The sequence below is a fragment of the Sporosarcina sp. CAU 1771 genome (assembly GCF_054482775.1).
On record NZ_JBTLRN010000002.1, the window covers coordinates 176,789 to 234,459 of the forward strand.

The 57,671-nt window shown below is 41.8% G+C and carries 62 protein-coding genes (2 of these 62 running past the window's edge); 60 read left to right on the forward strand and 2 right to left on the reverse strand.

Features of this window, described 5'->3' with window-relative positions; genetic code table 11:
• The 11 genes in view from ACXYMX_RS03425 to ACXYMX_RS03475 are tightly spaced (at most 2 nt apart) and all read left to right on the forward strand, a layout consistent with a single transcriptional unit that may run on beyond the window.
• Positions 1 to 19, forward strand: partial view of an ABC transporter substrate-binding protein gene (locus ACXYMX_RS03425; RefSeq protein ID WP_459042827.1) — the final stretch only. It extends 980 nt beyond the left edge of the window; only the last 19 of its 999 coding nucleotides appear in the window; its start codon lies beyond the left edge, outside the window; its stop codon occupies positions 17 to 19.
• Positions 12 to 1,007, forward strand: coding sequence for a FecCD family ABC transporter permease (locus tag ACXYMX_RS03430; protein WP_459042828.1), 996 nt, complete (start codon positions 12 to 14; stop codon positions 1,005 to 1,007). Before ACXYMX_RS03425 ends, ACXYMX_RS03430 begins: the two co-directional genes overlap by 8 nt.
• Position 1,008: 1 nt before the next feature.
• Complete coding sequence (locus ACXYMX_RS03435; protein ID WP_459042829.1) at positions 1,009 to 2,478, forward strand: adenosylcobinamide amidohydrolase; 1,470 nt, start codon at positions 1,009 to 1,011, stop codon at positions 2,476 to 2,478.
• Positions 2,479 to 2,480: 2 nt separating this feature from the next.
• Positions 2,481 to 3,437 (forward strand): adenosylcobinamide-phosphate synthase CbiB, encoded by a 957-nt coding sequence (gene cbiB / locus ACXYMX_RS03440; protein ID WP_459042927.1) that lies wholly within the window; start codon positions 2,481 to 2,483, stop codon positions 3,435 to 3,437.
• Entirely contained in the window at positions 3,424 to 4,503 is a 1,080-nt protein-coding gene (cobD, locus tag ACXYMX_RS03445; protein WP_459042830.1) for a threonine-phosphate decarboxylase CobD, read from the forward strand. Before cbiB ends, cobD begins: the two co-directional genes overlap by 14 nt.
• Complete coding sequence (locus ACXYMX_RS03450; RefSeq protein WP_459042831.1) at positions 4,485 to 5,060, forward strand: bifunctional adenosylcobinamide kinase/adenosylcobinamide-phosphate guanylyltransferase; 576 nt, start codon at positions 4,485 to 4,487, stop codon at positions 5,058 to 5,060. Before cobD ends, ACXYMX_RS03450 begins: the two co-directional genes overlap by 19 nt.
• Positions 5,057 to 5,890 carry a cobyric acid synthase gene (locus tag ACXYMX_RS03455; RefSeq protein ID WP_459042832.1) on the forward strand — a complete coding sequence of 278 codons (834 nt, stop codon included), beginning with the start codon at positions 5,057 to 5,059 and terminating at the stop codon, positions 5,888 to 5,890. Before ACXYMX_RS03450 ends, ACXYMX_RS03455 begins: the two co-directional genes overlap by 4 nt.
• Positions 5,887 to 6,651: an adenosylcobinamide-GDP ribazoletransferase gene (cobS, locus tag ACXYMX_RS03460; RefSeq protein ID WP_459042833.1), complete on the forward strand. Its 765-nt coding sequence runs from the start codon at positions 5,887 to 5,889 to the stop codon at positions 6,649 to 6,651. The genes ACXYMX_RS03455 and cobS overlap by 4 nt, the downstream gene beginning before the upstream one ends.
• Positions 6,624 to 7,238, forward strand: coding sequence for a histidine phosphatase family protein (locus ACXYMX_RS03465; RefSeq protein ID WP_459042834.1), 615 nt, complete (start codon positions 6,624 to 6,626; stop codon positions 7,236 to 7,238). Before cobS ends, ACXYMX_RS03465 begins: the two co-directional genes overlap by 28 nt.
• Complete coding sequence (locus tag ACXYMX_RS03470; protein ID WP_459042835.1) at positions 7,181 to 7,576, forward strand: bifunctional adenosylcobinamide kinase/adenosylcobinamide-phosphate guanylyltransferase; 396 nt, start codon at positions 7,181 to 7,183, stop codon at positions 7,574 to 7,576. Before ACXYMX_RS03465 ends, ACXYMX_RS03470 begins: the two co-directional genes overlap by 58 nt.
• Positions 7,573 to 8,154: a cob(I)yrinic acid a,c-diamide adenosyltransferase gene (locus ACXYMX_RS03475; RefSeq protein ID WP_459042836.1), complete on the forward strand. Its 582-nt coding sequence runs from the start codon at positions 7,573 to 7,575 to the stop codon at positions 8,152 to 8,154. The genes ACXYMX_RS03470 and ACXYMX_RS03475 overlap by 4 nt, the downstream gene beginning before the upstream one ends.
• 85 nt (positions 8,155 to 8,239) lie before the next feature.
• Here the strand turns inward: ACXYMX_RS03475 and ACXYMX_RS03480 are convergent, their stop codons facing one another.
• Positions 8,240 to 8,431 carry a hypothetical protein gene (locus tag ACXYMX_RS03480; protein WP_459042837.1) on the reverse strand — a complete coding sequence of 64 codons (192 nt, stop codon included), beginning with the start codon at positions 8,429 to 8,431 and terminating at the stop codon, positions 8,240 to 8,242.
• Between the two features lie 208 nt (positions 8,432 to 8,639).
• Here ACXYMX_RS03480 and ACXYMX_RS03485 point away from each other — a divergent pair, with 208 nt between their 5' ends.
• From ACXYMX_RS03485 to ACXYMX_RS03530, 10 genes are all read left to right on the forward strand, one after another.
• Positions 8,640 to 9,869: a M20 family metallo-hydrolase gene (locus ACXYMX_RS03485; RefSeq protein WP_459042838.1), complete on the forward strand. Its 1,230-nt coding sequence runs from the start codon at positions 8,640 to 8,642 to the stop codon at positions 9,867 to 9,869.
• Between the two features lie 180 nt (positions 9,870 to 10,049).
• Entirely contained in the window at positions 10,050 to 12,200 is a 2,151-nt protein-coding gene (locus ACXYMX_RS03490) for a 4Fe-4S dicluster domain-containing protein (protein ID WP_459042839.1), read from the forward strand.
• A 161-nt stretch (positions 12,201 to 12,361) separates the two neighbouring features.
• Positions 12,362 to 13,567: an acetyl-CoA C-acetyltransferase gene (locus ACXYMX_RS03495; RefSeq protein ID WP_459042840.1), complete on the forward strand. Its 1,206-nt coding sequence runs from the start codon at positions 12,362 to 12,364 to the stop codon at positions 13,565 to 13,567.
• Positions 13,557 to 14,414, forward strand: coding sequence for a 3-hydroxybutyryl-CoA dehydrogenase (locus ACXYMX_RS03500; protein WP_459042841.1), 858 nt, complete (start codon positions 13,557 to 13,559; stop codon positions 14,412 to 14,414). The genes ACXYMX_RS03495 and ACXYMX_RS03500 overlap by 11 nt, the downstream gene beginning before the upstream one ends.
• 2 nt (positions 14,415 to 14,416) lie before the next feature.
• Positions 14,417 to 15,553: an acyl-CoA dehydrogenase gene (locus ACXYMX_RS03505; RefSeq protein WP_459042842.1), complete on the forward strand. Its 1,137-nt coding sequence runs from the start codon at positions 14,417 to 14,419 to the stop codon at positions 15,551 to 15,553.
• 776 nt (positions 15,554 to 16,329) lie between these two features.
• Complete coding sequence (locus tag ACXYMX_RS03510) at positions 16,330 to 17,469, forward strand: acyl-CoA dehydrogenase (RefSeq protein WP_459042843.1); 1,140 nt, start codon at positions 16,330 to 16,332, stop codon at positions 17,467 to 17,469.
• Positions 17,470 to 17,485: 16 nt separating this feature from the next.
• Positions 17,486 to 18,121: a TetR/AcrR family transcriptional regulator gene (locus tag ACXYMX_RS03515; RefSeq protein WP_459042844.1), complete on the forward strand. Its 636-nt coding sequence runs from the start codon at positions 17,486 to 17,488 to the stop codon at positions 18,119 to 18,121.
• Positions 18,122 to 18,127: 6 nt separating this feature from the next.
• Complete coding sequence (gene icmF, locus ACXYMX_RS03520; RefSeq protein WP_459042845.1) at positions 18,128 to 21,388, forward strand: fused isobutyryl-CoA mutase/GTPase IcmF; 3,261 nt, start codon at positions 18,128 to 18,130, stop codon at positions 21,386 to 21,388.
• A 452-nt stretch (positions 21,389 to 21,840) separates the two neighbouring features.
• On the forward strand, positions 21,841 to 22,416 hold the full coding sequence (rpoE, locus tag ACXYMX_RS03525; protein WP_459042846.1) for a DNA-directed RNA polymerase subunit delta: 576 nt from the start codon (positions 21,841 to 21,843) through the stop codon (positions 22,414 to 22,416).
• Between the two features lie 245 nt (positions 22,417 to 22,661).
• Positions 22,662 to 24,263 carry a CTP synthase gene (locus ACXYMX_RS03530; RefSeq protein WP_459042847.1) on the forward strand — a complete coding sequence of 534 codons (1,602 nt, stop codon included), beginning with the start codon at positions 22,662 to 22,664 and terminating at the stop codon, positions 24,261 to 24,263.
• 51 nt (positions 24,264 to 24,314) lie between these two features.
• On the opposite strand, the gene ACXYMX_RS03535 is transcribed toward ACXYMX_RS03530, so the two are convergent.
• Positions 24,315 to 24,824, reverse strand: coding sequence for a DUF2529 family protein (locus ACXYMX_RS03535; protein WP_459042928.1), 510 nt, complete (start codon positions 24,822 to 24,824; stop codon positions 24,315 to 24,317).
• 157 nt (positions 24,825 to 24,981) lie between these two features.
• Here ACXYMX_RS03535 and ACXYMX_RS03540 point away from each other — a divergent pair, with 157 nt between their 5' ends.
• From ACXYMX_RS03540 to ACXYMX_RS03730, 39 genes are all read left to right on the forward strand, one after another.
• Positions 24,982 to 25,341 carry a response regulator gene (locus ACXYMX_RS03540; RefSeq protein ID WP_459042848.1) on the forward strand — a complete coding sequence of 120 codons (360 nt, stop codon included), beginning with the start codon at positions 24,982 to 24,984 and terminating at the stop codon, positions 25,339 to 25,341.
• Positions 25,342 to 25,425: 84 nt separating this feature from the next.
• Positions 25,426 to 26,283 carry a class II fructose-bisphosphate aldolase gene (locus tag ACXYMX_RS03545; RefSeq protein ID WP_459042929.1) on the forward strand — a complete coding sequence of 286 codons (858 nt, stop codon included), beginning with the start codon at positions 25,426 to 25,428 and terminating at the stop codon, positions 26,281 to 26,283.
• 111 nt (positions 26,284 to 26,394) lie between these two features.
• Positions 26,395 to 27,042 (forward strand): fructose-6-phosphate aldolase, encoded by a 648-nt coding sequence (fsa, locus tag ACXYMX_RS03550; protein ID WP_459042849.1) that lies wholly within the window; start codon positions 26,395 to 26,397, stop codon positions 27,040 to 27,042.
• Positions 27,043 to 27,061: 19 nt separating this feature from the next.
• A complete protein-coding gene (locus ACXYMX_RS03555) occupies positions 27,062 to 28,342 on the forward strand; it encodes a UDP-N-acetylglucosamine 1-carboxyvinyltransferase (protein WP_459042850.1) in 1,281 nt (426 codons plus the stop codon).
• 72 nt (positions 28,343 to 28,414) lie between these two features.
• Entirely contained in the window at positions 28,415 to 29,380 is a 966-nt protein-coding gene (gene glpX / locus ACXYMX_RS03560) for a class II fructose-bisphosphatase (protein WP_459042851.1), read from the forward strand.
• Positions 29,381 to 29,744: 364 nt separating this feature from the next.
• Positions 29,745 to 29,960, forward strand: a complete 216-nt coding sequence (locus ACXYMX_RS03565) for a hypothetical protein (protein WP_459042852.1) — start codon at positions 29,745 to 29,747, stop codon at positions 29,958 to 29,960.
• Positions 29,961 to 29,997: 37 nt separating this feature from the next.
• Positions 29,998 to 31,281, forward strand: a complete 1,284-nt coding sequence (gene rho, locus ACXYMX_RS03570; RefSeq protein WP_459042853.1) for a transcription termination factor Rho — start codon at positions 29,998 to 30,000, stop codon at positions 31,279 to 31,281.
• A 573-nt stretch (positions 31,282 to 31,854) separates the two neighbouring features.
• A complete protein-coding gene (locus ACXYMX_RS03575; RefSeq protein ID WP_459042854.1) occupies positions 31,855 to 32,043 on the forward strand; it encodes a DUF4177 domain-containing protein in 189 nt (62 codons plus the stop codon).
• A gap of 17 nt (positions 32,044 to 32,060) precedes the next feature.
• A complete protein-coding gene (locus ACXYMX_RS03580) occupies positions 32,061 to 32,567 on the forward strand; it encodes a DUF2165 family protein (RefSeq protein WP_459042855.1) in 507 nt (168 codons plus the stop codon).
• 166 nt (positions 32,568 to 32,733) lie between these two features.
• Complete coding sequence (gene rpmE / locus ACXYMX_RS03585; RefSeq protein ID WP_459042856.1) at positions 32,734 to 32,955, forward strand: 50S ribosomal protein L31; 222 nt, start codon at positions 32,734 to 32,736, stop codon at positions 32,953 to 32,955.
• A gap of 260 nt (positions 32,956 to 33,215) precedes the next feature.
• Entirely contained in the window at positions 33,216 to 33,812 is a 597-nt protein-coding gene (locus ACXYMX_RS03590) for a thymidine kinase (RefSeq protein WP_459042857.1), read from the forward strand.
• A 136-nt stretch (positions 33,813 to 33,948) separates the two neighbouring features.
• Complete coding sequence (prfA, locus tag ACXYMX_RS03595; protein WP_459042858.1) at positions 33,949 to 35,025, forward strand: peptide chain release factor 1; 1,077 nt, start codon at positions 33,949 to 33,951, stop codon at positions 35,023 to 35,025.
• On the forward strand, positions 35,018 to 35,872 hold the full coding sequence (gene prmC / locus ACXYMX_RS03600; protein WP_459042859.1) for a peptide chain release factor N(5)-glutamine methyltransferase: 855 nt from the start codon (positions 35,018 to 35,020) through the stop codon (positions 35,870 to 35,872). The genes prfA and prmC overlap by 8 nt, the downstream gene beginning before the upstream one ends.
• Positions 35,873 to 35,916: 44 nt before the next feature.
• On the forward strand, positions 35,917 to 36,474 hold the full coding sequence (locus ACXYMX_RS03605) for a stage II sporulation protein R (RefSeq protein ID WP_459042860.1): 558 nt from the start codon (positions 35,917 to 35,919) through the stop codon (positions 36,472 to 36,474).
• 59 nt (positions 36,475 to 36,533) lie between these two features.
• Complete coding sequence (locus ACXYMX_RS03610) at positions 36,534 to 37,559, forward strand: L-threonylcarbamoyladenylate synthase (protein ID WP_459042861.1); 1,026 nt, start codon at positions 36,534 to 36,536, stop codon at positions 37,557 to 37,559.
• Between the two features lie 84 nt (positions 37,560 to 37,643).
• Positions 37,644 to 38,138, forward strand: coding sequence for a manganese efflux pump MntP (locus ACXYMX_RS03615; RefSeq protein ID WP_459042930.1), 495 nt, complete (start codon positions 37,644 to 37,646; stop codon positions 38,136 to 38,138).
• A 58-nt stretch (positions 38,139 to 38,196) separates the two neighbouring features.
• The gene (locus tag ACXYMX_RS03620; protein ID WP_459042862.1) at positions 38,197 to 38,643 is read left to right on the forward strand and encodes a low molecular weight protein arginine phosphatase; all 447 of its coding nucleotides are present in this window, start codon (positions 38,197 to 38,199) and stop codon (positions 38,641 to 38,643) included.
• A complete protein-coding gene (locus tag ACXYMX_RS03625) occupies positions 38,640 to 39,929 on the forward strand; it encodes a methyl-accepting chemotaxis protein (protein WP_459042863.1) in 1,290 nt (429 codons plus the stop codon). The genes ACXYMX_RS03620 and ACXYMX_RS03625 overlap by 4 nt, the downstream gene beginning before the upstream one ends.
• 104 nt (positions 39,930 to 40,033) lie before the next feature.
• Complete coding sequence (gene rpiB, locus ACXYMX_RS03630) at positions 40,034 to 40,471, forward strand: ribose 5-phosphate isomerase B (protein ID WP_459042864.1); 438 nt, start codon at positions 40,034 to 40,036, stop codon at positions 40,469 to 40,471.
• 15 nt (positions 40,472 to 40,486) lie between these two features.
• Positions 40,487 to 41,056 (forward strand): TIGR01440 family protein, encoded by a 570-nt coding sequence (locus tag ACXYMX_RS03635; RefSeq protein WP_459042931.1) that lies wholly within the window; start codon positions 40,487 to 40,489, stop codon positions 41,054 to 41,056.
• A 3-nt stretch (positions 41,057 to 41,059) separates the two neighbouring features.
• A complete protein-coding gene (gene glyA / locus ACXYMX_RS03640) occupies positions 41,060 to 42,301 on the forward strand; it encodes a serine hydroxymethyltransferase (RefSeq protein ID WP_459042865.1) in 1,242 nt (413 codons plus the stop codon).
• A gap of 178 nt (positions 42,302 to 42,479) precedes the next feature.
• Positions 42,480 to 43,109 carry a uracil phosphoribosyltransferase gene (gene upp, locus ACXYMX_RS03645; protein WP_459042866.1) on the forward strand — a complete coding sequence of 210 codons (630 nt, stop codon included), beginning with the start codon at positions 42,480 to 42,482 and terminating at the stop codon, positions 43,107 to 43,109.
• A gap of 19 nt (positions 43,110 to 43,128) precedes the next feature.
• The gene (gene wecB / locus ACXYMX_RS03650; RefSeq protein ID WP_459042932.1) at positions 43,129 to 44,250 is read left to right on the forward strand and encodes a non-hydrolyzing UDP-N-acetylglucosamine 2-epimerase; all 1,122 of its coding nucleotides are present in this window, start codon (positions 43,129 to 43,131) and stop codon (positions 44,248 to 44,250) included.
• A 482-nt stretch (positions 44,251 to 44,732) separates the two neighbouring features.
• The gene (locus tag ACXYMX_RS03655) at positions 44,733 to 45,113 is read left to right on the forward strand and encodes an ATP synthase subunit I (RefSeq protein ID WP_459042867.1); all 381 of its coding nucleotides are present in this window, start codon (positions 44,733 to 44,735) and stop codon (positions 45,111 to 45,113) included.
• Between the two features lie 7 nt (positions 45,114 to 45,120).
• Positions 45,121 to 45,828 (forward strand): F0F1 ATP synthase subunit A, encoded by a 708-nt coding sequence (atpB, locus tag ACXYMX_RS03660; RefSeq protein WP_459042868.1) that lies wholly within the window; start codon positions 45,121 to 45,123, stop codon positions 45,826 to 45,828.
• A 139-nt stretch (positions 45,829 to 45,967) separates the two neighbouring features.
• On the forward strand, positions 45,968 to 46,192 hold the full coding sequence (atpE, locus tag ACXYMX_RS03665; RefSeq protein ID WP_459042869.1) for a F0F1 ATP synthase subunit C: 225 nt from the start codon (positions 45,968 to 45,970) through the stop codon (positions 46,190 to 46,192).
• Between the two features lie 150 nt (positions 46,193 to 46,342).
• A complete protein-coding gene (gene atpF, locus ACXYMX_RS03670; protein ID WP_459042870.1) occupies positions 46,343 to 46,903 on the forward strand; it encodes a F0F1 ATP synthase subunit B in 561 nt (186 codons plus the stop codon).
• Positions 46,900 to 47,439 (forward strand): F0F1 ATP synthase subunit delta, encoded by a 540-nt coding sequence (locus tag ACXYMX_RS03675; protein ID WP_459042871.1) that lies wholly within the window; start codon positions 46,900 to 46,902, stop codon positions 47,437 to 47,439. The genes atpF and ACXYMX_RS03675 overlap by 4 nt, the downstream gene beginning before the upstream one ends.
• 25 nt (positions 47,440 to 47,464) lie before the next feature.
• On the forward strand, positions 47,465 to 48,973 hold the full coding sequence (gene atpA, locus ACXYMX_RS03680; RefSeq protein ID WP_459042872.1) for a F0F1 ATP synthase subunit alpha: 1,509 nt from the start codon (positions 47,465 to 47,467) through the stop codon (positions 48,971 to 48,973).
• Positions 48,974 to 49,046: 73 nt separating this feature from the next.
• A complete protein-coding gene (gene atpG, locus ACXYMX_RS03685; protein ID WP_459042873.1) occupies positions 49,047 to 49,901 on the forward strand; it encodes an ATP synthase F1 subunit gamma in 855 nt (284 codons plus the stop codon).
• A gap of 59 nt (positions 49,902 to 49,960) precedes the next feature.
• The gene (atpD, locus tag ACXYMX_RS03690) at positions 49,961 to 51,376 is read left to right on the forward strand and encodes a F0F1 ATP synthase subunit beta (protein ID WP_459042874.1); all 1,416 of its coding nucleotides are present in this window, start codon (positions 49,961 to 49,963) and stop codon (positions 51,374 to 51,376) included.
• 216 nt (positions 51,377 to 51,592) lie between these two features.
• Positions 51,593 to 51,997, forward strand: a complete 405-nt coding sequence (locus ACXYMX_RS03695) for a F0F1 ATP synthase subunit epsilon (RefSeq protein WP_459042875.1) — start codon at positions 51,593 to 51,595, stop codon at positions 51,995 to 51,997.
• Between the two features lie 82 nt (positions 51,998 to 52,079).
• Positions 52,080 to 52,316 carry a DUF1146 family protein gene (locus tag ACXYMX_RS03700; RefSeq protein ID WP_459042876.1) on the forward strand — a complete coding sequence of 79 codons (237 nt, stop codon included), beginning with the start codon at positions 52,080 to 52,082 and terminating at the stop codon, positions 52,314 to 52,316.
• A gap of 323 nt (positions 52,317 to 52,639) precedes the next feature.
• Positions 52,640 to 53,938 (forward strand): UDP-N-acetylglucosamine 1-carboxyvinyltransferase, encoded by a 1,299-nt coding sequence (murA, locus tag ACXYMX_RS03705; RefSeq protein WP_459042877.1) that lies wholly within the window; start codon positions 52,640 to 52,642, stop codon positions 53,936 to 53,938.
• A 233-nt stretch (positions 53,939 to 54,171) separates the two neighbouring features.
• A complete protein-coding gene (gene spoIID, locus ACXYMX_RS03710; protein WP_459042878.1) occupies positions 54,172 to 55,041 on the forward strand; it encodes a stage II sporulation protein D in 870 nt (289 codons plus the stop codon).
• A 31-nt stretch (positions 55,042 to 55,072) separates the two neighbouring features.
• Complete coding sequence (locus ACXYMX_RS03715; RefSeq protein WP_459042879.1) at positions 55,073 to 55,738, forward strand: peptidoglycan DD-metalloendopeptidase family protein; 666 nt, start codon at positions 55,073 to 55,075, stop codon at positions 55,736 to 55,738.
• 150 nt (positions 55,739 to 55,888) lie between these two features.
• Entirely contained in the window at positions 55,889 to 56,170 is a 282-nt protein-coding gene (locus tag ACXYMX_RS03720; RefSeq protein WP_459042933.1) for a sporulation transcriptional regulator SpoIIID, read from the forward strand.
• 178 nt (positions 56,171 to 56,348) lie between these two features.
• Positions 56,349 to 57,344, forward strand: a complete 996-nt coding sequence (gene mreB / locus ACXYMX_RS03725) for a rod shape-determining protein MreB (protein ID WP_459042880.1) — start codon at positions 56,349 to 56,351, stop codon at positions 57,342 to 57,344.
• Between the two features lie 26 nt (positions 57,345 to 57,370).
• A protein-coding gene (locus ACXYMX_RS03730) for a flagellar hook-basal body protein (RefSeq protein WP_459042881.1) crosses the window boundary here: on the forward strand, positions 57,371 to 57,671 show its start. It continues 536 nt past the right edge of the window; the window shows 301 of its 837 coding nt (coding positions 1-301); it begins with the start codon at positions 57,371 to 57,373; its stop codon lies off the right edge, out of view.

Sequence of the window (57,671 nt, forward strand, 5' to 3'; positions counted from 1 at the left end):
AGAGGTATTTGGTGAGTAAATCAAGCGTTGCCTACCTAGTGTCCGCTGCCACGCTTCTTGTGGCGGTGTGGCTCGGGGTATCCATCGGGACAGTTAAAATCCCGATCAGTACGTTTTGGAATGCGGAAGCGAATGAAGTCGCATCGAATATTTTATGGAATATACGGATGCCACGTGTTGTGTTAGCAGGCCTTGTAGGAGCAGCGCTAGCTATATCGGGAGCAGCTTTTCAGGGACTACTTAAAAATCCGCTCGCGGACCCATATACACTTGGAGTGTCATCCGGAGCATCTGTTGGTGCTGTGATGACACTCTTTTTTGGCATTTCCCTTCCATTTCTAGGTACATATACGCTACCCATATTCAGTATGGTCGGTGCAGCAATAACGATGTTTTTAGTCATGGGTTTTGCGCGCTTAGTTGACCGCTCGATGAAAATGGAAACGATTATTCTCACAGGAATTATTTTCGGTTCGTTTCTCGGATCGGTTTTATCACTAATGATTGCGCTTACTGGGGAAGAACTTCGCCAAATTATTGGTTGGCTTCTCGGCAGTGTATCTATGCGCGGTTGGAATTACGTTTATATGATTTTACCTTTTGTCGTCATCGGTTTCCTGCTGCTTTGGTTCAACCGCAGGGAACTTAATGCGATGTTGTTCGGTGAAGAACGTGCGCATCATTTAGGTGTCAACGTGAAACGTCGAAAGTTCATGATCTTAATTGGTGGGTCTGTGTTAACGGGCGCGGCAGTTGCTGTATCAGGAACAATTGGTTTCGTAGGTTTAGTTGTACCTCATATGACGCGTCTATTATGGGGGTCCGATCATCGTCATTTATTGACGTTATCCTTCATGAATGGGGCGTCACTCCTAATCATTTGTGATCTTGTGGCACGCACAATTATTTCACCAACAGAACTTCCAGTTGGTGTCATTACCGCATTTATCGGAGCTCCGGTATTTGCATTTATCTTTTATAAACAAAGAAGAAAGGGGGCTATGTGAGATGCTGCATGTCGAAAATATTTCAGGTGGTTACGGCAAAGAACCTGTAGTTCAAGCGATTTCATTTCATGTGAATAAAGGGGAAGTACTCGGTATCCTCGGACCGAATGGAAGTGGAAAGTCGACGCTGTTGAAAGTGATTTCTGGAATCCTCGCTGCACAGGAAGGAACGGTTACGGTTGACGGGAAAGTAGCGTCTGCCTATTCACAGAAAGAATTCGCAAGAAAAGTGGCGGTCCTACCCCAATTACATGCACATGCTTTCTCTCATACGGTGCGTGAAACCGTAGAGCTGGGCAGGTATCCGCATCAGTCCGGCTTCTTTTCGTCTTGGTCAGCAGAAGATGAACGTGCTGTGAACGAAGCTATGGAAAATACGGCAATAACGCGTTATCAAGATTCGCCAATCGAACTTCTTTCAGGTGGTGAGCAACAACGTGTTTTTGTGGCTCAAGCTTTAGCTCAAGAAGCTCCGGTTTTATTGTTGGATGAACCGACAAATCACTTGGACATTGCGCATCAGCAACAGCTTATGGACACGATTCGAAAACAAGCAGTTGAAAAAGGACTCACGGTTGTTTCGGTGTTTCATGATATCAATTTAGCGTCGTTGTATTGCGACCGCTTGTTGTTAATGGAAGACGGGAAAATATCGAGAATCGGAGAGCCACAAGATGTAGTGAAAGAAATGGCGATTCAAGATGTTTACAAAGCGCGTGTTAAAACGCAACCACACCCTGAATTACCGAAACCACAAATTACGTTGCTCCCGGATACAAACGGTGAAAGAAAATCGTTTATCGTGTCCAAAGAGGACTTCTCGATTTCATCAAAGTACGTATCTTTGCATGCGGAAGGTCCACTCAAAACATTATCTTCTGCTGTCCACAATGCGGGCATGGGCTGGTATAGAACATTTGTCAATCGGCACGTCGATGCCAATTATATGTGTGACGATGTCCAACTTGAGATGAGAGCTTATCTGGAAGAACACGGATTTCATACGCAAGAAACGGTAGGAATGATGACCGCTGTTACGACAGAGCATGCGGAAGTTGAGGAATACAAAGGTGATTTTGGTTCAGTTCTTATCGCAGTAACTGCGGGGGTTGGCAACGCAGTTGATGTATCCGAAGCACTTAGCCGAGACCGAGAATTTAAAATTGGGACAATCAATACGTGGGTCATTATTAACGGGCAGTTGCCAGATGAGGCCTTCATTCAAGCAATGATTACGGCAACGGAGGCGAAAGCGAAAGCCCTGCAAACGGAAGCCATAAAAGATCCACTAACCGGAACAATCGCGACAGGTACGTCTACGGACAGTTTACTCGTTGCAGCAACTCAACACGGCACTTATTTGCCCTATGCAGGTCCGATTACAGACATAGGAAAACACATCGGCCACGGCGTTTATGAATGTACGGTCCGAGCAATTCGGGCGTATAAGAAAGCTAAAGGGTGGGCGTAATGATTCAGGCACATTTTATTGCAATTGCAATCGGATTTCTACTCGATCGACTCATTGGGGATCCACCCAATTGGCCACATCCGGTTCGCTGGATAGGGACATTTATTTCCAAGCTGACGTCTGTGTTAAATAAAGGGCGATTCCGTATCTTCAAAGGTGCTTTAGCTCTATTTATTACGACAAGTATTGTTTTTGGTTCCGTATTAGTCATTGTTGGACTTTCTTATACCATACATGCTTTTGTCGGTATTGCGGTTGAAAGTATACTGATTGCAATTGGGCTTGCTCAAAAAAGTTTGCGGGATGCCGCACTCGATGTGTATCGACCGTTAGCTGAAAAAGATATCAAAGGTGCACGAACGAAATTATCGTGGATCGTTGGACGAGATACCGATAAGTTAAAAGAAAGTGAAATTGCCAGAGGGACAATTGAAACGGTCTCGGAAAATACAGCAGATGGCGTCACGTCACCACTTTTCTGGGCATTCTTACTCGGCGCGCCTGGTTTATGGTTGTACAAATCCATCAATACACTGGACTCGATGATTGGGTATAAAGATGAGCGGTATGAGAAGTTCGGTAAATTTTCCGCAAGAGCAGATGACTTAGTCAATTTCATTCCTGCACGTATTACAGGGTTACTCATTATTTTTTATGCGCGGAATGAAGGGCGCATCCCATTTGGGCGACGTTTTTCTAGGTGGAGTCGGGATGCGAGACGCCATCCGAGTCCGAATAGTGGTTTTTTAGAAGCAGCAACTGCCTGGCAATTAGGCATTACATTAGGTGGAAAAAGTACATATAAAGGCACGATTTCTGAACGGTCAACGCTTGGACCTGAAAATTCACCACCGACGAAAGAGCATATTCAATCGGTTATCCGACAAATGCACACCGTTTCGTTTCTATTTTGGTTGATGATGACAGTTATAGGAGTGTTGTTTTATGCAATTGCCTGAACACGGAGCGAATCCACTGAAGGTTTACGCAAAAATGGGGATTGAACCTCCCACGCGGATTATCGACTTTAGCGAGAACGTGAATCCGGCAGGGCCGCCTAAAGCGGTTTTGAAGATGTGGTCGGAGTTGGCAGAAAAGATGACGATGTATCCAGACCCGAATGCAGAACCTTTTCTTTCAGCAGTCGGACATTTTCACTCTGTTGAAAAGGAACAAGTCGTCGTGGGGAACGGCGCTGCGGAGTTGCTTTCCCTGCTTGCTGAAAGGTATCGAGGTAAAAAAGCAATCGTTGTTCATCCGACATTTTCAGAATACGAAACAACGTTAGTGGCCAAAGACGTCGAAATTATGCGTGTTTTATCCAAAGAAGAAGATGGTTTCAAGTTGCCTGTTCCTGAACTATTGAAGGCGATGGAGTCAGCAGCTGTTTTATACTTATGTACGCCAAACAATCCAACGGGCATGCTTCCGAGTAAAGAAGAGCTCCTTCAACTGATTCAGTTTGCTGAAGAGAAGGGCTGCGAAATCATATTAGATGAGGCATTTATCGATTTTGTAGATGAATCCCTTTCATTCATCCCAGAAATTGAAGCCTATCCACATGTCATCGTCGTTCGTTCAATGACGAAAATGTATGCGATTCCAGGTCTTCGTCTCGGGTATGTTGTGGCAAACCCACATGTCATTTCTGGAATAAAAGCACTTGCATCTCACTGGAATGTGAATGGAATTGCTGCACATATTGGGGCAGTTTGTTTGAATGAAGAAAACTACCGCGAGTCAGCCATTGCGCAAAGCGTGAGTGAACGAGTGAAACTGACTGCGTTTTTGAAGGAGAAGAACTGCGTCGTCACGGATTCGGTCGTCAACTTTATATCCTTTAAATTAGACGAAGGTCGAGATTCGAAAAAGTTGTATCGTGATTTATTAGCACGTGGAATCGTTCTAAGGCATTCAGAAAACTTCCGTGGAATGGATGGACGTTGGTTCAGAGTCGGTATGAAAAATCGTGACATGATGGACGAACTCGAAAAGGAGTTGTCGAAATGGTTCGAGGAAAATTAACATTCATTAGTGGCGGTGTTCGAAGTGGCAAGAGTTCGTATGCAGAGCGTTTACTCGTTCAGCAAGAGGAAGGACGTCTTGTGTACATTGCAACTGGAAAGAAAACAGATTCAGAAATGAGCGAACGCATTGAGAAACATAAAGAGGACCGTGCAGCTCAAAATTGGACGACATTTGAACAACCGACGAACTTGCACGAAGTAATCCCATTCATCCAAAAAGGGGATCTTGTCCTTTGGGATTGTGTCACGACGTGGTTGGCGAATGAAATGTATGTTGGGTGGGAAAATGAGACGCCTTGTTTTGAAATTGAAGGATGCATGGAAGGTAAAGCAACTCGGTTAATCGAAACAATTGAAGCGATTCGGCAAAAGGCAGCGCATGTTGTAATCGTTTCGAATGAAGTGTTGAATGAACTCCCATCTTCTTTTTTAGGCGTTCAAGTGTACAGCAAGTTTTTAGGAAACATTCATCAGGAAATCGTTGAAAAATCGAATGTGGCGATTGAAATGGAATATGGAATCGCTACGTTTTGGAAAAAAGAAGGTGTGAAATGAACGGAGTAATTGTGCTAGGAACAGCATCTGATTCTGGAAAAACAATGATTTGTACGGCGCTTTGCCGAATTTTATCCGATGAAGGGGTGCGCGTTACCCCGTTCAAATCACAAAATATGTCTCAGTTTTCTGCGTTTACTGAACGAGGAGAAGAAATGAGTCGTGCTCAGTTCATTCAAGCCGAGGCCGCACGAATAACACCGTCCATTTATATGAATCCAATATTACTTAAGCCCGTACCCGGGATGAAGTCTGAAGTACTTTTTTTAGGCGAGAAAATGGGGCTCGTTTCTGGGATGGACTACAAGGAACACTATTTTCAACGGGGTATTGAAGCGATTGAAACGTCGCTCAAGAAATTATCTGAAACTTACGACACGGTTATTATAGAAGGAGCCGGAAGCCCTGCCGAAGTCAATCTCAATGACCGTGAAATCGTGAATATGCGCGTAGCTGACATTGCGAATGTACCAGCCATTTTAGTTGCAGACATCGATAGGGGAGGGGCGATTGCTTCCATTGTAGGGACACTTCAACTTCTATCCCCTGAACATCGTGCGCGTGTGAAAGGCATTGTTATTAATAAATTCCACGGGGATGTCTCTTTATTTCAAGAAGGTATTGAATTTATTGAAACATATACGGAAATTCCAGTACTTGGAGTCATTCCTTTTAAACGGGATCATGGGATTGAAGAGGAAGACGCCAATCGTTTAGTTGTAAAAGCTCCCAGCGGTGTCGACGTGTATGACGCGTGGGCGGCTCATGTGAAAGCGAATTTGAATGAGTCTCTCTTGAAGCAAATTCTGTTCGAGGGAGGCCAATTATGAAAGGGATTTTACTTGCCCTCCAATTTTTCACGGTCATTCCTGTTCGAAAAGAGTTGGCAATGGGGAAGAGAGAAGTAACAGCTATGTTTGTTGCGTTGCCTTTCATTGGAGGGGCAATCGGGCTTGTAATGTATGCGGTCATGTTTCTGATGTCCGACTTGCTAAACATCGGAATGCTTTTGACAGCTGTATTTATTGTTTTAACAGGCATTCTGTTGACGGGTGGTTTGCATCTAGACGGTTGGGCGGATACGGGTGACGCGTTTTTCTCGTATCGAGATCGGGAAAAGAGATTTGAAATATTAGAAGATCCACGTATCGGCGCATTTGGAACGATGGCACTCGTTTTACTCGTGTTGCTAAAAGTTGCGCTCTTTCATGAATTACTCATTCGCGGTGGGGGGCATTGGGCTCTATTTATCGCCGTTCCATTTGTCGTTCGAGTAGGGATGAATAGTTATTTTGCGCTCGTCCCGTCTGCTAAAGATGGTGGAATTGCTTCGTTTTTAAAAGGAAAGTTGGTAGCGAGTAAGGTCATAATTTATTCATTGATCTCGGGGCTACTCGTATTAATTGTTCTTGGATTCTTGTTACATACGCTCTTAATTCCAGTAAGTCTTGCTGCGCTGTTCGTTCTTAGCGTAACCTTATACCGAAAATGGTCTCTGAATCATTTTGGGGGCGTAACAGGAGATTTGTCGGGGGCTTTTATTGAAGGAATGGAGGCGGTCGCTTGGCTAGTCGTGTTACTCTTACTTTAATGCGCCATCTGCCAACAGAGGCAAATCTAAAGAAGCAATACATTGGTTGGACAGATGAATCAATCGCTTCAATCAATCCTGAGATACGTTTTCAGATGCCGTGGACACCGAAGAAGGTAGTTGGCAGCGATTTACGTCGCTGTCAGGAAAGCGCGGCACTTTATTTTCCGCAAGCTAGTTACCATCCGAATCGTCGGTTCCGAGAAGCGCATTTTGGAGAGTGGGAAATGAAAACGTACGACCAGTTGAAAGACAACGGTGCATATCGCTCTTGGCTGGATGATTCGTATGCACATCATCCACCAGGCGGCGAAACATTGGGCGAAGTGGAACAGCGTGTGATGGAAGGTTTATCGGATTTGACTGAAGCTGAGTCGGATCATTTTGTCGTTACACATGGGGGTCCAATTCGAATCTTACTCACACGATTATCTCCGGAACCATCGAGCTTTTGGTCTTGGCAAATTCCGCATGGATCTGCTTGGCGTCTCGAGTGGGACAGTGTGGAAGATTGGAAAGGAGGAAAACGATGCGCGTCTTTATCGGAGGTGCCCATAACGGCAAACGTGAATACGTTCGGAGGTTAATTGCAGAAGAAGGAAAAGACCTTCAATGGTTTGAAGCGGCATTACCCAATGCAGGAACTGAAGAAGTTGTACTAGCGGGACTCGAAAATTGGATTGGACAAAGTGGCTTGAATGAACAAGAAGCGGTGCGACAAGTGATGCAGGCGGTGCATAATCGTAAAGTAAATCTCATTTTGACGGATATCGGAAGAGGGATTGTACCGATGAATGTCGAACAAAGAAACTTGCGAGATATATGCGGACGCTTGTATCAGAGGTTAATTGCGGAAGCGGAAGAAGTCACTGAGATTTGGTATGGTATGTCAACAAACTTAAAGAAAAGGGGAGAACTACATTGAAAATATATACGAAAACAGGCGATAAAGGAACAACGAGTTTAATAGGTGGACGCGCGGATAAAGATGATTTGAGAATTGAAGCATACGGTACGTTAGACGAATTGAATTCATTCGTTGGGAAAGCAATGACAGAGTTAGATCCAAAGATTTTCGCAGACCTACTGGAAGATCTGGAAGCGATTCAAAATGAATTATTCGATGGTGGCGGAGATTTGGCAAACATCATGAAAGAGCGTCATTACAAACTATCGGATGCGGCCACTGAAGTATTGGAACAGCGCATCGATCAATTAATGGAAGAAGCACCGCCTCTTGAAAAGTTTATTTTACCAGGAGGATCACCAGCTTCAGCAACGCTTCATATCGCACGAACAGTAGCAAGACGCGCTGAGCGTAATACAGTGACGTTAATGAAGAAGACAGAAGACGTATCATCTGTTGTTGTTCGTTATCTAAATCGACTATCGGATTATTTCTTCGTAGCCGCACGCATTGCGAATTCACGTATTCATGTTGCAGACAATGAGTACGTTCGAAGTGCAAAAGTATTCCGTACTGGCGAGAAAAAGAAAGATTAAACGTATCTGTTTGATAAATTAAAAAAGCCATCTGAAAAGTCATATTCGACTTTTCAGATGGCTTCTATGTTGTGATATATAGAAATTAAAATCCGCCCTTATTCAAGTTGAATTCCTTCTTGAACTCCTCAAAGTCCAACCCCAATAGATCGCATTGGAGTTCGACGTTCTTAAAGAAATCAAACCCTTTAGCGACAGGTTGATCGCGGTTTTCAGAATAAAATACCATCAAATCATATAACTCAGAAAAAGCTTTTACTTTATCGACCTCTCCCATATTGTTCGCCTCCTCTCATTTACTTCGATACGTATAAAATGTATAATAAATCATGTGTAAAATTATACCGTTACTTGATTAATTATTCACTTTTAAAAAGGTCTAAAGTAAAATCATACACAGCTGAGGGAATGTACGCAATAGGAATTTTGACTATTATGATAGGGTTATTAAACATATAGATAGGATTGAAAGTGAGGGAATTGCAATGAGTTTAAAAAGAATTGAACAATTGTTAATCAAACTTAGTGAATTCGGGAGTTCGGGTGAAGGCATTAACCGTCTAGCTTATTCGGATGAAGAACGAAAAACGATGAATTACATAATGGGACTTTGTAAAGCGGAAGGATTGGAAGTCGAAATAGATGCAGTTGGGAATTTAATTGCACGTCGGGAAGGGAAAAATCCTGAGCTGCCTGCAGTAGCATTTGGTTCGCATATTGACACGGTTTATGAGGGTGGAAAATACGATGGAACGGTTGGAGTTTTGGCAGCGCTAGAAATCGTTTTTCGGTTAAATGAAAAGAAGATTCAAACAGAGCATCCACTTGAAATCATAGTTTTCACTTGTGAAGAATCAGCTCGATTTAGTTTTTCCACACTTGGCAGTAAAGCAATTGCGGGGACATTGAAGAAAGAAGAAATCCTAAACTTGCGTGATAAAAATGGGTTGTTTTTACGCGATGAATTTACAAAGAATGAACTGAATATTGATACAATCGAAAACGCAGTTCGCAGCGAGAAAGATTATAAAGTTTTCTTTGAGCTTCATATCGAACAAGGACCTGTTTTGGAAAGAGAAGGTCGACAAATAGGGGTAGTTACAGGAATTGCCGCTCCGACAAGGTTTAAACTTCAATTGGTTGGGCTGGCATCTCACTCGGGAACAACGCCAATGGATTACCGTAAAGATGCTTTTTTAGGTGCAGCAGAAATTGCGTTGGCACTCGAGTCGTATGCCATTTTAGAAGCGGCGAATGGGACAGTTGCGACTGTTGGTGTTTGTGAGTTACTGCCAGGAGCTATGAATACAGTACCTGGACGAGTGGAAATGAAAATCGATTTACGCGGAACGTCAATTTATTCGAAGGACAAAGTAATCGACGAACTGAAAGAAAAAATAGCGGAAGTACAAAAGAGGCGTAACTTACAAATTACGACTACGCAAATTAGTGATGAAGAACCGCTTAGGATCAATCAAAGTATCGTGAAAAGTTTACAAGAAACGTGTGAGCAAAAGAATGTGAATTACAAGCTAATGCCAAGTGGTGCGGGTCATGATGCAATGAATATGGCAAAGCTTTGTCCAGTGGGAATGTTATTTATCCCATCAGAAAACGGTCTAAGTCATAATCCAGAAGAGTACTCAACTTTGCAGGAAATCGCGACGGGCATCGATTTACTAGAGATTGAAATTTTAAAGTGGGCGAATGGATAAATCGTACAAAAGAAAATGAACGTACACCAAGAATAACTAAACCTTATTCTTTTTGTACGAATCTCGTTGACTGAATGCTCATTCATAACCTATACTAGTAAATAAAGTGTCGACAGTAGTCGTTATTTCTACTACACTAACTATTAACTAAAGATTTGAAAAAAGAGGAGGAGAGTAAGAATGAACCCATTATTAATCGCCAACTGGGTATTGTTTCTCGGGATTACAGCGTATGCACTTGCCTTATTTACATATTTAATCAAAACTCGGACTCAATTCATTCGACTTGGTAGAAAAGAAGATTTTGATCATAATGTCAAAGAACGTCTTCAAAAGATTTGGATATATGTATTTGGACAGAAGAAGTTATTAAAAGATAAAAAAAGCGGTACGATTCACGTATTGTTCTTCTATGGTTTTTTACTTGTCCAGTTTGGGGCAATTGATTTAATTTGGAAGGGACTTAAACCAGGTTCACACCTTCCGTTTGGTCCAGTTTACGGAGCGTTCACGTTCTTTCAGGAAATTGTAGCGCTTACGATTCTTGTTGCAGTCGTATGGGCGTTTCATCGACGATATGTTGAGAAGCTTGTTCGACTCAAACGCGGATGGAAGTCAGGTCTCGTCCTTATCTTCATCGGCGGACTTATGCTTTCAACATTACTTGCGAATGGGATGAATATCATTTGGCAAGGGCACGCAGCAACTTGGACTGAACCAGTGGCATCTTCAATCGCTACAATCTTTGGCTTCATGTCACCGACAGCAGCGGCAGTTGTGTTCTTCATCAGTTGGTGGATTCATTTATTAATTTTACTAACGTTCCTCATTTATGTGCCACAGTCGAAACATGCGCATTTAATTGCAGGGCCAGTAAACACATATGTCCATAGACTTGATCATGCGGGCAGACTTAAGCCGATTGATTTTGAAGCAATGGAAACAGCTGAAAGTGAAGAGGATATGCCTGCACTCGGTGTAGGAAAAATAACAGATTTCACACAGTTTCAAATGATCGACTTGTATGCCTGTGTAGAATGTGGGCGTTGTACGAATATGTGTCCAGCAACAGGAACAGGGAAAATGCTTTCTCCAATGGACTTAATTACAAAACTACGTGATAACCTCACGAATACAGGTGCACTTGTTACGAAGCAAAAGCCATGGGTTCCAGCATTTGCTTTCGGCAAAACACAAGGCAATCAGATTGCTTTTGCTGCTGGATTAGAAGGCGCTACGATGGATGACATTTATAACCCGTCACTTATCGGAGATGTTATTACGGAAGAAGAAATTTGGGCGTGTACAACATGTCGCAACTGTGAAGATCAATGTCCAGTTATGAACGAACACGTCGACAAAATTATTGACCTTCGTCGTCATCTTGTTATGACAGAAGGAAAAATGGATCCAGACGCTCAGCGTGCGATGACAAACATCGAACGTCAAGGAAATCCTTGGGGTCTTAACCGTAAAGAAAAAGAGAAGTGGAGAGATGCTCGTCCGGATCTTCACGTTCCTACAGTGAAAGAATTGAGTAAAGCAGGCGAAGAATTTGAATACCTTCTATGGGTCGGTTCGATGGGTGCTTTCGATAGTCGTTCACAAAAAATCGTTGAATCATTTGTTCACCTGATGAACGAAGCAAATATCAAATTCGCAATCCTTGGGAATAAAGAAAAGAACTCTGGAGACACACCTAGACGTTTAGGAAATGAGTTTTTATTCCAAGAGTTAGCTGAAGCGAATATTAAAGAATTTGAAAAAGCGGGCGTCACGAAAATTGTCACGATTGACCCGCATGCATATAATATCTTTAAAAACGAATATCCGGACTATGGATTTAAGGCGGAAGTTGTTCACCATACGGAAATGCTTTACGACCTCGTCCAAAAAGGGATTTTGAAACCGGTACATGAAATTAATGAAACGATTACGTTCCATGATTCGTGTTATCTAGGACGTTACAATGACGTCTACGATCCACCACGTGAAATTTTGAAGGCAATACCGGGTGTGAACCTTGTCGAAATGGAACGAAACCGTGAAGATGGCATGTGTTGTGGAGCAGGTGGCGGAATGATGTGGATGGAAGAAGATGTAGGTCAGCGTATTAACGTTGCACGTACAGAGCAAGCACTTGAAGTTAGCCCTGGCATCATTTCATCTGGTTGTCCGTACTGTCTAACAATGTTGTCAGATGGAACGAAGGCTGTTGAGGTAGAAGACACGGTCGCGACGTCAGATATTGCAGAATTACTCGAACGTTCGATTTTTGGCACAGATTATACGCCTGAAATTGTAGAAGAGGAAGAACCAATTTTGCAATAACTCTATTGCGAAGAGTTTGATAATAAGATATACTACAAGTAATTGAAGAGGAAGTGTTCGCACTTCCTCTTTTCTTTGCACAGTGACTGAGCGAGCGTTCAGTCGTTCATTGAACCCATAAACTTGAAAGCGTTAACAATAAAGAGTTGGAGGCGGTAAGGATGGCAAAGACAGTGATACTAGATGGAGCACGAACACCTTTCGGAAAATTTGGCGGTACGTTGGCAAGTCTTTCAGCAAGTGATTTAGGCGGAATTGCAATTCGTGAAGCACTGGATCGAAGCGGAGTTGCTGCAGATGTAATTGATGAAGTGATTATTGGGACGGTACTCCAAGCGGGTCAAGGGCAAATCCCTTCGAGGCAGGCGGCAACAAAGGCCGACATTCCGTGGCATGTGAAAACCGAAACGATTAATAAAGTTTGTGCTTCGGGCATGCGCAGTGTCACACTTGGCGATCAACTTATCCGTTTAGGTGATGAAGAAGTGATTGTAGCCGGCGGGATGGAATCGATGTCGAGCGCACCGTATTTATTACCAAAAGGGCGATTCGGTTTGAAAATGGGGGATGCCCAACTGATTGACGGCATGGTCTACGACGGTCTTACGTGTTCATTCTCACCGAACAATGTCCATATGGGAACCTATGGAAACTCAACGGCAGACGAATTTTCTTTAACGCGTGAAACACAAGACGAATGGTCGCTTCGCAGCCATGAGCTTGCATTAGCAGCAATCGATAGCGGGAAGTTTGCCGAAGAAATCGTACCTGTTGAAATTCCACAACGCCGAGGCGATGCACTTCTAGTCGATACAGACGAATCTCCGCGTCGTGATACGTCACTTGAGTCACTTGCTAAATTACGTCCGGCTTTTGGTAAGGATGGAACAATTACTGCAGGCAATGCACCGGGTGTAAATGACGGAGCATGTGCGCTCGTTTTAATGAACGCAGACCGTGCGAAAAAAGAAGGCAAAACACCACTCGCTACAATTATCGGTCATGCCGAAGTGGCAGTTGAACCAGAAAATTTCCCGCAAACTCCGGGACTCGTTATAAATGCTTTATTGAAAAAGACGGGAAAAACACTAGCGGATATTGATTTATTTGAAATAAATGAAGCATTCGCAGCAGTTGCTCTAGCGAGTTCGAAAATCGCTGATCTTGATTCGAAAAAAGTGAATGTCAACGGGGGCGCGGTTGCTCTTGGACATCCAATTGGGGCAAGTGGCGCACGTATCATCCTAACACTCGCCTATGAACTGAAAAGACGTGGTGGTGGAATCGGTATCGCTTCGATTTGTTCAGGTGGGGGTCAAGGCGACGCAGTGATGATTGAAGTGGAGGGCCCGAATCATGGAAATTAAAAAAGTAATGGTGATCGGTGCGGGACAAATGGGTGGAGGAATCGCTCAGGTTTGTGCACAAGCAGGTTTCGAAGTGAAATTGAATGATATTAAAGAAGAATCCTATATGAATGGTCTTGCAGTCATTACGAAAAATCTTACGCGCAATGTAGAAAAAGGTCGAATGACGGAAGAAGAGAAGACGGCAACGCTCGTACGTATTACAAAATCGTTAAATTTAAGCGACGCATCGGATGTTGATATTGTTATCGAAGCTGCAGTAGAAAATATGGCGGTTAAACAGTCGATTTTTAAACAGCTAGATGAAATCGCACCGGCACATGCAATTCTTGCGTCAAATACATCATCTATGCCAATTACCGAAATTGCGGCGGCAACGAATCGTCCGGAACAAGTCATAGGCATGCATTTCATGAACCCAGTTCCTGTTATGAAACTGGTAGAAATTATTCGTGGATTAGCAACGACAGACGACGTCTATCAAGCTGTTGAACAAATGACTCAGAAACTATCTAAAGTACCTGTGGAAGTAAATGATTTCCCTGGTTTTGTAGCCAATCGAATTCTAATGCCGATGATCAATGAAGCCATTTATACATTGTATGAGGGAGTTGCGACAAAAGAGGCGATCGATGAAGTGATGAAGTTGGGTATGAATCATCCAATGGGCCCCCTTCAACTTGCCGATTTTATCGGACTCGATACATGTTTGTACATTATGGAAACATTGCATGAAGGTTTCGGAGATTCAAAATATCGTCCATGTCCATTGCTCAGGAAGTACGTTAAAGCAGGTTGGTACGGAAAGAAATCGGGTAGAGGATTCTACGTATACGAGGAGAAATGATTATGAACTTACAATTCACCGAAGAACAACAGATGATGCGAGACATGGTACGGAACTTTGCGAAAGCAGAAATTGAACCTTTTATTCCAAGAATGGAAGCTGGGGAGTTTCCTCGAGACATTCTTAAAAAAATGGGTGAACTAGGGTTGATGGGCATTACAGCTCCCCAAAAGTACAACGGTTCCGAGATGGATTTTGTATCGTATATTATTGCGATTCATGAATTGTCTAAAGTGAGTGCCGTTGTAGGTGCAATCCTTTCTGTTCATACATCCGTTGGAATGAATCCGATTATGTATTTTGGAAACGACGAACAAAAAGATCGATACTTACCAAAAATGGCAAGTGGTCAATCCCTTGGTGCATTTTGTCTTACTGAATCCTCTTCTGGATCAGATGCAGGCGCACTCAAAACTCGCGCTGTTAAAACTGGCAATGACTATATCTTAAATGGCTCGAAAATGTTCATTACGAATGGCGGCGAAGCGGAAGTTTATATCGTTTTTGCTTCAACGAATCCGGCTGATAAAACATACGGCATCTCAGCATTTATAGTCGATAAGGATACCCCAGGTTTAATTATCGGAAAAGATGAACGCAAAATGGGTTTACATGGTTCGCGTACAGTGGAACTTATTTTTGAAAATATGAAAGTGCCTGCTGAAAATCTACTCGGAGAAGAAGGTCAAGGCTTCAAAATTGCGATGGCGAACTTAGACGTTGGCCGCATCGGAATTGCTGCACAAGCACTCGGTTTAGCGGAAGCTTCACTTGAAGCGGCTACTGGGTACGCAAAAGAACGTGTCCAATTTGGCAAGCCAATCTCAGAACAACAAGGGATCGGATTTAAACTAGCGGATATGGCAACGGCAGTCGAGGCTGCAAAATTACTTGTATACCGCGCTGCCGCGCTTCGTGCAGAAGGCTTACCGTGTGGAAAAGAAGCGTCGATGGCGAAATTATTTGCATCAAAAGCAGCTGTCGATAATTCAATCGAAGCCGTTCAAGTATTCGGTGGATACGGCTATACGAAGGATTACCCGGTTGAACGCTATTTCCGAGATTCCAAAGTTACGGAGATTTACGAAGGAACAAGCGAGATTCAACGTATCGTTATCTCGAAACATTTGACGAAATAGGATTTGGGGGATGGTGTGCGCAGTGCAACAAATGATGTAGTCCAACCAATGTTGCGAGTAGTTCAACCAACTAATTGAGGAGTCCAACCAATGCTGTGCGTAGCGCAACGAATGGTGTAGAGTTCAATCAAATTAGCATGTAGGTCAACAAACTTGCCGCGTAGGTCAACCAACGATGTACGCAGTGCAACAAATGATGTAGTTCAACCATTGTTGCGAGTAGTTCAACCAACTGATTGGGGAGTTCAACCAATGCTGTGCGTAGTGCAACGAACGGTGTAGAGTTCAATCAAATTTGCGTGTAGGTCAACAAACTTGCCGCGTAGGTCAACCAACGATGTACGCAGTGCAACAAATGATGTAGTTCAACCATTGTTGCGAGTAGTTCAACCAACTGATTGGGGAGTTCAACCAATGCTGTGCGTAGTGCAACGAACGGTGTAGAGTTCAATCAAATTTGCGTGTAGACCAACAAACTGGTTGCGTAGGTCAACAAATGAAGTACGCAGTGCAACAAATGATGTAGTTCAACCATTGTTGCGAGTAGTTCAACCAACTAATTGGGGAGTGCAACCAATGATGTGCGTAGTGCAACGAACGGTGTGGAGTTCAATCAAATTTGCGTGTAGGTCAACAAACTAATCGCGTAGGTCAACAAACAACCGACGGAGTCCAACAAACTCCTTGCGTAGCACAACAAACAATCGCGAATTTCGCTCAAATTAATTCAAGTACAGTTCAAATGCAATTCACTATAAAAAAGGGTGGGAATAAAAATGAATTTTAAACTATCAGAAGAACATGAAATGATCCGTAAAATGGTACGTGACTTTGCAGAAAAAGAAGTAGCTCCGACAGCTGCAGAGCGTGACGAAGAAGAGCGTTTTGATATGGTGTTATTTGAAAAAATGGCGGCACTAGGTTTAACAGGCATTCCATGGCCTGAAGAATACGGTGGAATTGGGAGTGACTACTTAGCGTATGTCATTGCTGTTGAAGAACTTTCTCGTGTATGTGCCTCTGTCGGCGTGACATTGTCAGCACATACTTCACTTGCAGGATGGCCTGTATACAAATACGGTACGGAAGAACAGAAACAGAAATACTTACGTCCTATGGCGGAAGGTACAAAAATAGGCGCTTATGGTTTAACGGAACCTGCATCGGGTTCTGACGCGGGTGCTATGCGCACAACAGCGAAACTCGATGGCGATGATTACATGTTAAATGGTTCTAAAATCTTTATTACAAACGGCGGAATTGCTGATATTTACGTAGTATTTGCAGTAACAAATGCTTCTGGAAAACGTCCGGAAACAAGCGCGTTTATTGTTGAGAAGGACTTCCCAGGCTTCTCCGTTGGGAAAAAAGAACGCAAACTTGGCATTCGTTCATCTCCTACGACTGAAATTATGTTTGACAATTGCCGAGTTCCAAAAGAAAATCTTCTTGGAAACATTGGTGATGGATTTGTAATTGCAATGAAAACACTTGACGGTGGACGGAACGGGATCGCAGCACAAGCTGTAGGAATTGCACAAGGTGCACTAGATGCTTCTGTTGGTTATGCAAAAGAGCGTGAACAATTCGGAAAGCCGATTGCAGCAAACCAAGGAATTGGCTTTAAACTTGCAGATATGGCAACAGCTACTGAAGCATCGAGGCTTCTAACGTATCAAGCAGCTTGGCTTGAATCGAACAACTTACCGTATGGAAAAGAGTCTGCTATGGCAAAACTGATGGCAGGAGATACGGCGATGAAAGTGACAACAGAAGCGGTTCAAGTATTCGGAGGGTATGGGTATACAAAGGATTATCCTGTTGAACGTTTTATGCGCGACGCGAAAATCACACAGATTTACGAGGGAACGCAAGAAATTCAACGTCTCGTTATCTCCCGTATGTTAACTAAATAAATCGGGGGTGCAATGGATGAGTGCCAAACGTGAAGTGAAATCCTCAGTAAAAGATGAAAGTTTAATAGAAAAGCGCAGGGCTCAAATGGTTCGTGGATCGGTTAAGTTGTTCAAGGAAAAAGGTTTTCACCGAACAACGACCCGAGAAATTGCAAAAGAAGCTGGTTTCAGTATTGGAACGTTGTACGAATACATTCGTACAAAGGAAGATATTCTATTTCTTGTTTGTGACAGCATTTATGATGAAGTGAACAATCGTCTATCTGAACTCACAAAAAATGCAGGAACAGTCGAAGGACTTCATTCGGCAATTGACCATTACTTCAATTTAATTGACGATATGTCGGATGAATTCCTCGTCATGTACCAAGAATCGAAATCTTTGCCTAAAGATGCCTTGCAGTATGTGTTAAAGAAAGAAATGTTAATGGTTTCGTTGTTTGAGAAACTACTCCAGTCTTGCGCGACATCAGGAGTCTTGCGAATTAATTCAAAAGAAATCGAACTAGCAGCTCACCATATTGTTGTTCAGGGTCAAATGTGGGCGTTCCGTAGATGGGCGTTGCAGAAAGAGTACACGATTCAACAATACATTCAAATTCAAACAGACCAGCTCTTTAGTGGGATAGTGAGCGGAAAAGAAAGGGTGTAATTCAGTATGGTAGCAACAGTAGAGATTTATAAACCGAAACATCATATTCGTGTAATTACGGCATCAGCACTTTTTGATGGGCATGATGCATCGATTAATATTATGCGTCGTATTTTGCAAGCAACCGGCGCAGAAGTTATTCATCTAGGGCATAACCGTGCAGTTGAAGAAGTTGTCAACGCAGCCATTCAAGAAGATGTTCAGATGATCGCAATGTCGTCTTACCAAGGCGGACACGTCGAATACTTTAAATATATGCATGACCTACTTCAAGAAAGAGGGGCTCCTCACATTCGCATTTATGCGGGCGGAGGCGGAGTCATCATTCCTAAGGAAATTAAAGAGCTTCATGACTACGGGATCTCTTGGGTATTTTCTCCAGAAGATGGGCGTACAATGGGCCTTCAAGGAATGATCAACCGAATGATGGAAGAGTGTGACTACTTAACCGAAGTCGACAATGAAATGGCGAACCTCGAGAAAGTATCTACATCGAATCCGGAAGTTCTAGCGAATCTAATTACGTATGCGGAAGAGTCCTATAATAAGGACAATCCAGCGGCAAAAAAGCTTGTTGAAAAAGCGCGTGAAATGTCAAAAGACACACCGATATTTGGAATAACAGGTACAGGTGGCGCAGGGAAAAGTTCCCTCACGGATGAATTAATTCGTCGTTTTTTACATGAATTAACCGACAAAAAAGTTGCAATCCTTTCCATTGATCCAACGAAACAAAAAACGGGCGGTGCTCTTTTAGGAGACCGGATACGTATGAATTCGATTTTTAACAATCGTGTGTTCATGCGGAGTTTGGCAACGAGAGGTTCACGTTCGGAACTTTCTGGAGCAATAAAAGATGTATTAGATATCGTAAAAGTCGCAGGCTATGACCTAATCATCGTTGAAACGAGTGGAATTGGGCAAGGTGACGCGGATATTGCAGACATTGCTGATGTGTCGATGTATGTCATGACAAGTGAATTCGGTGCGCCGACGCAACTTGAGAAAATTGACATGATTGATTATGCCGATGTAATTGCGATTAATAAATTCGAGCGCAAAGGTTCTGAAGATGCATTGCGACAAGTACAGAAGCAATATCAACGCAGCCGTCTTTTATGGGATAAAAACCTGGACCAAATGCCGATTTACGGAACAATCGCAAGTCAATTCAACGACAAAGGCACAAATTCTCTTTTCGCAGCAATTGTTGGCGTTTTGAATGAAAAATGTGGCTTGGATTGGACGACTTCATATGATGACTTGGTGAAAACTCAAATACAAAATGTGATCATTCCGGTTGATCGACTCCATTATTTACGGGAGATTAGCGATGCAGTTCGTGGCTATCACAAGAAGTCTGAAGTACAAGAAAACCTTGCTCGAAAGTTGTTTCAACTAGAAGGTACAATTGAAACCGTGCAAGAACAAGCACCAAATGATGTCCTTGTTTCAACACTTCAGTCTTTAGCGGATAGTGTATCTGAGGAATTAACGTCGGAGTCGAAACGAATTCTTGCAAATTGGAAAGAACTTAAAGAGTCCTATGCAGGAGACGAACTTGTGACAAAAGTGCGTGACAGAGAAATTCGCACAATTCTTCGTACAGTTAGTCTTTCAGGATTAAGAATTCCTAAAGTATCCTTGCCGAAATTTAAAGATTACGGAGAAATTCTTCGTTGGGTATACCGTGAAAACGTCCCGGGTTCATTCCCTTATACAGCAGGTGTATTCCCGTTCAAACGTGAAGGAGAAGATCCAAAACGCCAATTCGCGGGAGAAGGAACTCCAGAACGAACGAATCGCCGCTTTCATTATTTGTCGAAAGACGATGATGCAAAACGACTATCTACAGCATTCGATTCGGTAACGCTTTACGGTGAAGACCCTCATGAACGCCCAGATATTTATGGGAAAGTAGGGGAATCGGGCGTAAGTATTTGTACGCTTACCGATATGAAGAAGTTATACGATGGCTTTGACCTTTGTGCTCCGACAACATCTGTGTCGATGACGATTAATGGACCAGCGCCAATCATTTTAGCTATGTTCATGAACACGGCAATCGATCAGCAAGTTAAAGTGCAAGAGGAAGAGTTAGGACGTGCGCTGACACTCGAGGAATTCACGAATGTGAAAGAATCGACGATGCAAGTTGTTCGTGGAACGGTCCAAGCGGATATTTTAAAAGAAGACCAAGGTCAAAATACATGTATTTTCTCTACAGAATTTGCCCTGCGATTAATGGGAGACATTCAACAGTTTTTCATCGATCAAAAAGTACGTAACTACTATTCAGTTTCGATTTCTGGCTATCATATTGCTGAAGCTGGCGCGAATCCAATCTCGCAATTGGCATTTACTTTGGCGAACGGATTCACGTATGTAGAATATTACTTAAGCCGCGGCATGAACATCGATGACTTTGCACCGAACTTGTCCTTCTTCTTCTCGAACGGATTAGATCCGGAGTATACAGTCATTGGACGTGTAGCTCGCCGTATTTGGGCAGTTGCTATGCGTGAAAAATACGGTGCGAACGAACGCAGTCAAAAGTTGAAGTATCATGTCCAAACTTCTGGCCGTAGTTTACATGCACAAGAAATTGATTTTAATGATATTCGCACAACGCTGCAAGCATTAATGGCTCTACAGGATAACTGTAATTCACTACACACGAATGCTTACGATGAAGCGATAACAACACCGACAGAAGAATCGGTTCGCCGCGCAATGGCGATCCAAATGATTATTACAAAAGAACACGGTCTTTCGAAAAACGAAAATCCGCTTCAAGGTGCATTCATTATTGATGAAGTAACTGACCTTGTGGAAGAAGCCGTTTTAGAAGAATTTACGCGATTGAATGATCGTGGTGGTGTATTAGGCTCTATGGAAACTCAATACCAACGAGGTAAAATCCAGGAAGAATCGATGCATTATGAGATGAAAAAACATACTGGAGAATTGCCAATCGTTGGTGTGAACACGTATTTAAATCCAAATCCACCTTCAACTGACGATATTGATAATATGGAAATTGCTAGAGCAACACAAGAAGAGAAAGAAACACAAATTATCAATCTTCGTGCTTTCCAATCTAAAAACGAGGCGGAGTGCGAACAAGCATTGAAGCAACTTAAACAAGTCGCCGTTACAGGTGGGAATATTTTTGCAGAATTAATGGAGACAGTTAAAGTGGCAAGTCTTGGTCAAATAACAAACGCATTGTATGAAGTAGGCGGGCAATACCGACGCAATATGTAATGTGCAGCATAAGAGGAAGAAATCCACAGCAATGGGGAGGCCAGTTGTGGATTTCTTCCATATGTTGTGAGATAATAACTAGAGTATTGTCATAAGATAATAAGATTAAGAGTAGATGGTTTGCTTGGAAAGAGGTGTTGTTGTGAAACTGTATCACCACTTCATAATTGTTTCCATACTCACGACCTTAACTTACCTCTTATACGGTAATGGTTTCGGGGTCATTCCATTTTTGCTCACAACAATATATCTATCATCTATCGCATACAAAGAGCTCAAGAAATTGAAGGGCGAAAAATAGGCCATGTTTGCTTTACGTATAAAAAGGTTCGTGGTATAGTATGATAAATACATTAGTGTAGATTTAACTAGCATACAAAAGGGACTAGATATGTCTAGTCTCTTTTTTACATGATACTTATACTTATGTTCAGAGAAAGGACGTGCGTGTATTGAATATCCGTGAAATGACGAAAGAGCAACTATTTGAAGAATCACTGATTGACATTGCTTATGCTGTTTTAACTGAAAGAGGCAGAGGAGAGCATTTAACTCTTAAGCAATTAATGGACGAAGTTCGTAAGTTGAACGGTCTTACAGTGAAAGCTATGGCTGAAGGCATGCAACAATTTTATACGGACATGAATATTGATGGCCGTTTTTTATCAATTGATGATATTCGTTGGGGACTCCGTGAATGGTATCCAGTTGATACGCTTGAAGTAGAGACAGCACCAGTTGTTAAAGTACGTAAGAAGAAAAAGAAGAAGAAGTCGCTTATAGATGATGAAGAGTTGGATGAGTTTGAAGAAGATGACGACGAAGAAGACGAAGATGACGATGAGGTTCTTGTAGAAGGATTCGATGAAATCGACGTTGACGAAGAAGACGATGAAGACGACGACGAGGAAGAAGAAGTCGTTGAAATCGAAGCGGATCTTTTAGAGCCAGACGATGAACTTGAAATTATTCCAGACGACGTTGATCTAGATGACGACGAAGAAGATGACGAAGAAGAAGAGGATTAAATCCTTGACTTCAGCGCGAGCGTAATATAATATTTTACAGGGCTCCTTAATAGGGCACATGAATTCGTGCATATGCGCTCCTCCCTCAGGTTATACTGCGGACGGGGCGCTTTTTTGTTTGATGAACTCTATAAATAGTAGGGTTTTAACGTGCAAAAAAGAAGAGTTTCCTTCGAAAAAAAGTTGAGTGGGAATAATCATGCTGAGGCATGTTTTATAAAAAACGGACGGAGGATTTTGACAACATGACAAAATATATATTTGTAACAGGTGGAGTTGTTTCATCTTTAGGTAAAGGAATTACAGCAGCATCATTAGGACGCTTGCTAAAAAACAGAGGTCTTCAAGTAACGATTCAAAAATTTGACCCGTATATCAACGTTGACCCTGGAACGATGAGTCCTTATCAACACGGTGAAGTATTCGTCACAGAAGACGGTGCTGAAACGGATCTAGACCTTGGACACTATGAACGTTTTATTGATATTAAATTAAATAAGTATTCCAACGTTACGATGGGGAAAGTATATTCTACAGTACTGAAAAAAGAACGCCGCGGAGACTACAACGGTGCAACTGTACAAGTAATTCCGCATATTACAAATGAAATAAAAGAACGTATTTTGCGTTCGGGTAAAGAAACAAATGCAGATGTTGTGATTACCGAGATAGGTGGAAGCGTAGGGGATATCGAATCACTTCCTTACATTGAAGCGATTCGTCAAATGAAAATGGATCTTGACAAAGACGAAGTCATGTTCATTCACTGTACGCTCATTCCTTATTTACAAGCAGCAGCTGAATTAAAAACAAAACCAACACAGCATAGCGTAAAAGAATTAAGAGGATTAGGCATCCAACCGAATATGATTGTTGTTCGTAGTGAATATCCAGTTCCTCAAGATATGAAAGATAAGATTGCTTTGTTCTGTAACATTAAGGCGGAAGAAGTAATTGAAGCACTTGATGCAGAAACATTATACGAAGTACCACTTTCATTGCAAAAGCAAAATATGGATAAAATTGTTGTTGATTTCTTAAATCTTACAACGGGGGAACCCGATATGACAGAAATCAAAGAACTAGTTGCACTTGTTAAGTCTCTTTCAAAGAAAGTACGAATCGGTTTAGTAGGGAAGTATGTTGAACTTCAAGATGCGTACATTTCCGTTGTTGAGGCACTTCGTCATGCAGGATACGGATTTGATTCTGAAATCGATATTAAATGGATTAATTCAGAAGAAGTGACTGCTGAAAACGCTAGTGAATTGTTAGGAGATGTTGATGGTATCGTTGTTCCAGCTGGATTTGGGGACAGAGGCATTGACGGTAAAATTGAAGCAATTACGTATGCGCGTGAAAAAGAAGTACCATTTTTCGGAATTTCTCTCGGTATGCAATTGGCAGCGATTGAGTATGCTAGAAATGTACTTGGAATTAAAGATGCTGATTCGACTGAATTTAATTCTGAAACACAAAATCCAGTTGTTGAAATGCCTTTAGAACAAAAAGATACAGATGAAAATGGGAACACAATGCGCCTTGGTTTATTCCCATGTAAGGTGAAAAAAGATACGAAGTCGAGTGCGGCTTACGGTGAAGAGTTAATTTATGAACGTCATCGTCACCGCTATGAGTTAAACAACGCATACCGTGATCGTTTAGAAGAGCATGGAATGGTCTTTGCAGGTGTGAGTCCTGATGGCCAGCTTGTTGAAATAATTGAATTGAAAGATCACCCATTTTTCATAGGTTGCCAGTTCCAACCGGAATTTGCATCACGTCCTACAAGCCCACAACCATTAATGCGTGAATTTGTACGTGCGGCGTTGGAAAGACAAAAGTAAGCATGAAAACGTCACTAAAGCAGGAAATAACCTGTTCTAGTGACGTTTTTTTTAATCCTCTGAAAGCATTTCGTCATACGACCGTTTAACTGCTTCATAGATGAATAAAGCAACGAGTGCATGAGGTTGGACAATTCTTTCCTCATCATCACCGGGTAAAAGACCACGAGTAAGCCCAGTCGAGATATATGTATACGAAAGATCTGCAAGCTCATTGTCGGTATCGTGCTTTCCGGAAGCAGCAACCGCGAACGGAATAAAGCGACTGTCAAGGTCACGAGCTAACTGAAGTGCAGGCTCGTCCGTTTCAGTTCTTGTTAGTATCCAGACGCGATCAGAAGTACTCAATTCCATACCATCTTCGTACCGAACCACATCTGCTAAAACCTCTGCACCGTACATGGCTGCTGTAACTACGGCATCCATATCTTGATAAGCTGCAATAATGACACGCCCTTCACCACTTGTAGCTTGAGCAAGAAGTCTCGCTGTTTCTTCAATCGATTCTTCATTGTTTGTTGCAATACGTTGCAACAGACCGTTAATTTGCGTTGTTAACATTTTCACATTTACCACCTCATATCCATTATAGAGCGAGACACTTGGAAAACAAAATAGAATTGTGTCTTGATTTAAAGGTAAGTTTCCCGGTCTTGTAGAATAAGGTGTATGTAGATAATTATAACCATTATGCAATTACCGGAGGAAGGTAGGGTATGTGAAAAATCTATTGATTGTTGATGATCAAAAGGGAATCCAGATGCTACTTGAGGAAATCTTTAGAAAGGAAGGGCATCGAACACGAATTGCCTCAACCGGATTAAAAGCCCTTCAAGAAATTGAAGTGGAACTTCCAGATTGCTTGCTTCTTGACATGAATATGCCGGGTATGAATGGCATTGAAGTGTTGAAAAGGCTTGAAGAAAGTGGGATAAGAGTTCCGGTTGTTATGATGACGGCATATGCAGAAACAGAGTTAATGGACAAAGCGAAAGATTTAGGTGTACGAAAATATTTCACGAAGCCATTCGATATCTTTGAATTGCGAGATGCTGTAAACGAAATAATAGGCAGTTGACAAGGCGGGCAGTGGTAAACACTGCCCGTTTTTGTTATGATAACAAATGAATGTATCCATTATGGTATTATGGGAGGAACTTTTATAGTGCTAGTTTCGATGAAAGAAATGATGATTAAGGGAAAAAAAGAAGGTTATGCAATTGGTCAATTCAATTTAAATAATCTAGAATATACACAAGCCATTTTACAGGCTGCAGAGGAAGAGCAATCACCTGTTATTCTTGGGGTATCTGAAGGTGCAGCACGTTATATGGGTGGCTTTACGACAGTCGTTCATATGGTAAAAGGGTTGATGCAGGACTACAACACGACAGTGCCTGTTGCAATACACCTTGATCATGGAACTAGTTTTGAAAAATGCAAAGAAGCGATTGAAGCAGGCTTTACGTCTGTGATGATCGATGCTTCATCTAAACCACTTGAAGAAAATATTGAACTTACAAAACGAGTTGTCGAATATGCACATGCACGCGGTGTTTCTGTGGAAGCAGAATTAGGCGTAGTCGGTGGGCAAGAAGATGATATAATAGCAGATGGAGTTATTTATGCAAATCCAGCTGAATGTAAAGAACTTGTTGATAGAACTGGAATTGATTGTCTAGCTCCAGCACTTGGATCTGTTCATGGTCCATACAAAGGCGACCCGAATCTTGGTTTTGACGAAATGGAAATCATTTCAGGTCAATCCGATTTGCCCCTTGTTTTACACGGTGGAACAGGCATCCCTACAAAAGATATTCAGCGGGCCATTTCGCTAGGCACTTCAAAAATCAATGTCAATACAGAAAATCAAATTAGGGGTACACAAGCTGTTCGTGAAGCACTTTCTAGCGATGCAGACGTGTATGACCCACGCAAGTATCTCGCTCCGATGCGTGAGGCGATTAAACAAACGGTTATAGGTAAAATGCGCGAATTCGGAAGTTCACAAAAAGCTTAACATGAATCAGTAAACATCTGATTTTTATAGAACAAGGAGAATTACTTCAGATCGATGTATTCTCCTTATTATTGTTAAATTTATATTTATTATGTAGAGGAGAGGTTACGATTGAAATTTTTTATAGATACAGCAAACTTTGAGGAAATAAAAGAAGCGCACAGTTGGGGGATTCTTTCGGGAGTCACAACAAATCCATCTCTTGTTGCGAAAGAGGACGTACCATTCCATGATAGATTACGAGAAATAACTGAACTTGTTGGCGGATCTGTAAGTGCGGAAGTCATATCTCTTGATGCTGAGGGTATGCTAAAAGAAGGTCGCGAACTTGCTAAAATAGCTCCAAATATAACGGTTAAATTACCGATGACACCAGAAGGTTTAAAAGCGTGTTCTGTCTTTAGAGATGAAGGCATTAAAACAAACGTAACACTCATTTTCAGTGCGAATCAGGCGCTACTTGCTGCACGTGCAGGCGCAACGTATGTATCACCATTCCTCGGGAGACTTGATGATATTGGACAAGATGGCATGGCGTTAATTGGAACAATTGCTGACATATTTGTACAACATGACATCAAATCTGAAATCATCGCGGCCTCAATTCGTAGTCCTCAACATATTACAGATGCTGCTTTACATGGTTCTCATATTGCAACTGTACCATTCAATGTACTCAAACAATTATTTAACCATCCTCTGACTGACAAAGGGATCGAAGCTTTCTTAGCAGATTGGGAAACGAGAAAGAATAAGTGAAGTATCGAAGGAGAGCGACATGGAAGTTTATAAAATAAAAGGCGGTAATCGTCTAAAAGGTACAATTCGAGTAAGTGGAGCGAAAAATAGTGCAGTGGCACTTATTCCAGCTTCAATTTTAGCCGATTCAACTGTAACGATCGAGGGGCTTCCAGAAATTTCAGATGTATTGACACTTCAAGCAATCCTTGAAGATGTTGGTGGTAAAATTGACTTCAATAATGGGACGATGACCATCGACTCTACAGAAATGATTTCTATGCCTTTGCCAAATGGAAAAGTGAAGAAACTACGTGCATCTTATTACATGATGGGTGCAATGCTCGGACGCTTTAAACATGCGGTCATTGGTCTTCCAGGTGGATGTCACCTTGGACCAAGACCCATTGATCAACATATAAAAGGCTTTGAAGCACTTGGTGCAAAAGTGACGAACGAACACGGTGCAATCTATTTGCGTGCTGAGGAACTTCGTGGCGCTAAAATTTATTTAGACGTGAGTAGTGTAGGAGCAACCATTAACATTATGCTCGCAGCTGTTCTCGCAACAGGTAGAACAACAATTGAGAACGCAGCTAAAGAACCTGAAATTGTTGATGTAGCCACTTTATTATCGAATATGGGTGCGAATATTAAAGGTGCAGGTACAAACGTTATTCGTATCGAAGGTGTCGAGAAATTACACGGCACAAAACATACGATCATTCCAGATCGAATTGAAGCCGGTACGTTCATGATTATGGCCGCAGCCGCAGGCGATGGCGTTACAATCGACAATGTTATCCCTTTTCATGTGGAAGCATTGACTTCAAAACTTCGTGAAATGGGTGTTGATATCGTTGAAGAAGATGAACGGATTTATATCGCTCCTGCAAAGAATTTGCAAGCTGTCGATGTGAAGACACTTGTCTATCCAGGTTTTCCTACGGATCTTCAACAACCCTTTTCCGTTTTATTAACACAAGCAACTGGTTCTTCGATTATTACAGACACCGTGTATTCGGCTCGGTTTAAGCACATCGATGAGTTAAAACGTATGAATGCAGATGGTCGGGTTGATGGGCGTTCTGCAATATTATCAGGTCCAACACCTTTAGAAGCTGCAACAGTTAGAGCCTCAGATCTTCGTGCAGGTGCCGCGCTAGTTATAGCGGGACTTATTGCAGAGGGAGAAACGGAAGTCCAAGAAATTCAACATATTGAACGTGGATATAGTTCACTTATTGAAAAGCTTCAAGGTCTTGGCGCTGATATTCGTAAAGTAACAATCCAAGAACAAGTAACATCTAAGGAAAAATAACGACAAGAACGAATAAGTAAGAAATGTATATTGAATAGCATACGGATTTTACCGCAAACAGGAGGAACATACATGGAACGCAGTTTATCAATGGAATTAGTTAGGGTCACAGAAGCAGCAGCAGTATCCTCTTCACGTTGGATGGGAAGAGGTTTGAAAAACGAAGCTGACGATGCTGCAACGGAAGCAATGAGAATGGTATTTGATACGATTCCAATGCGCGGTGTAGTTGTTATCGGAGAAGGCGAGATGGACGAGGCTCCAATGCTTTATATTGGTGAAGAGCTTGGAACTGGAGACGGTCCAGAAGTAGACGTAGCGGTTGATCCTCTTGAAGGTACAAATATCGTAGCTGCGGGTGGTTGGAACGCACTTGCTGTTCTAGCTGTCGCAGATAAAGGCAATTTATTGAATGCGCCGGATATGTATATGGACAAAATTGCAGTTGGTCCAGAAGGTGTTGGTAAAATTAGCCTCGACGCTACAGTAACCGAAAATCTACATGCAATTGCGAAAGCAAAAAATAAAGATATCGGTGATGTTGTTGCTACAGTTTTAAATAGAGAACGTCATGCAGACATTATTAATGAAATTCGTACTGCAGGTGCTCGCATTAAACTTATAAACGATGGCGATGTAGCAGGAGCTATTAATACTGCATTTGATGAAACAGGCGTAGATATTTTATTTGGCCACGGTGGTGCTCCAGAAGGAGTTATTTCAGCTGTTGCACTCAAATGTCTTGGTGGAGAAATCCAAGGACGACTCATCCCTTCAAATGACGAGGAGTTAGAGCGTTGTAAGAAGATGGGCCTCGACGTGAGCAAGATTCTTTATATGGATGATCTTGTAAAGGGTGACGATGCGATATTTGCCGCTACAGGTGTAACAGACGGAGAACTTCTTCGCGGTGTACGATTCAAAGGCGGATATAGTGAAACGCACTCGGTCGTTATGCGTTCTAAATCAGGAACGGTTCGATTTGTAGAGGGACGACACAGCATGAAGAAAAAACCGAATTTAATTATGGAAGACTAACATCCAACTTGCCTGGCCAATGTGCTGGGCATGTTTGTATATAAAAAAGCTCTGTTAAATAATCATGTTGATAATTCTTATTACACAAAAGCGCTTGAGTGAGTATACCTAACACGTTGATTTCCGTTTCAGACCCTAAGTGCGGAAAGATAAAGTTCAATCTTTCCCTGACGCGTTCCGGAGGGCAGGCGGTGGACCAACCCGTTCGCTCCGCTCTCGTTGGTTGTTTCACCTGACCCGCTTGTCCTCCCGGAGTCGCCGTCTTCCACTTCAATCAACTAGGAGTGTACAAATAGTATTATTGCTCCACTCTTAGTACTGCAATATCCATGAAGTAAATCGAACTAGCGCAGAAGCGACAAGTGTGAGCCGAAGTAGTAAGACCGACAGTGAACTTTCTGACGGGCTTACTACGGGAGGCCATCACCAATTAATGTTCATTATTTTAGCTGTGCTAAAAAACGTTGACGAAGCGATATTTTCACGCATTCCCCTCTACTCGACAAGGAGTGTACAAGTACTGTATCAACTATCAACAGAGTTATTTAACATAGCCTATAAAAAAGAAATAGAAATCTAGTTTACACCCAATTAAACTAAAAGAGTGGTGCCAAAGAATGACAACATTGACGATATCGGCGCTAGAAAACATGACGCTTAAAGAGTTATATACTCTCGCCAAGAAGTACAAGGTTTCTTATTATAGTAAATTAACAAAAAGAGAACTTATTTTTGCCATACTGAAAATGAGAGCCGAACAAGAAGGGTTTTTCTTCATGGACGGTGTACTCGAAATTATTCAATCTGAAGGATATGGATTTTTACGCCCAATTAACTACTCTTCAAGTTCGGAAGATATATATATTTCCGCTTCGCAAATACGTCGCTTCGACCTCCGAAATGGCGATAAAGTCGCAGGTAAAGTACGGCCTCCAAAAGAATCAGAGCGTTATTATGGTCTTCTTCAAGTAGAAGCTGTAAATGGGGTAGACCCCGAAGAAGCCCGCGACCGAGTGCATTTTCCTGCACTTACACCTTTATATCCCGAACGTCATATTAAACTTGAAATTGAACCTACAAAACTTTCCACGCGTATTATGGATCTCGTTGCGCCAGTAGGTTTTGGGCAACGTGGACTCATCGTTGCACCGCCTAAAGCAGGGAAAACGTTGTTGTTGAAAGAGATTGCCAACTCAATTACAACGAACCATCCTGAAGCGGAACTGATTGTGCTTCTTATTGATGAACGACCAGAAGAAGTAACGGACATCGAACGATCAGTAAAAGCTGACGTTGTTAGTTCAACTTTTGATGAAGTACCTGAAAACCATGTCAAAGTAGCCGAATTGGTCCTTGAACGTGCAATGCGACTTGTCGAACATAAGCGCGATGTCGTCATTTTAATGGACTCGATTACGCGACTTGCTCGTGCGTATAACTTAGTCATTCCTCCAAGTGGCCGAACGCTATCGGGCGGAATTGACCCAGCGGCATTCCATCGACCTAAACGTTTCTTTGGTGCTGCACGGAACTTAGAAGAAGGCGGAAGCTTAACAATTCTTGCAACTGCACTGATCGATACAGGCTCAAGAATGGATGAAGTGATTTACGAAGAATTCAAAGGAACTGGAAACTTAGAGCTTCATTTAGACCGCAATCTCGCCGAACGCCGCATTTTCCCAGCGATTGATATTCGTCGTTCTGGAACTCGAAAAGAAGAACTTCTTATTCCTAAAGACCAGTTGGATAAACTATGGGCGATTCGAAAAACCTTTTCAAGCGCGCCAGACTTTGCAGAACGCTTCTTAAAGAAGTTAAGTCAAACGACAACAAACGAAGAGTTTTTCGATAAACTAGATGGCGAAATGAAAACGCACCGCAATGGCAAAGGACTCCTATAAGACATACCGAAACCTTGTTATTTTATTATTAAAATAACAAGGTTTTTTCTTATTAAGGCTATGTTAAATAACTCTGTTGATAGTTGGTATAGAATTTGTACATTCCTGGTCTTGTAGAGTGTAGGTCGTGAAAATATCGCTTCGTCGCTTGGTGATGGCCTCCCGCAGTAAGCCCGTCAGAAAGTTCGCTGTCGGTCTTACTACTTCGGCTCACACTTGTCGCTTCTGCGCTGGATCGTTTGGATTCAAGGTAAGTGGCGTCGGGATCGTGGGACAATAGATTTTTGTACACTCCCAGTTGAATTGAAGTGGAAGACGGCGACTCCGGGAGGACAGCGGGTCAGGTGTAACAACCAACGGGAGCGAAGCGAACGGGTTGGTCCACCGCCTGCCCTCCGGAACGCGTCCGGCTGAAACGGAAATCAACGTGTTCGATACGCTTACGAGCACTATTGTGTAAAAAACTTTACCAACAGACTTTTTCAACATAACCTACTAAAAAAACTGTTTACCATTTGATTTTTGGTGGTATTGATAACTAGGAATACGAATTTCGAGAAAGAGGTGATCTAAATGTATGCATACCACATAAAGTCGATTCGCCTAGTGCACGGACGTGAGGGTCTAACTTTAGAAGAAGAATATGAAAAGTACATTTTAGATCAAGCTGAAAAAGGGTGGAAGTTTGTTCAACTCGTAAACTTATCCAACCTTTCACCAGCTGATCGCCGAATTGATCTCGTCTTCGAAAAGAAAAAATAGGAAAGGGGCGTGTCGGAATGAGTTCAGTAGCATTACGTTTATTAAAAGCTTTTGTACTATTACTTGCAGGATTATTTGGTTTCTTTGTTTTCGCAGGAAATTTAATGGATTATAACTCGAACTATCAATTTGTTCATCATGTATTATCGATGGACACGACATTTGAGGGAAATGCATTAATGTGGCGAGCCATTGAAAGCTCGGGTCTTCATACTGTAGCTTACTGGATGCTTATTCTTGCAGAAGGTATTTTCAGTTTACTAGCATTTATTGGTGTAGTTCATATGATGAAAAACCTTAAATCTTCTGCTAAAGAATTCAACAAATCGAAAGCGTTTGGTTTCTATGCATTTATGCTTGGCTTTGCAATTTGGTTTTTAGGATTTATCGTTATTGGTAGCGAATGGTTTGCAATGTGGCAGTCTCAAATTTGGAATGGGAAAGATACAGCAATGGGTATCTCCACTCTATGGGCTGGCTTTGCAATCTTGTTGGCAATGAAAGACGATGAGTTGGAAGAATAACAGCAACCTCATCAAAGATGTTGCATCTTATAAAAAAACTTGTTATACTATTTGAGTATCATTGATATGATATCCTTGCATATACGGCTGACTAATACGGGTCGTGTAAGGCATCGATCTTAAAAAATTCTGTACCGAATGGTTCAGGGCGAAAGGAGAAAGACCGATGAAAACAGGAATACACCCAGAATATAAACTTGCGACTGTTACTTGTTCATGTGGAAATACATTTGAAACAGGTTCTGTAAAAGGAGATATCCGAGTTGAAGTTTGCTCAGATTGTCATCCATTCTACACTGGACGCCAAAAGTTTGCTCAAGCGGACGGCCGTGTCGACCGTTTCAACAAAAAATATGGCCTCAAAGAAGAAGGCCGCGAAGAAGAATAATTTCTTCGAACTACCCGTCAGGTGCTCTTATGCACCGGGCGGGTATTTTATTTTTTATCCCGAAGAAGCATGGAGCCAGTTGTAGAGACAAAATGTCGCGTACATAGAATAGTACGATTACATACATTTATAGTTTTCCTTAAATACAACATATTTATTCGAAAAAATGCCATCACAAATGATCCTTTTTAGGGTATGATAATAACTCAAGGTAAAAATGAGGATGTCCATATAAAGAGTTGGATGAAAGGGGAAACACAATGTATACAGCTATGCAAGGTGGTTGGGTTGAAGTCGTTTGCGGAAGTATGTTTTCGGGGAAGTCAGAGGAGCTCATTCGCCGGGTGCGAAGATCACAGTTCGCTAAACAAAGAATTGCAGTATTCAAACCTGAAATTGATAACCGATATGGTGAAGAAGCGGTTGTCAGTCATAATGGAACGACGGTAATCGCAAATCCAGTTGCGAGTTCTTCGCATATCGAAGACTTTGTTACCGATGAGTACGACGTGATCGCAATCGATGAAGCTCAGTTTTTTGATGAAGGAATCGTCGATACAGTGATGTCCTTAGCGGACCGAGGATTTCGCGTAATCGTCGCAGGTTTGGATCAAGACTTTCGTGGAGAGCCATTTGGTCCGATGCCACGACTTTTGGCGGTAGCTGAACATATTACGAAATTGCAGGCGGTATGCACAGTGTGTGGTTCCCCAGCAAGTAGAACGCAGCGTCTCATTGAAGGAACTCCTGCGGGATATGATGACCCTATCATTCTAGTGGGTGCTTCCGAAGCGTATGAAGCTAGATGTCGTCAGCATCACGAAGTGCCTAAAGGTGTAACAGCAATTCATGCATAAGCGGAAGTAAAATCCCGTCCGGGCAACTGGACGGGGTTTTCTCATGGTAGAGAGAAGAGATGCTTAAACTGTATTTAGATTCGAAATTCCCGTACAATAAATATACAAAAATAGTCTATATAATGAGGTGCACAATATGTTTGAACGTCTTCAAGTATTAGAAGATCGATACGATTATTTAAATGAGATGCTTAGTGATCCGGATGTAGTTAGTGACATGACGAAACTGCGGGATTACTCAAAAGAACAATCAAGCTTGCAAGAAACGGTAGATACGTACCGCGGATACAAAAAAGCGCTAACCGAACGCGATAGTGCGAAAAGTTTACTTGACGAACCACTCGATGATGAAATGAAAGATCTTGTCAAACTCGAACTTTCCGAACTGGACGATCAAATAGAAGTATTTGAAGAGAAATTAACGATTCTCCTCGTACCGAAGGATCCAAACGATGAAAAAAACGTCATTATGGAAATCCGCGGCGCAGCAGGGGGAGACGAAGCGGCACTCTTTGCGGGAAATCTATTTCGGATGTACAGTCGATTTGCTGAAATGCATAACTGGAAAGTTGAAGTCATGGATTCTTCTCCGACAGAACTTGGTGGTTTCAAAGAAATTATTTTCATGATTATTGGAAACGGTGCGTATTCCAAATTGAAATTTGAAAATGGAGCACACCGCGTACAACGTGTACCGGAAACGGAATCAGGCGGTCGCACGCATACGTCAACTGCAACAGTCGCTTGTTTACCGGAAGCGGAAGATGTCGACATAGAAATTCTACGAGAAGATGTAAAAATTGATACGTACCGTTCCAGTGGTGCAGGCGGTCAGCACGTTAACACGACGGACTCCGCTGTTCGTATTACCCACTTACCAACAGGAATTGTTGTTTCGATTCAAGATGAAAAATCACAAATTAAAAACCGTGAAAAAGCAATGAAAGTATTAAAAGCACGCGTATACGATGCTGCACAACAGGAAGCACAGGCAGAATATGCTGCAACCCGTAAATCTGCAGTCGGAACGGGAGACCGTTCTGAGCGAATTCGGACATACAACTTCCCACAAAATCGTGTAACAGACCATCGAATTGGCTTGACGATCCAAAAACTCGACCAAATTATTGAAGGTAAACTGGATGAAGTCGTCGACGCGCTCATTATTGAAGAACAAGCGTATCGTCTTGAAAGCTTAGATCAGAATGACTGAACAACTCTATGAGGCGCTTAACAAAGCGACCTCTTTATTAAAAGAAAAAGATCTGGACCAGGGCGCTGCAAACATTGTAATGGAGTTTGTTACAAACAGGTCGAATGCTTCGTTGCTTGCCAATATGCGTGAACGCCTAAGCGAAAAGGAACAATTCTCCTTTTGGGATAAAATCGGCGAAGTACTTGAAGGAAAGCCTGTGCAATATGTTATTGGCGTCGAAAGTTTTTACGGGCGCACGTTTGAAGTAAACGAAAATGTGTTGATTCCAAGGCCTGAAACTGAAGAACTCATTTACGGTGCAATGGAAAGATGCCGCACGTTATTTCCGACCAAAAAGATTCAAGTTGCGGATATTGGAACGGGCAGTGGAGCCATTGCCATTTCATTTAAAAAAGAGTGGGTTGAAGCGGATGTTACAGCAACAGATATAAGCTCAGCTGCGCTTGAAGTTGCAAAACGGAATGCGAAAAACCTTGGTGCAGAAATTGCATTTTTAGAAGGGGATTTAGCAAAGCCGCTTTCTAATTCGAAGTGGGATGTTGTTTTATCGAATCCTCCGTATATCGCACAAGTGGAAAAAGAAATGATGTCTGAAACGGTTCTAGCTCACGAACCACATACTGCACTATTTGCAGAAGAGGATGGGCTCTACTGTTATAGAAAATTAGCTGAAACACTTCCTAAACTTATGAACAAGCCGGCATTAATCGGTGTTGAAATCGGTTATTTACAAGGCAAAGTTGTGCATAAGTTGTTCGCAGACGCTTTTCCGAACGCAGTTGTTGAAATCGTAAAAGATATCAACGGAAAAGACAGAATAATATTTTGTGAGATTCGTGAATAAATTCCCTATTCTCCGGCAACAATGCGGAGTAGGAGGGGATACAGATGTTAACAGACTACGAGATTAAAAGAACAGAAACTACAATTGAAAAAGCGATTCCATATATTGAATTTATTTTAATACTTATTATTCTACAGGCTATCCTTATGTTATTTTCAATGGCTCCATCTAATGATGACGCGGTTCGTTTCAGAATCCTTGCCAATTCAAATACGGCTGAAGATCAGCAAATTAAGAAAGATATCCAACAAGTAATTCAGCCTCTAATCGAAGAGGCGGTTGCAAGCGGACGGTCTGCTGAGGAAATCGAAATGAATCTGGTAGCACTTGAAGATTCAATAGCTGAATTGTCGACATCTCTTTCTAGAGGGGCTTCAATATCATTTGAACGTAAAGATGCATTTTTTCCACCCAAAAGATCTGGATTTTTCATTTATCCACAATCTACCGTCGATGCGTATATATTAACAATTGGCAGTGGGCGTGGGGATAACTGGTGGTGCGCACTATTTCCTAAGGTATGTTTTCCAGATAAAGACAAAGTTGAAGAAGAAAAAGTTACTTTCTTTGTTTGGGAGTGGATAAAAGGGCTGTTTGAATAAGGTTACTAACAATAAATGTGGATAAGTTAGTTAGATTGTGTATAAAGGGGATTTATCTTGTGCAGACAAAAGTGATTTCAGTGGATAACTTTCTGGATAACAAAAAACATTACCAACAGGCTGTGGATATCTTGAAAAGTGGTGGAGTTGTTGCCTTTCCGACGGAAACTGTCTATGGTCTTGGAGCTATTGCGACCAATGAGCAAGCAGTTCAAAGGATTTTCGAAGCGAAAGGAAGACCTTCAGACAATCCACTTATCGTACATATTGGAAGAAAAGACGAAGTGCTGAACTACGCAACGGGTATTTCGGAAGACGCTGAAAAGTTAATGGAGGCGTTTTGGCCGGGACCACTTACGCTTGTTTTTAATAAGTTAGCTGGTGTAGTTGCGCCGAATGTTACTCCAGGAGTTGAAACCGTTGGAATTCGTATGCCGAATCACCCAGTAGCACTTCAGCTTTTGCGTGAACTTGGCGAACCACTTGCCGCTCCGAGCGCGAATAGAAGTGGGAAACCGAGTCCGACGGAAGCTTCACATGTTGAAAAGGATCTTCAAGGTTTAATCCCATTAATATTGGATGGGGGTTCAACAGGAGTTGGCGTAGAATCGACAGTTTTGGATATGACGACGACACCGCCTAATTTATTACGACCGGGTGGCGCTACGCGCGAAATGATTGAAGCGCTAATTGGTCCAATTCAATACGGTGCTGCTGATGAATTAACTGAAGAAGCACCACGATCTCCGGGCATGAAATATTTACATTACGCTCCGGAAGCACCGTTGTTCGTTATCCGTGCAGATCAGCAGAAAATTCAAGAGGCAATTACTTCTCTTCGAAGTGAAGGAAAGAAGATTGCAGTAATTGGTCCGGAAGAATTCAAAACGGTAGATGCGGATTGGTATTTCACAGTTGGAAGACTCCATGATAATGAAGCAATCGCCATACATTTGTATAATGCGATTCGGCAATGTGATTTAACAGACGCTGATGTTATTCTCGCGGTCGAAACAGATGAAAACGGTGTTGGCGCAGCTGTTATGAATCGGCTTATGAAAGCGTCAGAAGGTAAACGGTATTAAGTGAAAAGTGAATATGAATGACCTCCTAAGACTACGCATAAGATGAACGGATGCGTAGACTTAGGGGGTTTTATTTTGAGTGAAATGTTTGTAGCGGGCATCACTTCACTTGACGTTATTGTGGTGTATACATTTTTGCATATCCAAAGAGGGAAGTTTGTCCTTGCTCTATGGACAGCTTTATTAAATATGCTCTTTCCTTTCATTGGTTTTGTTACGGGGGAGTTTTCCACGCAAGTATTTTGGGGATGGAGTACGTTACTTTCCGGAATTTTATTGGCTTTAATCGGAATACATATGATTTTACAAGACGAGGAAGCAGGGAAGTCTACGAGGGGATTACATCCTCTCTTAATTGCTGTTGCGGTAAGTGTGGACACTTTTTCGGTGAGTGTTTCATTTGGTATGCTTCATATGAATAAAACGATCTTCATCCTGTCCTCAGGGTTATTCACATTAGTTTTAGCGTATGCGGCTCTTCGATTTAAAGGCAAACTTGGAATAAAAAGTGGGAAAATTATAAGGCGAATTGCTGGGATTGTACTTCTGACTATGGGAGTAATGTCATGCTTTAATTAAAGGTACCTATTCCAATCTCTGCAATAATCGGGTATTCTATTAATAGAAGGTGATAACTATGAACATTTATTTCGTTTGCACTGGAAACACATGCAGGAGTCCAATGGCAGAAGCGATTCTTCGCTCAAAATTGAACAAAAATATTCATGTTCGATCCGGAGGAGTTTACGCTCAAAACGGCATGCCGATTTCGAAGCATGCACAAACTTTAATTGAGCGAGCAAATATGCCTTTCACACCACTCTCAAGAGCGATATCTATGGAAGATATTGAATGGGCAGACATCATTTTAACGATGACCTCATCACACAAACAAGCAATACTGCAGTCAATCTCTCTAAAGGATACCGAAATCCACACGTTAAAAGGGTTTTTGAATCCGGAAGAAGACGAGGATGTACACGATCCATTTGGCGGAGATTTAGCGACATACGAATACACGTTTCGTGAACTAACTCAATTGATTGAGGCGATCGAACGGAAGTTGATGGAGGGCAAAAAATGATTCAAAAGAAAAAGGTTGGTTTACGATTCAAACTAGTAATATTTGTGACCGTATTGGCGATTACAACGTATACAACGAGTGCGGTATTTATCAACATTATTCAACCACAGTTTTTCCCGACTATGAATCCATTTTGGTTTAGTGTACTAACGTACGGCATGGGTATTTTTTGGTCTGGAGTTTTGGCTGCAGTGTTCGGAACGATTTTAACGCGACCTCTACAACGTCTGGAAAGTGCAGCCATTAAAGTTGCGGAAGGAAATATCAGTTCGGATATTGAGTTACCTAATTCTTCAGATGAAATCCACTCCGTTGCAGAAGCGTTTCAACTTATGGTCGTAAACCTACGTACGATTGTTGGAGAAATCGAGATGAACTTTGAGAAAACAGCACAGACTGTGGACAAGTTATCTGCAGAGACGGGTTCTGCAGCGCGACAAGCCGATGCCGTTGCATCGACAATAATGGAAATATCTTCAGGTGCTGAAGAGTCAGCGATTGCGATTCAAGAAACAGCGGAAGCTATGGAAGATGTGCGATTGCTAGCTGTTGAGGTAAATGAACGAGCTGCAGAGTCTTCTCTTCGCTCTCATGAGATGATTGAGGAATTAGGAACGACTACTAAAGTCTTTACTTCATTGGTCGATGGAATTCGTCAAATGTCAACGCAAAGTGAACAATCTCTGACTACGATTCGAGAGTTAGATACGAACGCTCAAAAAATTGGTGAAATCGTCCAACTCGTTGGAAACATTGCAAAGCAAACAAATTTACTAGCATTGAACGCATCCATAGAAGCTGCACGTGCAGGTGAACATGGAGCTGGCTTCGCGGTTGTTGCTGAAGAGGTACGCGTATTGGCAGATGAAAGTGCGCGTGCGGTCCAAGGAATTTCTGGTCTCGTTGCAACAATCCAATCAGATGTAAGTAAAGTAGTAGAAGAAATTGAACAACAAGTACGTTCGGCGGTAAATGAGGCAGATAAAGCTGAAGAAACAAGCGTGAGCGTAGAAGCGATGTCTGATAAAATTAACGTAATGGCAGATTCCGTCAGTAAAATCACGTCATTTGTAGAGCGACAGTTGCAAAATATTGAAACGACAGCAAGTCAGTCACAAGAAGTAGCCGCTATTGCTGAAGAAACTTCTGCAGGTGCTCAGGAAGTCGGAGTTGCTACAGAAGAGCAAGTTCGCTCAATTGAACAGGCCAATTCACTGGCACTTGATTTGAAAAAGCAGTCTGAGGATCTTTATAAAGTTATTAATCAGTTTGAACGAAACAAATAGTTTTTAATTTGCCAACACAGCCTTCAATTTCATTCGGGGTTGTGTTTTTTTGTCGGAAAAGATGATAGAATGAGTTGAGAGTAAATTATGAAAAGAGGATGAGCATGAAAATCGCACTATCTTCAGATCATGGCGGCAATAATCTGCGCCATGAGATCAGTAACCTATTAACCGAGTTAGATGTTGAGTATGTCGATTTAGGGCCATCAACAGATGAATCTGTCGATTACTCAGACTTTGCTACGCCTGTAGCAAAAGGAGTAGCGTCAGGGGAATATGACCGTGGTATTCTAATTTGTGGAACGGGTATTGGTATGTCTATCGCTGCGAATAAAGTAAAAGGAGTTCGCTGTGGACTTGTACATGACGTATTCAGTGCAAAAGCAACCCGGGAGCATAATGATACCAATATATTAGCGATGGGCGAGCGTGTAATTGGACCTGGTCTTGCAAGATTAATCGTCGAAACATGGCTGAACACTTCGTTTGAAGGCGGCCGTCATGAACGCCGAGTGACTAAGTTAATGGAACTCGAAAACTAACTTTGCAGGAGGGGTATTTTGGGAACTCCAGAACTCTGGAAAGATCAACTCGAACAAACACTTAAAGAAGTAGCTGAACAAGTACATCTACCAAAAGGCGGATTGTTTGTTGTTGGCTGTTCGACTTCTGAAGTAGCAGGAAAGAAAATCGGTACAGCGGGAGCCTTTGAAATTGGAGAAGCCCTTTATACACCGTTGAAGAACTTTGCTGACCAGCATGACCTTCATCTTGCGTTTCAAGGTTGTGAGCATATTAACCGTGCTCTGACGATGGAACGGCAAGCAGCAGAGATGTATCACCTTGAGCCAGTATCGGTTGTACCCGTAGCGTCTGCGGGAGGATCTATGTCCGCATTTGCTTATACGACGATGGATGATCCTGTAGTTGTCGAGGAAATTCAGGCACACGGTGGAATCGATATTGGACAAACTCTAATTGGCATGCATTTAAAAAAAGTTGCTGTTCCAATTCGGACGTCAACTACCAAAATAGGCGAAGCAATCGTCACAATCGCAACGACACGACCGAAAAAAATCGGTGGAGAACGAGCGGTATATCAAATTATTCCTGAGGGGGAACTTTAACAAATGGAAATCAATCACGTAAAAGATCAAGATCAGCTCGTTTATGATGCAATTATGGCGGAGAAAAATCGTCAACAAGCAAACATTGAATTAATCGCTTCTGAAAACTTTGTAAGTGTTGCAGTAATGGAAGCACAAGGTTCAGTACTTACAAACAAGTATGCAGAAGGTTACCCGGGTAGACGTTACTACGGTGGTTGTGAACATGTGGATACAGTAGAAGATGCAGCGCGCGACCGCTTGAAAGAAATTTTTGGTGCTGAGTATGCAAACGTTCAACCACACTCGGGTGCGCAAGCAAATATGGCAGTGTACTTTACGTTTCTTAAGCCTGGCGACACAGTATTAGGTATGAATTTATCTCACGGAGGTCACTTAACTCATGGTAGTCCAGTGAACTTCTCAGGCGAACTTTACAACTTTGTAGAGTACGGCGTGAGTAAAGAAGACGAGCGTATCGATTATGAAGACGTGCGTCAAAAAGCGCTTGAACACAAACCGAAAATGATCGTTGCAGGAGCAAGTGCATATCCACGTGAAATTGACTTTGCTAAATTCCGTGAAATTGCAGATGAAGTTGGAGCATACCTATTCGTTGATATGGCTCATATTGCAGGGTTAGTTGCAGTTGGAGAACACTCGAATCCAGTTCCACATGCACACTTTGTAACATCGACAACACATAAAACATTACGTGGACCACGTGGTGGATTTATTCTTTGTAAAGAAGAAGATGGAAGAAAAATTGATAAGTCTGTTTTCCCAGGTGTTCAAGGCGGACCACTAATGCACGTAATTGCTGCAAAAGCTGTTGCATTTAAAGAAGCGCTACAACCTGAATTCAAAACATACATTCAACAAGTTAAGAAAAACGCAAAAGTTCTTGGAGAAGAACTGATTGCTTCTGGCGTTGATATTGTTTCTGGCGGTACAGACAATCACTTGCTACTTCTTAATCTTGGTTCGCTTGGCATAACTGGAAAAGTTGCAGAACATGCACTTGATGAAGTTGGTATTACGACGAACAAAAACACAATTCCTTTTGATAAAGAAAGCCCGTTTGTTACATCTGGAGTCCGTATTGGTACACCAGCTGTTACTTCACGTGGATTTAAAGAAGAGGAAATGAAAGAAATTGCAAGTATTATTGCAATGGTGTTAAAGAACCCAGAAGACGAAGCTACGAAAAAAGAAGCATTAGAGCGCGTTGTTGCATTAACGGATAAATTCCCACTTTACGCATAAAAAATGAGCCACTTTCTACTAAAGGAAAGTGGCTTCTTTTGGATTTAGAACGCAAACGTCAAAATCCACTAGTTGGATGCGGTGCAATAGACGGAAAAATGAATCGATTTTCGTTCATAACATACACTAGGCAAGTCTGGTATAATAAACAAGATATTTTGAAAAGGAGCGAATGAATATGGCAAAGGTCCACATTTTTGATCACCCACTAATTCAACACAAACTCACTTACATACGTGATATAAAGACAGGTACGAAAGAGTTTCGGGAACTCGTTGATGAAGTTGCAACACTTATGGCTTATGAAATTACACGCGAACTTCCCCTAAAAGAGACAGAAATCGATACGCCAGTTTGTAAGGCGAAATCGAATGTATTAGCAGGAAAGAAACTTGGAATTGTTCCTATTTTACGTGCAGGTCTAGGCATGGTGGAAGGATTCTTAAACTTGATCCCTGCTGCAAAAGTTGGGCATATCGGTCTTTACCGCGATCCTGAAACACTTCAACCGGTTGAATATTATGTGAAACTTCCATCGGATGTTTCTGAACGTCATTTCATCGTTGTTGACCCGATGCTTGCTACAGGCGGTTCGGCAATAGATGCTGTTCAGTCATTGAAGAAACGTGGTGCGAAAAGCATTTCGTTTATGTGTTTGATCGCAGCTCCAGAAGGTGTAAAAGCATTTACTGAAGAACATCCAGATGTAGATGTTTACATTGCTGCACTTGATGAAAAACTTGATGAGAATGGTTATATTGTTCCTGGACTTGGGGACGCAGGCGATAGACTCTTTGGGACAAAATAATGAAGAAGGCGTGAATTACTTGAAACGTAAATGGAAAGTGATGACGATTTTTGGTACGCGACCGGAAGCGATAAAAATGGCTCCGCTCGTACTGGAACTTCAAAAACACTCAGAAGATATCGAATCAATTGTAACGGTAACTGCACAGCATAGAGAAATGCTTGACCAAGTGCTGGAAACGTTTAAAATAACTCCAGATTTCGATTTGAACATTATGAAAGACCGCCAAACACTGGTTGATGTAGCAACGCGCGGACTTGAAGGTCTGGACAAGATCATGAAAGAAGCACAACCAGATATCGTTCTTGTTCACGGCGATACGGCGACGACTTTTATCGGCAGTTTAGCGGCATTTTACAATCGAATCGCGGTAGGTCATGTAGAAGCAGGTCTTCGGACGTGGGATAAATACTCCCCGTATCCAGAGGAAATGAATCGACAATTAACAGGCGTTATCGCAGATTTACACTTTTCACCTACTGAAAAGTCTGCTCAAAACTTGTTAAACGAAGGCAAAGAGGAAAGTTCAATCTATATCACCGGAAACACGGCGATTGATGCGCTTCAAACAACGGTCCTTGAACACTACTCACATCCAGTGCTTGAAAAAATGGGAACCGATAAGCTAATTCTTTTAACAGCACATCGAAGAGAGAACCTCGGAGAGCCGATGCGAAATATGTTCCGTGCGATCAATCGATTGCTTGCTAAACACGATGATATACAAATTATTTACCCGGTTCATATGAATCCAGCTGTACGCGAAGTTGCGGATGAAATACTCGGTGGAAATGAAAGAGTTCATTTAATCGAACCGTTAGAAGTTGTTGATTTTCATAACTTTGCTGCGCGCTCACATATTATCCTTACAGATTCAGGTGGTATTCAAGAAGAAGCCCCTTCACTCGGCAAACCAGTTATTGTTCTTCGAGATACAACAGAACGACCTGAAGGCATTGAGGCAGGTACGCTGAAACTTGCAGGTACGGATGAAGAAACGATATTTACGTTAACCGATCAACTTCTAACAGATGACGTTGAATATCGCAAAATGGCACAGGCATCGAACCCTTATGGCGATGGCCATGCATCTGAACGAATTGTCAAAGCGTTGAAAGAATATCTGAATATGTCGAAATAACTTAGGAAACGACCTGGAAACATGTATGGATTCAGGTCGTTTTTTCTGCTTAAGTTAAACGAAGCTAACAATCCGAATATTCTTGAAGAGAATATGCAAATTCAAAGCAATCCTGTTCTGTTCTAGAACCTAGGCTCTCGGGTATAATGCGGTTTGTCATCGGTTACACTAACGGGTACTTCTTTTTAAATTTAAATTTGTCCATATTTTGACGGAGTGAAAATCAGTCGTGATAATGTCATAGGAATCAATTGACTTCATTTTTATGCTCCTGTATGATTACTAATGGTAAGAATGATAGGTGTTTCATACATATGGAACCTAAATTAATAGCGTATTAACATACAAAATCTATCATCTTTCTACCTTTTTCGAGTCTACGCCGGTTTAAGGCTGGGCAGCGAAACGGGAACCACTTCGCAAGTCCTTACACGAAATGTTTATCCGAATTCCAGAAATACGAAGCAGGAGAATTACTAACTATGCAAACATTGCGGGAAATCCATAGTAGGCAACGAATGGCTCTATATCCATTGCTTGCATTGTTCGTCCTAGGATGGGCGTTTACTGAATGGAAAACTGTCTTTGCTGGGCTAATCTTAGGTTCTCTTTTTGGCTTGTATAATTTCTGGATGCTCGTTCGTCGATCGGAACGTTTCAATCTTGCGATTGAGAATGGGAAGAAATATGTTTCGCTAGGAACTGCGTTGCGTTTCGCATCTGGTGTTGCAGCGGCAGCAATTGCAACTTCAATGCCGGAACAGTTTGACCTGATCGGAACGGTTATTGGGTTCGGGATACCGTATGTCATTCTATTGGTTGACAGGATCATTTACCACGTAAGACACGAACAAGGGAGGTGAACGAAACATGGAGCACGGAAATCCTACACGAGAACTATTAGGAATCACATTTAACCTTTCAAACGTTATGATGCTATTGATAACTTGTATAATTGTCTTTCTTATCGCATTTATTTCAACAAGAAACTTACAAGTAAAACCTTCAGGTATGCAAAACTTCTTTGAATGGATTATGGATTTCGTCAAAGGGATTATTAAGAGCAACATGGATTGGAAGACGGGTGGACGTTTTCATATATTAGGAATTACACTTATTCTGTTTCTTTTCGTATCGAACGTGCTCGGATTACCGTTCGCGGTGATATGGAAAGGGGATCTCTGGTGGAAATCACCTACAGCAGATCCGATGATTACACTGACTCTTGCTGTTATGGTAATTGTCTTGACTCATTATTACGGGATTAAAGCGAAAGGTGTTAAAGGATACGGTCAAGGTTTTCTAGAGCCGCTACCTTTTTTACTCCCACTAAATCTCGTGGCAGAATTTGCAAGTACGTTGACACTCGGTTTACGTCTATATGGAAACATCTATGCTGGTGAAGTTTTAATTGCGTTAATCGCCGGCCTTGGTACATCAAGTGTTTTCGGACTAATTGGAGCAATCGTACCGGGAATGGCTTGGATGGGCTTCTCGATATTCGTTGGAGCGATACAGTCATTTATCTTTGTTATGTTATCCATGGTCTATATGTCCGATAAAGTTCGAACGGACTAATAAACATAGAGTTCCCCGAAAAGGCAAAGGATATAAACAAAATGTAAATATCCTTTTGCTTGAGTAGGGAGAAATACGGGGGCCGCGTGCTCCCGGAACAGCATAAAAAACATAAAAAAACATTAGGAGGAAATATACTATGGTAGGTTCAGTAGGTTTATTAGCAGCAGCAATCGCAATCGGTTTAGGAGCACTAGGAGCAGGTCTAGGTGCAGGTTTAGTAGTTTCGAAAACACAAGAAGGAATTGCACGTCAGCCAGAAGCTCGTGGAGTTCTTCAAACGAACATGTTCGTTGGAGTTGCACTAGTTGAAGTTGTTCCGATTTTCGCAGCAGTAATTGCGTTCATCGTTATGAACCGATAAGTAGTTAAAGAATTTCAAATGGCGAAGATTTGAGTGTAGAATCTTCGCTTTTTAATAAGGAAATAATGAATGATAACTATATGAAACAGTAATTAAAATACAGTTTATATTTAAAAAGAGTCGTGTACTCTTGAAGGGAGTGAAACAATCGTGTTTTTGGATACCTTCGTCCTCGCAGCTACAGATGTAACTGATGCAGGATTCTTACAGAAATTAAATAACTCCAACGGATTAAACCTTGGGGATATTATCGTTACGGTCTTCTTGTTTATGCTACTCATGATCCTTCTTAAGAAGTTTGCATGGGGACCACTAATGGGCGTTATGGACCAACGAGCTGAAATGATTTCTCGTGAAATTGAAGAAGCAGAAAAAAGTCGTATAGAATCAAAAAAGCTACTTGAAGAGCAGCGTAACTTGTTAAAAACAGCGCGCACTGACGCTCAGTCGATTGTTGATGGCGCCCGTGAACAAGGTGAAAAACAACGTGAAGACATGGTCAAGGCAGCACGCGAAGAAGTTGGTCGCTTGAAAGTTGAAGCAGCACAAGAAATTGCATCAGAGAAAGAAAAAGCTGTTGCAGCAGTACGTGAAGAATTTGTATCTCTTTCTATTCTTGCCGCGTCTAAAGTTCTTGGAAAAGAAATTTCAGAGGAAGACAACCGCGCATTGATTGAAGAGACGATTGCGAAAGCGGGCGATGGACAGTGAGTAAATCTGTTGTAGCAAAACGCTATGCACAAGCACTGTTTCAACTTGCGCAAAAAAATGAACAAACCAGTTCCGTTCAGGAAGAACTTCTTGAAGTGAAAAAGGTGTTTGAAAACAATAAAGAAATTGAACAACTACTCGTAAACCCGAGTTTAACTAGCACGAAAAAGAAAGAACTACTTTCTGTTTTGTTTAAGGATGCAAATCCGTTAATCCAAAACACATTGTTCGTATTGCTTGATGAAAAACGAATTAACGAGACAGTTAACGTCATCGACGAATTCAATTCACTTGCATATGATTCAGTAGGAGTTGCCGAAGCGAAAGTGTATTCAACACAATTGTTATCGGATGATGAAAAGTCGGCTATATCTTCCGCATTTGCGGCTAAAGTGGGCAAGCTTTCATTACGTATCGAAAATGTAATTGATCCAAGTCTAATTGGGGGCATCCGCCTGCAAATTGGAAACAGGATCTATGACAGTAGCTTAAGTGGTAAACTAGAGCGTCTGAAAAAAGATCTTATTGGATCGTAAATCTGAGATTTGAGGGGTGACAAACATGAGCATCAAAGCTGAAGAAATCAGCGTTCTCATAAAACAGCAGATTGAAAATTATCAATCTGAGATGGAAGTAAGCGATGTTGGTACTGTTATCACGATTGGTGACGGTATCGCTCGTGCTCACGGCCTCGACAATGTCATGGCTGGAGAACTTTTAGAGTTCTCAACTGGTGTTCTTGGTATGGCGCAAAACTTGGAAGCTAACAACGTTGGTATTATTATCCTTGGCCCATACACAGACATTAAAGAAGGCGATGAAGTACGTCGAACAGGTCGTATTATGGAAGTACCAGTAGGCGAAGAATTATTAGGTCGTGTTGTAAACTCATTGGGTATGCCAGTCGATGGTCTTGGTCCAATAGCAACTACGAAAACACGCCCAATCGAAAGCCCTGCACAAGGCGTTATGGCACGTAAATCAGTTCACGAACCACTTCAAACAGGTATCAAGGCAATTGATGCACTTGTACCAATCGGTCGTGGACAGCGTGAGTTAATTATCGGTGACCGTCAAACAGGTAAAACAACTGTTGCGATCGATACGATTCTTAACCAAGCAGATCAGGATATGATTTGTATTTACGTTGCAATCGGACAAAAAGAATCAACAGTTCGTGGAGTTGTCGAGACACTTCGTAAAAACGGTGCACTAGACTACACAATCGTTGTAACAGCTTCGGCTTCACAACCATCTCCACTTCTATACCTAGCTCCATACACTGGAATTACAATGGCAGAAGAATTTATGTTTGCAGGCAAGCACGTTCTAATCGTTTATGATGATTTATCAAAACAAGCAGCTGCTTACCGTGAACTTTCATTACTTCTTCGTCGTCCTCCAGGTCGTGAAGCATACCCAGGTGACGTATTCTACCTACACTCACGTTTATTAGAGCGTGCAGCTAAGTTGAACGACTCACTAGGTGGCGGTTCAATTACTGCTTTACCATTCGTTGAGACACAAGCAGGCGATATTTCTGCTTATATTCCAACAAACGTAATTTCGATTACAGACGGTCAAATCTTCTTGCAGTCTGACCTTTTCTTCGCGGGTGTACGTCCGGCTATTAACGCTGGTCTTTCAGTATCTCGTGTTGGTGGTTCAGCACAAATTAAGGCAATGAAAAAAGTTGCGGGAACACTGCGTCTTGACCTTGCAGCATTCCGTGAACTTGAAGCATTCTCTCAGTTTGGATCTGCACTAGATGCATCTACACAAGCTCGTCTTGATCGTGGAATCCGTACTGTTGAAATCCTTAAGCAAGACTTAAACAAACCAGTTCCAGTTGAAATTCAAGTAACTGCATTATATGCACTTACACGTGGATTCCTAGATGATATTCCTGTTGTAGACATCTTGCGTTTTGAGTCTGAAATTGCAGCATGGTTACAAACAAACCACACAAATGTTTTAGATCATATTCGTCAAACAAAAGATCTTCCTAAGGATGAAGAGATGGCAGCAGCTATCAACGAATTCAAGAAGACGTTTGCTGTTACTGAGTAATCTCAACAACTGGACGCAAATCACGCTCAGGCGTATTTGATTGATCAAAAAAACAAAAGGTGGTGAATGACCTATGGGATCATTACGTGAAATAGAAAACCGCATAAAATCTACGAAAAAAACGAGTCAAATTACACGTGCGATGCAGATGGTATCTGCTTCGAAGCTGAACCGTGCGGAACTAAACTCAAAAGCATTTGTCCCATACATGGAGAAAATCCAGGAAGTGACGAATTCAATAGCTTCTGTTACAAGTGATGGGCATCCAATGCTTGTTAGTCGTCCGGTAAAGAAAACCGCTTATATCGTTATAACTGCAGACCGTGGACTTTGCGGTGGGTACAATAGTAACGTGATACGTGCAGTTTCTAACGTGATTGCGGAACGTCATTCATCAGAAGATGATGTCGTTATCTTCGCAATCGGTCGTAAAGGCTATGAGTTTTTTACAAAACGTGGATTCAACGTCATAGAAAGTGTAATCGGCTTATCTGATCACCCGTCATTTGCTGAAATTAAAGAAATCGCAAGTAAAGCTGTTAGTATGTTTACGGATGGCACATATGATGAACTTCATATGTACTATACGCATTACATTAACGTTATTTCTAAAAAAGTAACGAGCACGAAGGTTCTTCCACTTACGGATATTGATTCAGGTAAAGAAAGTTCGGCTTATGAATTCGAACCTTCTGCTGAAGCAATCCTGAAAGTCCTTCTTCCGCAATACGCGGAAAGCTTAATCTTTGGTGCATTACTTGAAAGTAAGGCAAGTGAACATGCTTCAAGTATGACAGCAATGAAGAGTGCAACGGATAATGCTGGCGAGTTGATTGATTCGCTTACGCTTCAATTTAACCGAGCACGTCAAGCTGCGATTACACAAGAAATTACAGAAATCGTTGGCGGTGCAGCAGCACTAGAATAATACGTATCAACTTTTAATAAAAAACGATATATATAGGTAGTAAGACAGGAGGAAACAAAATGAACAAAGGACACGTTCTTCAAGTAATGGGTCCGGTTGTAGACGTTAAGTTTGCGAATGGTCAATTGCCTGGAATTTATAACGCATTGACTGTAACAATTGAACGTCCGAACACAGAGCCAGAAGTATTAACTCTTGAAGTTGCACTTCATCTTGGCGATGACTCTGTTCGTACAATCGCGATGTCTTCAACCGACGGACTTCAACGTGGATCAGAAGTAACAGACCAAGGTTCTGCTATATCTGTACCAGTTGGTAAAGTTACACTCGGTCGTGTATTCAACGTACTTGGTGAAGTAATTGACGAAGGTGAAGAAATCCCTAAATCAGAACGTCACGATCCAATTCACCGTGATGCACCTGTATTTGAAGAGTTATCAACATCTGTTGAAATTCTTGAAACAGGAATCAAAGTAGTAGATTTACTTGCACCTTATATTAAAGGTGGAAAAATTGGTCTATTCGGTGGAGCGGGTGTTGGTAAGACAGTTCTTATCCAAGAACTTATTAACAACATTGCATTAGAGCATGGTGGTATTTCTGTATTTGCGGGCGTTGGAGAACGTACACGTGAAGGAAATGACCTTTTCTTTGAAATGACGGACTCAGGCGTTATTAAAAACACAGCAATGGTATTTGGTCAAATGAACGAGCCACCTGGTGCACGTATGCGTGTTGCTTTGACTGGTTTGACAATGGCAGAATATTTCCGTGATGAAGAAGGCGCGGACGTTCTACTATTCATTGATAACATTTACCGTTATACACAAGCAGGTTCTGAAGTTTCTGCACTACTTGGTCGTATGCCATCAGCAGTTGGTTACCAGCCTACACTTGCAACGGAAATGGGTCTTCTACAAGAACGTATTACGTCAACAAACAAAGGTTCAGTAACATCAATCCAAGCGATTTATGTACCTGCGGATGACTATACGGATCCAGCTCCTGCAACAACGTTCGCTCACCTTGATGCTACGACGAACCTTGAGCGTAAACTTTCAGAGATGGGTATCTACCCAGCTGTTGACCCACTAGCTTCATCTTCTCGTGCATTGTCACCAGAAATTGTTGGTGCAGAACACTATAGTGTGGCGCGTGAAGTACAACAGACGCTACAGCGTTATGCTGAGCTTCAAGATATCATTGCAATCCTAGGTATGGATGAGCTTAGTGATGAAGATAAACTAGTAGTTGGACGCGCTCGTCGCATTCAGTTCTTCTTATCACAAAACTTCCACGTTGCTGAGCAGTTTACAGGACAAAAAGGTTCTTACGTTCCTGTTGCTGAAACAGTAAAAGGATTCCAAGATATTTTAGTTGGTAAATACGATCACCTTCCTGAAGATGCATTCCGTCTAGTTGGACGCATCGAAGAAGTTATCGAAAAAGCAAAAGGTATGGGTGTAGAGGTTTAATCTTTTGTAAAAAAGGTTAAAGACAACTATGCAATTAATATAAACACTACGATACGTATTCAGTTGACAATAAAATGTTAACTAAATAGAGTTTCAGCCTTCGAAGTACATGATGTACTTGTGCCGATAAAGTTCACAGTTTGTGGATCTTTTATCGGCCGACGAATGCAAATTTTCCAAGATGGATTCGTTTAGAAGGGACCAGGAGGGGAAAAAATGAAGACAGTAAAAGTCAATATCGTCACTCCCGACGGCCCAGTTGTTGAAACTGAAGCGAACATGATTATTGCGATTACCGAAGCGGGTGAATTGGGTATTCTTCCCGGTCATATTGCTATGGTCGCGCCGCTTCAAATCGGCGGCCTTCGTATACAAACAGAAAATAAAACACAAGTAGTTGCTGTTCATGGCGGCTTCATCGAAGTACGTCCTGATGTAGTAACGGTTCTTGCGCAAAGTGCAGAAAAAGCTGAGACAATTGATTTGGCTCGTGCCAAAGAAGCTGCAAAGCGTGCAGAAACAAAACTTAAGTCAGAACAAGACAAAGCTGATTTTAAAAAAGCTGAACTTGATTTGAAACGTGCAATGACTCGAATTAGCGTTTCTGAAATGAAGCTTTAGTTTTTAGAAGATAAATTATAAATTGGCAGAGGAAGCAGTTTCTTCTGTCTCTTTTTTTTTAGTATGGAAGGGAGTTCTCTTTATGAGTGGCATGTTTGGGTTCCATCCATTGCTAGCGATTGTTTCACATATTGTATTTATAGGACTGGCTTTTTACGCATTGCAAGCGGTCATGCCAGAAAAAATTATTCGCAAAAATCGTGTTATGCAAGCACAACTTTTATTTATATTTTTAAGTATTCTAATTGGAAGTGCCGTATCAAATTTCTTTCTTGAGATATCCTATTGGTCAGGAAGGTTACCAACGTTATTTGGATGATGCGATACTTGTCATCGCCGCTTATATAGAGAATTCTGTATGCGGGGCGATGACATGTAACTCACTTAGATAATTCAAAGTGTAGGAATGAAGCCCATCATGAGAAATAGTACTATGGGATGACACCAAACGCCAAAAGCATACATAATATAGACTACATTGGCTTAAGCAGAAAAAAGTATGTATTGAACTTGTTTAATAAGCTTGTACACTGTAAAATTATATATGTTTTTGTTCCTATTAAATGACATCGAACTACTTAATATGACTATAAATTGAATGCACTGTCTTTGGATATAACTTGGAACTCGGAGGGGTTTATGTTGGAAAAAATAATTATTAAAGGTGGCCGCGTACTAAATGGTACTGTACGCGTTGAAGGTGCTAAAAATGCCGTGCTACCCATATTGGCTGCTGCATTACTAGCATCAGAAGGTGTGAATATTGTTCGTGACGTACCGAATCTTTCAGACGTTGGGACAATCAACCAAGTCTTGAAAAGTCTAAATGCGAAAGTGGATCATACACCTGAGCTGAATCAGGTGATTATTGACTCGACTGAGCAATTATCAGATGAGGCACAATTTGAATATGTACGAAAAATGCGTGCATCCATTCTAGTAATGGGCCCTTTACTAGCTCGCAATGGCTTTGCACGAGTTGCTCTTCCTGGTGGATGTGCAATTGGTTCACGTCCAATCGATCAGCACTTAAAAGGTTTTGAAGCTATGGGAGCGGAAATTTCGTTCGGTCATGGACACGTAGAAGCTAAGGCTGAAAATGGACTTAAAGGTGCAAAGATTTATTTGGACTTTCCAAGTGTTGGCGCTACGGAAAATATTATGACTGCCGCAGCACTAGCGAATGGAATTACGTTTATTGAAAACGCAGCAAAAGAACCTGAAATCGTTGATCTTGCAAACTTTATTAACGAGATGGGTGGAAAAGTTGTAGGAGCAGGTACGGATACGATCCGTATTGAAGGCGTCTCGAAATTATATGGTACAACTCATCATATTATACCTGACCGTATTGAAACAGGAACATTTATGGTAGCAGCTGCAATAACAGGCGGCGATGTTATCATTGAAAATGCTGTTCCTGAGCACAATGCTGCCCTTATTTCTAAAATGGGGGAAATGGGCGTAGTGATTACAGATTTGGATGAGGGCGTACGTGTTACTGCCAAACATCCTTTGAAGTCTGTGGACATAAAAACAATGCCACACCCTGGATTCCCTACAGATATGCAGTCACAGATGTTGGCACTTATGCTTACATCTTCAGGAAATGGTATTCTGACAGAAACTGTTTTTGAAAACCGATTTATGCATGTTGAAGAATTTCGACGGATGAACGCGTCTGTAAAAATTGAAGGCAGATCTGTTATTGTAGAAGGCCCTTCTAATTTACAAGGTGCCGAAGTTGCTGCGACAGATTTACGCGCAGCTGCTGCACTCATTTTAGCTGGACTTGTTGCAGAAGGCATTACTCGGGTAACTGAGTTATCGCATCTTGACAGAGGCTATGTGAATTTTCACGGGAAATTAGCGGCTTTAGGAGCCGATATCGAACGCGTTTCTCCTGAAACACAAACTGAAAAGTCAGCACAACTCGTATAATCTACACGTTAAGGTGTTAAGTAGAGACACAACTTATTTGTGGGCTTGTCGCATTCGCTACACGCTCGCATTTAAATTGTGTTGCTTTACTTAGCACCTTTTTTTTGCGTGCATAAAAAGAATTGAAAATCATATATTTTAGCATGGGAAAACTATGGATCGCCTTAATCGCTACGTTATTGTTACTTTATTATGTACCAATTTTATTGCACAAGGCTCCTGAGACCGTAAGCGTGCCAAAAGAAGGAGAGGTAGAGCTAGAGCTATGTCAGGTTGCGATTACTGTGATCGGGTTGGACGAGCCAGTTCCACTCGAAGAGTATGTCAAAGGAGTCGTTTCAGCGGAAATGCCGGTTTCATTTCATGAAGAAGCACTAAGAGCGCAGTCGATTGCTGCACGTACGTATGCGCTTAGGCAAACAGATTATGGAAAGAAGCCTATCGCAGCGGATGTTTCCGCTCAAGTCTACTCGAGTGAGGAGAAAAGAAAAGAACGTTGGGGGAAAAGTTTTGCTCGTAATGAAAAGAAAGTTGCCGAAGCCGTTGATTCAACAAAGGGAGAAACAATTGTCTACGGTGAAGAAATGATTTCAGCAATGTTTTTTTCGACTTCAAATGGGAAGACTGAAACTGCACACAACTTTGGTGGGAATGATATCCCTTATTTACAAAGTGTAGAAAGTCCAGGAGAAGAGAATGTGGCCCCGACCTATAATAGAGAGTTACAAATGTCCCTAGAAGAATGGAACGCTGCTCTAGGGCAACAATGGAACACAGAGATGTTCAAGTCGCTTCAACTCGTTCGAAACCCTACCGGCCGAGTCCAAAAAGTAGTGTCCACGGGATTCGAGTCAAATGGCAGAGAGATGCGTGAACGTTTAGGACTAGCATCGACAGATTTTGATATTGCATATGATGTGACAAACCGTATTGTGCAAGTAAAAACGACCGGATATGGGCATGGTGTAGGTATGAGTCAGTATGGCGCCGAGGTATTTGCTCAGGAAGGTTGGACAGCAGAAGAAATTCTACTACACTATTATTCAGGTACGACAATAAAAAAATTTACTTCCCTTGATTCAAAATGTTTAAAAACCCCTTAACTTGCAAACAATAGCAAGTGAGGTGATGATTATGCGAGAAGAAAAACCGAAAGCCCCTTCTCAGAATAAAAAGAATGCACAGACAAAAAGTTGGTTTTGGCCTGTAATCTATTCCAGTATCGCAATTGTTTTTGTAGGCATGATCTGGGGGTATAACGCACTTATAAAAGAAGATGCCCCAGGTTTGGCAGGCGATACAGTGAACGGTAAACCAGATACGGGCAATCTAATTGTTGAGACGGCAGCTCCCAAGGAAGTTATCAAATTTCCATTTGCCGAAGCACTTTTAGACGATGTCGCTATTATTCAGGACTACTACGATGCCGAAGCAGACGAAGCGGATCGGGAGAATGCACTACTAGTTTTTAATCAATCGTATGAAATGAATACCGGCGTCTCGGTATCGATTGAGGGCAAACCCTTTGAAATCGTTGCTGCAATGAGTGGAACCGTTGAAGAGATTATTTCAGATCCTTTCAAAGGAAATGAGATTATCTTGACGCATGCGGACGGACTACAAACCGTTTACGGTTCAGTAACTGGAGTTCTTGTTCAACAAGGAGACGAAATTATTCAAGGACAAGCCCTTGGCACCGCGACTGAAAATGAATGGAATCCCGCAGCGGGCGTTCATCTTCACTTCCAAGTGCTAGCAGATGGTGTTGCTGTCAATCCCAACTTGTATTTAGTATTTTAAAACACTTTTGAGTATTCAGTTCGCTCATGCCACTCCAATGTCGTTATGGGGTGGCCTTTTTTATTGTGAATTGCATTGCCGCCCGCATATTCTCCTGAATTGTCACATAAGATGAAACAAGATTCTGAGCTGACAGGAAAGGAAGAGGGCGTGCACGAGCAAATTAGGAGGCGATGCGTGCGCCTCGGTGAGTTATTGTTGGAAACTGAGGTTACTGTACGTGTACTGGCAAAAGCAACGGGCTATTCAAAAAGCACGGTTCATAAAGATTTGACAGAAAGACTACCGAATGTCGATACGGCCTTGGCAGAAGACGTTGCAAAAATCCTTGCATACCACAAATCCGTCAGACACTTAAGAGGAGGGGAAGCAACTAGAATAAAGTGGATGAATGAAACAAGGAGTATGAAAGGAAATCAGGGTGCCAGGTAGAATGGCGCCCTGATTTTATTTGGCAATTAAGACCTAATCATGATAGAATGATTAGTTAAGAGAGTCTTTTTGGGTACATACTATTATAATGCGAAATAAACTTATTAATCGAAAAAATCATTCGTTTTGAATACATAACTCGTAGGTAATGCACAAGTTGGAAGGGGAAAAGGGAATAATGTTTGCTAAAGATATCGGCATCGACCTTGGCACAGCCAATGTACTTATTCATGTTAAAGGAAAAGGAATTGTTTTAAATGAACCGGCGGTCGTTGCGCTCGATAAGAGAAACAACAAAGTGCTCGCAGTTGGTGAAGAAGCGTATAGAATGGTTGGGAGAACCCCAGGAAATATTGTAGTAATCAGGCCAATGAAGGACGGAGTAATTGCGGACTTCGACGTTACAGAATCAATGCTAAGCCATTTTATTAATAAATTAAATGTAAAAGGTTTCTTTACCAAACCTCGAATTCTAATTTGTTGTCCCACAAACATAACAACCGTTGAACAAAAGGCGATTCGTCAAGCGGCTGAAAAATCTGGCGGGAAGAAAATATACTTAGAAGAAGAACCGAAAGTTTCTGCAATTGGTGCAGGAATGGACATTTTTCAACCAAGTGGAAATATGGTTATTGACATTGGTGGAGGAACTACGGATGTTGCTGTCCTATCGATGGGAGATATTGTTACCTCTGAATCGATTACGATAGCGGGCGACACATTTGATAGCGATATCACACAGTATATTAAACGTGAATATAAACTACTTGTTGGTGAACGCACAGCTGAAGATATAAAGGTACATGTTGGAACTGTGTTTCCAGGTGGCCGAAAAGAGGAAATGGACATTAGAGGCCGTGATATGGTGAATGGCCTTCCTCGAACGATCACGATAAACTCAGCAGAAATTGGGGAAGCGCTGAAAGAATCGGTATATATTATCGTTCAAGCAGCAAAAAATGTACTTGAAAAGACACCGCCTGAACTTTCGGCGGATATTATAGATCGCGGCGTATTTTTAACAGGCGGCGGCGCATTGCTACATGGTATTGACCAGCTATTGGCAGAAGAATTAAAAGTACCTGTCTTTGTTTCTGAAAATCCATTGGACTGTGTTGCAATTGGAACAGGGATATTATTGGATAACATAGGAAAAGTAAAAATTCGAAACTAATAGTGGACTAGAAAGAGGGCAATTATATGTTCCGTGGATTCTATACAGTAGCGTCAGGAATGATTGCACAACAAAGAAAAACTGAGCTTTTAACGAACAATATGGCAAATGCAAACACGCCTGGCTTTAAAGCAGATCAATCTGTTGTTCGGTCATTTCCAGAAATGTATTTGTCAAACATCAACACGACAAAAATACCGACTGAGCAGGGCTTGAATAGTAAAGGTGCAAGGCCAATTGGTGCGCTATCAACGGGTGTGTATATACAAGAAACATTGCCGTTGTTTACACAAGGACAACTTCGTGAAACACAAATTCCAACGGATG

What these genes read in the sequence shown, in the direction of transcription:
- atpE (WP_459042869.1), top strand. Translation starts at nt 45,968, where the DNA reads ATGGTAGGTTCAGTAGGTTTATTAGCAGCAGCAATCGCAATCGGTTTA.
- ACXYMX_RS03490 (WP_459042839.1), top strand. Translation starts at nt 10,050, where the DNA reads ATGAACCCATTATTAATCGCCAACTGGGTATTGTTTCTCGGGATTACA.
- ACXYMX_RS03495 (WP_459042840.1), top strand. Translation starts at nt 12,362, where the DNA reads ATGGCAAAGACAGTGATACTAGATGGAGCACGAACACCTTTCGGAAAA.
- ACXYMX_RS03535 (WP_459042928.1), bottom strand. Translation starts at nt 24,824, where the DNA reads ATGTTAACAACGCAAATTAACGGTCTGTTGCAACGTATTGCAACAAAC.
- ACXYMX_RS03575 (WP_459042854.1), top strand. Translation starts at nt 31,855, where the DNA reads ATGTATGCATACCACATAAAGTCGATTCGCCTAGTGCACGGACGTGAG.
- ACXYMX_RS03485 (WP_459042838.1), top strand. Translation starts at nt 8,640, where the DNA reads ATGAGTTTAAAAAGAATTGAACAATTGTTAATCAAACTTAGTGAATTC.
- ACXYMX_RS03590 (WP_459042857.1), top strand. Translation starts at nt 33,216, where the DNA reads ATGTATACAGCTATGCAAGGTGGTTGGGTTGAAGTCGTTTGCGGAAGT.
- ACXYMX_RS03625 (WP_459042863.1), top strand. Translation starts at nt 38,640, where the DNA reads ATGATTCAAAAGAAAAAGGTTGGTTTACGATTCAAACTAGTAATATTT.
- ACXYMX_RS03580 (WP_459042855.1), top strand. Translation starts at nt 32,061, where the DNA reads ATGAGTTCAGTAGCATTACGTTTATTAAAAGCTTTTGTACTATTACTT.
- ACXYMX_RS03620 (WP_459042862.1), top strand. Translation starts at nt 38,197, where the DNA reads ATGAACATTTATTTCGTTTGCACTGGAAACACATGCAGGAGTCCAATG.
- prmC (WP_459042859.1), top strand. Translation starts at nt 35,018, where the DNA reads ATGACTGAACAACTCTATGAGGCGCTTAACAAAGCGACCTCTTTATTA.
- ACXYMX_RS03700 (WP_459042876.1), top strand. Translation starts at nt 52,080, where the DNA reads ATGAGTGGCATGTTTGGGTTCCATCCATTGCTAGCGATTGTTTCACAT.
- ACXYMX_RS03510 (WP_459042843.1), top strand. Translation starts at nt 16,330, where the DNA reads ATGAATTTTAAACTATCAGAAGAACATGAAATGATCCGTAAAATGGTA.
- ACXYMX_RS03505 (WP_459042842.1), top strand. Translation starts at nt 14,417, where the DNA reads ATGAACTTACAATTCACCGAAGAACAACAGATGATGCGAGACATGGTA.
- rho (WP_459042853.1), top strand. Translation starts at nt 29,998, where the DNA reads ATGACAACATTGACGATATCGGCGCTAGAAAACATGACGCTTAAAGAG.
- icmF (WP_459042845.1), top strand. Translation starts at nt 18,128, where the DNA reads ATGGTAGCAACAGTAGAGATTTATAAACCGAAACATCATATTCGTGTA.
- rpmE (WP_459042856.1), top strand. Translation starts at nt 32,734, where the DNA reads ATGAAAACAGGAATACACCCAGAATATAAACTTGCGACTGTTACTTGT.
- ACXYMX_RS03655 (WP_459042867.1), top strand. Translation starts at nt 44,733, where the DNA reads ATGCAAACATTGCGGGAAATCCATAGTAGGCAACGAATGGCTCTATAT.
- prfA (WP_459042858.1), top strand. Translation starts at nt 33,949, where the DNA reads ATGTTTGAACGTCTTCAAGTATTAGAAGATCGATACGATTATTTAAAT.
- atpB (WP_459042868.1), top strand. Translation starts at nt 45,121, where the DNA reads ATGGAGCACGGAAATCCTACACGAGAACTATTAGGAATCACATTTAAC.
- ACXYMX_RS03615 (WP_459042930.1), top strand. Translation starts at nt 37,644, where the DNA reads ATGTTTGTAGCGGGCATCACTTCACTTGACGTTATTGTGGTGTATACA.
- ACXYMX_RS03605 (WP_459042860.1), top strand. Translation starts at nt 35,917, where the DNA reads ATGTTAACAGACTACGAGATTAAAAGAACAGAAACTACAATTGAAAAA.
- glpX (WP_459042851.1), top strand. Translation starts at nt 28,415, where the DNA reads ATGGAACGCAGTTTATCAATGGAATTAGTTAGGGTCACAGAAGCAGCA.
- atpA (WP_459042872.1), top strand. Translation starts at nt 47,465, where the DNA reads ATGAGCATCAAAGCTGAAGAAATCAGCGTTCTCATAAAACAGCAGATT.
- rpiB (WP_459042864.1), top strand. Translation starts at nt 40,034, where the DNA reads ATGAAAATCGCACTATCTTCAGATCATGGCGGCAATAATCTGCGCCAT.
- ACXYMX_RS03450 (WP_459042831.1), top strand. Translation starts at nt 4,485, where the DNA reads ATGGTTCGAGGAAAATTAACATTCATTAGTGGCGGTGTTCGAAGTGGC.
- ACXYMX_RS03515 (WP_459042844.1), top strand. Translation starts at nt 17,486, where the DNA reads ATGAGTGCCAAACGTGAAGTGAAATCCTCAGTAAAAGATGAAAGTTTA.
- atpD (WP_459042874.1), top strand. Translation starts at nt 49,961, where the DNA reads ATGAACAAAGGACACGTTCTTCAAGTAATGGGTCCGGTTGTAGACGTT.
- ACXYMX_RS03715 (WP_459042879.1), top strand. Translation starts at nt 55,073, where the DNA reads ATGCGAGAAGAAAAACCGAAAGCCCCTTCTCAGAATAAAAAGAATGCA.
- ACXYMX_RS03480 (WP_459042837.1), bottom strand. Translation starts at nt 8,431, where the DNA reads ATGGGAGAGGTCGATAAAGTAAAAGCTTTTTCTGAGTTATATGATTTG.
- glyA (WP_459042865.1), top strand. Translation starts at nt 41,060, where the DNA reads ATGGAAATCAATCACGTAAAAGATCAAGATCAGCTCGTTTATGATGCA.
- ACXYMX_RS03435 (WP_459042829.1), top strand. Translation starts at nt 1,009, where the DNA reads ATGCTGCATGTCGAAAATATTTCAGGTGGTTACGGCAAAGAACCTGTA.
- ACXYMX_RS03470 (WP_459042835.1), top strand. Translation starts at nt 7,181, where the DNA reads ATGCGCGTCTTTATCGGAGGTGCCCATAACGGCAAACGTGAATACGTT.
- cobD (WP_459042830.1), top strand. Translation starts at nt 3,424, where the DNA reads ATGCAATTGCCTGAACACGGAGCGAATCCACTGAAGGTTTACGCAAAA.
- mreB (WP_459042880.1), top strand. Translation starts at nt 56,349, where the DNA reads ATGTTTGCTAAAGATATCGGCATCGACCTTGGCACAGCCAATGTACTT.
- ACXYMX_RS03555 (WP_459042850.1), top strand. Translation starts at nt 27,062, where the DNA reads ATGGAAGTTTATAAAATAAAAGGCGGTAATCGTCTAAAAGGTACAATT.
- ACXYMX_RS03695 (WP_459042875.1), top strand. Translation starts at nt 51,593, where the DNA reads ATGAAGACAGTAAAAGTCAATATCGTCACTCCCGACGGCCCAGTTGTT.
- ACXYMX_RS03455 (WP_459042832.1), top strand. Translation starts at nt 5,057, where the DNA reads ATGAACGGAGTAATTGTGCTAGGAACAGCATCTGATTCTGGAAAAACA.
- cobS (WP_459042833.1), top strand. Translation starts at nt 5,887, where the DNA reads ATGAAAGGGATTTTACTTGCCCTCCAATTTTTCACGGTCATTCCTGTT.
- atpG (WP_459042873.1), top strand. Translation starts at nt 49,047, where the DNA reads ATGGGATCATTACGTGAAATAGAAAACCGCATAAAATCTACGAAAAAA.
- upp (WP_459042866.1), top strand. Translation starts at nt 42,480, where the DNA reads ATGGCAAAGGTCCACATTTTTGATCACCCACTAATTCAACACAAACTC.
- ACXYMX_RS03500 (WP_459042841.1), top strand. Translation starts at nt 13,557, where the DNA reads ATGGAAATTAAAAAAGTAATGGTGATCGGTGCGGGACAAATGGGTGGA.
- ACXYMX_RS03530 (WP_459042847.1), top strand. Translation starts at nt 22,662, where the DNA reads ATGACAAAATATATATTTGTAACAGGTGGAGTTGTTTCATCTTTAGGT.